At 40.2% G+C, this 55,934-nt stretch carries 61 protein-coding genes, 2 tRNA genes and 5 pseudogenes (1 of these 68 running past the window's edge); 46 read left to right on the forward strand and 22 right to left on the reverse strand.

The window, feature by feature from the left end:
- Together V7K76_RS00340 and V7K76_RS00345 are read left to right on the forward strand one after the other, a co-directional pair.
- Positions 1-145: IS1 family transposase (locus V7K76_RS00340; RefSeq protein WP_335029639.1), on the forward strand; the 145-nt coding region annotated here is incomplete at its 5' end.
- 14 nt (positions 146-159) lie between these two features.
- Complete coding sequence (locus V7K76_RS00345) at positions 160-393, forward strand: hypothetical protein (protein ID WP_334951164.1); 234 nt, start codon at positions 160-162, stop codon at positions 391-393.
- A gap of 232 nt (positions 394-625) precedes the next feature.
- Here V7K76_RS00345 and nifE (V7K76_RS00350) read toward each other — a convergent pair whose 3' ends face one another.
- Positions 626-2,014 carry a nitrogenase iron-molybdenum cofactor biosynthesis protein NifE gene (nifE, locus tag V7K76_RS00350; protein ID WP_335029631.1) on the reverse strand — a complete coding sequence of 463 codons (1,389 nt, stop codon included), beginning with the start codon at positions 2,012-2,014 and terminating at the stop codon, positions 626-628.
- 692 nt (positions 2,015-2,706) lie between these two features.
- Between nifE (V7K76_RS00350) and V7K76_RS00355 the strand changes: the two genes are divergently transcribed.
- From V7K76_RS00355 to V7K76_RS00395, 9 genes are all read left to right on the forward strand, one after another.
- Positions 2,707-2,919: an SDR family NAD(P)-dependent oxidoreductase gene (locus V7K76_RS00355; RefSeq protein ID WP_334951160.1), complete on the forward strand. Its 213-nt coding sequence runs from the start codon at positions 2,707-2,709 to the stop codon at positions 2,917-2,919.
- 35 nt (positions 2,920-2,954) lie between these two features.
- The gene (locus tag V7K76_RS00360) at positions 2,955-3,341 is read left to right on the forward strand and encodes an SDR family NAD(P)-dependent oxidoreductase (RefSeq protein WP_334951158.1); all 387 of its coding nucleotides are present in this window, start codon (positions 2,955-2,957) and stop codon (positions 3,339-3,341) included.
- Positions 3,342-3,595: 254 nt separating this feature from the next.
- Entirely contained in the window at positions 3,596-4,174 is a 579-nt protein-coding gene (locus tag V7K76_RS00365; RefSeq protein ID WP_292840915.1) for a hypothetical protein, read from the forward strand.
- 489 nt (positions 4,175-4,663) lie between these two features.
- Positions 4,664-4,897, forward strand: a complete 234-nt coding sequence (locus V7K76_RS00370) for a hypothetical protein (RefSeq protein WP_334951156.1) — start codon at positions 4,664-4,666, stop codon at positions 4,895-4,897.
- 131 nt (positions 4,898-5,028) lie between these two features.
- Complete coding sequence (locus tag V7K76_RS00375; protein ID WP_334951154.1) at positions 5,029-5,523, forward strand: COP23 domain-containing protein; 495 nt, start codon at positions 5,029-5,031, stop codon at positions 5,521-5,523.
- Positions 5,524-5,859: 336 nt separating this feature from the next.
- A tRNA-Tyr gene (locus V7K76_RS00380) sits at positions 5,860-5,936 on the forward strand.
- A tRNA-Tyr gene (locus tag V7K76_RS00385) sits at positions 5,934-6,011 on the forward strand. The genes V7K76_RS00380 and V7K76_RS00385 overlap by 3 nt, the downstream gene beginning before the upstream one ends.
- An 893-nt stretch (positions 6,012-6,904) precedes the next feature.
- Complete coding sequence (locus V7K76_RS00390) at positions 6,905-8,431, forward strand: slipin family protein (protein ID WP_334779242.1); 1,527 nt, start codon at positions 6,905-6,907, stop codon at positions 8,429-8,431.
- Positions 8,432-8,547: 116 nt separating this feature from the next.
- Positions 8,548-9,117, forward strand: a complete 570-nt coding sequence (locus tag V7K76_RS00395; protein WP_334779241.1) for a Uma2 family endonuclease — start codon at positions 8,548-8,550, stop codon at positions 9,115-9,117.
- 71 nt (positions 9,118-9,188) lie between these two features.
- On the opposite strand, the gene V7K76_RS00400 is transcribed toward V7K76_RS00395, so the two are convergent.
- From V7K76_RS00400 to V7K76_RS00410, 3 genes and pseudogenes are all read right to left on the reverse strand, one after another.
- Complete coding sequence (locus tag V7K76_RS00400; protein ID WP_334779240.1) at positions 9,189-9,524, reverse strand: XisI protein; 336 nt, start codon at positions 9,522-9,524, stop codon at positions 9,189-9,191.
- Positions 9,512-9,928: pseudogene (locus tag V7K76_RS00405) on the reverse strand (XisH family protein). The gene V7K76_RS00400 and the pseudogene V7K76_RS00405 overlap by 13 nt, the downstream one beginning before the upstream one ends.
- 65 nt (positions 9,929-9,993) lie before the next feature.
- On the reverse strand, positions 9,994-10,119 hold the full coding sequence (locus V7K76_RS00410; protein ID WP_334779239.1) for a hypothetical protein: 126 nt from the start codon (positions 10,117-10,119) through the stop codon (positions 9,994-9,996).
- Positions 10,120-10,604: 485 nt separating this feature from the next.
- Between V7K76_RS00410 and V7K76_RS00415 the strand changes: the two genes are divergently transcribed.
- Positions 10,605-11,993: a tellurite resistance TerB family protein gene (locus V7K76_RS00415; protein WP_334951150.1), complete on the forward strand. Its 1,389-nt coding sequence runs from the start codon at positions 10,605-10,607 to the stop codon at positions 11,991-11,993.
- A gap of 43 nt (positions 11,994-12,036) precedes the next feature.
- Here V7K76_RS00415 and V7K76_RS00420 read toward each other — a convergent pair whose 3' ends face one another.
- The 3 genes and pseudogenes from V7K76_RS00420 to V7K76_RS00430 form a co-directional block, all read right to left on the reverse strand.
- A complete protein-coding gene (locus V7K76_RS00420; RefSeq protein WP_334779237.1) occupies positions 12,037-12,531 on the reverse strand; it encodes a DUF3368 domain-containing protein in 495 nt (164 codons plus the stop codon).
- Complete coding sequence (locus tag V7K76_RS00425; protein WP_334779236.1) at positions 12,528-12,797, reverse strand: UPF0175 family protein; 270 nt, start codon at positions 12,795-12,797, stop codon at positions 12,528-12,530. The genes V7K76_RS00420 and V7K76_RS00425 overlap by 4 nt, the downstream gene beginning before the upstream one ends.
- A 183-nt stretch (positions 12,798-12,980) precedes the next feature.
- Positions 12,981-14,324 (reverse strand): annotated as a pseudogene (locus V7K76_RS00430) (site-specific integrase); the annotation flags it as partial.
- 183 nt (positions 14,325-14,507) lie between these two features.
- On the opposite strand from V7K76_RS00430, the pseudogene V7K76_RS34530 reads away from it, so the two are divergent.
- The 13 genes and pseudogenes from V7K76_RS34530 to V7K76_RS00490 form a co-directional block, all read left to right on the forward strand.
- Positions 14,508-14,675, forward strand: a pseudogene (locus V7K76_RS34530) (nitrogenase molybdenum-iron protein alpha chain); the annotation flags it as partial.
- 235 nt (positions 14,676-14,910) lie between these two features.
- On the forward strand, positions 14,911-16,446 hold the full coding sequence (nifK, locus tag V7K76_RS00435; protein WP_334779235.1) for a nitrogenase molybdenum-iron protein subunit beta: 1,536 nt from the start codon (positions 14,911-14,913) through the stop codon (positions 16,444-16,446).
- A gap of 193 nt (positions 16,447-16,639) precedes the next feature.
- The gene (locus V7K76_RS00440) at positions 16,640-16,987 is read left to right on the forward strand and encodes a Mo-dependent nitrogenase C-terminal domain-containing protein (protein WP_099099967.1); all 348 of its coding nucleotides are present in this window, start codon (positions 16,640-16,642) and stop codon (positions 16,985-16,987) included.
- A gap of 124 nt (positions 16,988-17,111) precedes the next feature.
- The gene (gene nifE / locus V7K76_RS00445) at positions 17,112-18,494 is read left to right on the forward strand and encodes a nitrogenase iron-molybdenum cofactor biosynthesis protein NifE (protein WP_334779234.1); all 1,383 of its coding nucleotides are present in this window, start codon (positions 17,112-17,114) and stop codon (positions 18,492-18,494) included.
- Between the two features lie 151 nt (positions 18,495-18,645).
- Positions 18,646-19,983 (forward strand): nitrogenase iron-molybdenum cofactor biosynthesis protein NifN, encoded by a 1,338-nt coding sequence (gene nifN, locus V7K76_RS00450; RefSeq protein WP_334779232.1) that lies wholly within the window; start codon positions 18,646-18,648, stop codon positions 19,981-19,983.
- A gap of 204 nt (positions 19,984-20,187) precedes the next feature.
- Entirely contained in the window at positions 20,188-20,601 is a 414-nt protein-coding gene (gene nifX, locus V7K76_RS00455) for a nitrogen fixation protein NifX (RefSeq protein WP_334779231.1), read from the forward strand.
- On the forward strand, positions 20,598-21,074 hold the full coding sequence (locus V7K76_RS00460) for a NifX-associated nitrogen fixation protein (protein WP_334779230.1): 477 nt from the start codon (positions 20,598-20,600) through the stop codon (positions 21,072-21,074). Before nifX ends, V7K76_RS00460 begins: the two co-directional genes overlap by 4 nt.
- A gap of 133 nt (positions 21,075-21,207) precedes the next feature.
- Positions 21,208-21,423 (forward strand): CCE_0567 family metalloprotein, encoded by a 216-nt coding sequence (locus V7K76_RS00465; protein ID WP_375470729.1) that lies wholly within the window; start codon positions 21,208-21,210, stop codon positions 21,421-21,423.
- A complete protein-coding gene (nifW, locus tag V7K76_RS00470; protein ID WP_334779229.1) occupies positions 21,420-21,737 on the forward strand; it encodes a nitrogenase-stabilizing/protective protein NifW in 318 nt (105 codons plus the stop codon). Before V7K76_RS00465 ends, nifW begins: the two co-directional genes overlap by 4 nt.
- Before the next feature lie 10 nt (positions 21,738-21,747).
- Positions 21,748-22,554 carry a HesA/MoeB/ThiF family protein gene (locus tag V7K76_RS00475; protein ID WP_334779228.1) on the forward strand — a complete coding sequence of 269 codons (807 nt, stop codon included), beginning with the start codon at positions 21,748-21,750 and terminating at the stop codon, positions 22,552-22,554.
- 162 nt (positions 22,555-22,716) lie between these two features.
- Entirely contained in the window at positions 22,717-23,088 is a 372-nt protein-coding gene (locus V7K76_RS00480; protein ID WP_094327427.1) for a HesB/IscA family protein, read from the forward strand.
- Positions 23,089-23,253: 165 nt separating this feature from the next.
- Positions 23,254-23,553, forward strand: a complete 300-nt coding sequence (locus V7K76_RS00485; RefSeq protein ID WP_334779227.1) for a 2Fe-2S iron-sulfur cluster-binding protein — start codon at positions 23,254-23,256, stop codon at positions 23,551-23,553.
- A 104-nt stretch (positions 23,554-23,657) separates the two neighbouring features.
- Positions 23,658-23,918 carry a FeoA family protein gene (locus V7K76_RS00490; RefSeq protein ID WP_334779226.1) on the forward strand — a complete coding sequence of 87 codons (261 nt, stop codon included), beginning with the start codon at positions 23,658-23,660 and terminating at the stop codon, positions 23,916-23,918.
- Between the two features lie 106 nt (positions 23,919-24,024).
- On the opposite strand, the gene V7K76_RS00495 is transcribed toward V7K76_RS00490, so the two are convergent.
- Positions 24,025-24,234 (reverse strand): TOBE domain-containing protein, encoded by a 210-nt coding sequence (locus tag V7K76_RS00495; RefSeq protein ID WP_334779225.1) that lies wholly within the window; start codon positions 24,232-24,234, stop codon positions 24,025-24,027.
- Positions 24,235-24,637: 403 nt separating this feature from the next.
- Here V7K76_RS00495 and V7K76_RS00500 point away from each other — a divergent pair, with 403 nt between their 5' ends.
- The 5 genes from V7K76_RS00500 (at position 24,638) to V7K76_RS00520 (ending at position 29,149) form a co-directional block, all read left to right on the forward strand.
- On the forward strand, positions 24,638-25,519 hold the full coding sequence (locus V7K76_RS00500) for an AAA family ATPase (RefSeq protein ID WP_334779224.1): 882 nt from the start codon (positions 24,638-24,640) through the stop codon (positions 25,517-25,519).
- Between the two features lie 35 nt (positions 25,520-25,554).
- Entirely contained in the window at positions 25,555-26,694 is a 1,140-nt protein-coding gene (lysS, locus tag V7K76_RS00505; RefSeq protein ID WP_334779223.1) for a homocitrate synthase, read from the forward strand.
- 325 nt (positions 26,695-27,019) lie between these two features.
- A complete protein-coding gene (locus tag V7K76_RS00510) occupies positions 27,020-27,508 on the forward strand; it encodes an ankyrin repeat domain-containing protein (protein ID WP_334779222.1) in 489 nt (162 codons plus the stop codon).
- Entirely contained in the window at positions 27,471-28,757 is a 1,287-nt protein-coding gene (locus tag V7K76_RS00515) for a SagB/ThcOx family dehydrogenase (protein WP_334779221.1), read from the forward strand. The genes V7K76_RS00510 and V7K76_RS00515 overlap by 38 nt, the downstream gene beginning before the upstream one ends.
- Before the next feature lie 17 nt (positions 28,758-28,774).
- A complete protein-coding gene (locus tag V7K76_RS00520) occupies positions 28,775-29,149 on the forward strand; it encodes a hypothetical protein (protein ID WP_334779220.1) in 375 nt (124 codons plus the stop codon).
- Between the two features lie 33 nt (positions 29,150-29,182).
- Here V7K76_RS00520 and V7K76_RS00525 read toward each other — a convergent pair whose 3' ends face one another.
- On the reverse strand, positions 29,183-29,653 hold the full coding sequence (locus V7K76_RS00525) for a hydrogenase maturation protease (protein ID WP_334779219.1): 471 nt from the start codon (positions 29,651-29,653) through the stop codon (positions 29,183-29,185).
- Between the two features lie 96 nt (positions 29,654-29,749).
- Here V7K76_RS00525 and V7K76_RS00530 point away from each other — a divergent pair, with 96 nt between their 5' ends.
- Both V7K76_RS00530 and V7K76_RS00535 read left to right on the forward strand, forming a co-directional pair.
- The gene (locus tag V7K76_RS00530; RefSeq protein ID WP_334779218.1) at positions 29,750-29,974 is read left to right on the forward strand and encodes a FitA-like ribbon-helix-helix domain-containing protein; all 225 of its coding nucleotides are present in this window, start codon (positions 29,750-29,752) and stop codon (positions 29,972-29,974) included.
- Complete coding sequence (locus V7K76_RS00535; protein WP_334779217.1) at positions 29,974-30,378, forward strand: type II toxin-antitoxin system VapC family toxin; 405 nt, start codon at positions 29,974-29,976, stop codon at positions 30,376-30,378. Before V7K76_RS00530 ends, V7K76_RS00535 begins: the two co-directional genes overlap by 1 nt.
- 102 nt (positions 30,379-30,480) lie before the next feature.
- On the opposite strand, the gene V7K76_RS00540 is transcribed toward V7K76_RS00535, so the two are convergent.
- Together V7K76_RS00540 and V7K76_RS00545 are read right to left on the reverse strand one after the other, a co-directional pair.
- Entirely contained in the window at positions 30,481-30,903 is a 423-nt protein-coding gene (locus tag V7K76_RS00540; protein WP_334779216.1) for a hypothetical protein, read from the reverse strand.
- Positions 30,904-31,057: 154 nt separating this feature from the next.
- Positions 31,058-31,435, reverse strand: coding sequence for a 2TM domain-containing protein (locus tag V7K76_RS00545; RefSeq protein ID WP_334779215.1), 378 nt, complete (start codon positions 31,433-31,435; stop codon positions 31,058-31,060).
- Between the two features lie 641 nt (positions 31,436-32,076).
- Between V7K76_RS00545 and V7K76_RS00550 the strand changes: the two are divergent.
- Positions 32,077-32,409: pseudogene (locus tag V7K76_RS00550) on the forward strand (Uma2 family endonuclease); the annotation flags it as partial.
- An 82-nt stretch (positions 32,410-32,491) separates the two neighbouring features.
- Here the strand turns inward: V7K76_RS00550 and V7K76_RS00555 are convergent.
- Together V7K76_RS00555 and V7K76_RS00560 are read right to left on the reverse strand one after the other, a co-directional pair.
- Positions 32,492-34,087, reverse strand: a complete 1,596-nt coding sequence (locus tag V7K76_RS00555; protein ID WP_334951140.1) for a nickel-dependent hydrogenase large subunit — start codon at positions 34,085-34,087, stop codon at positions 32,492-32,494.
- 94 nt (positions 34,088-34,181) lie between these two features.
- Complete coding sequence (locus V7K76_RS00560) at positions 34,182-35,144, reverse strand: hydrogenase small subunit (RefSeq protein WP_323201399.1); 963 nt, start codon at positions 35,142-35,144, stop codon at positions 34,182-34,184.
- An 859-nt stretch (positions 35,145-36,003) separates the two neighbouring features.
- Here V7K76_RS00560 and V7K76_RS00565 point away from each other — a divergent pair.
- From V7K76_RS00565 to hypB, 11 genes are all read left to right on the forward strand, one after another.
- The gene (locus tag V7K76_RS00565) at positions 36,004-36,972 is read left to right on the forward strand and encodes a hypothetical protein (protein ID WP_334951137.1); all 969 of its coding nucleotides are present in this window, start codon (positions 36,004-36,006) and stop codon (positions 36,970-36,972) included.
- 53 nt (positions 36,973-37,025) lie between these two features.
- Positions 37,026-37,292, forward strand: a complete 267-nt coding sequence (locus V7K76_RS00570) for a hypothetical protein (protein WP_335029632.1) — start codon at positions 37,026-37,028, stop codon at positions 37,290-37,292.
- An 8-nt stretch (positions 37,293-37,300) separates the two neighbouring features.
- Positions 37,301-37,525, forward strand: a complete 225-nt coding sequence (locus V7K76_RS00575; RefSeq protein ID WP_334764189.1) for a hypothetical protein — start codon at positions 37,301-37,303, stop codon at positions 37,523-37,525.
- 359 nt (positions 37,526-37,884) lie between these two features.
- Positions 37,885-38,730 carry a NifU family protein gene (locus tag V7K76_RS00580; protein WP_335029633.1) on the forward strand — a complete coding sequence of 282 codons (846 nt, stop codon included), beginning with the start codon at positions 37,885-37,887 and terminating at the stop codon, positions 38,728-38,730.
- 630 nt (positions 38,731-39,360) lie between these two features.
- The gene (locus V7K76_RS00585; RefSeq protein WP_335029635.1) at positions 39,361-40,575 is read left to right on the forward strand and encodes a hypothetical protein; all 1,215 of its coding nucleotides are present in this window, start codon (positions 39,361-39,363) and stop codon (positions 40,573-40,575) included.
- Positions 40,576-40,616: 41 nt separating this feature from the next.
- Complete coding sequence (hypF, locus tag V7K76_RS00590) at positions 40,617-42,965, forward strand: carbamoyltransferase HypF (protein WP_335029636.1); 2,349 nt, start codon at positions 40,617-40,619, stop codon at positions 42,963-42,965.
- An 82-nt stretch (positions 42,966-43,047) separates the two neighbouring features.
- Positions 43,048-43,299 (forward strand): HypC/HybG/HupF family hydrogenase formation chaperone, encoded by a 252-nt coding sequence (locus V7K76_RS00595; protein WP_334778792.1) that lies wholly within the window; start codon positions 43,048-43,050, stop codon positions 43,297-43,299.
- A gap of 75 nt (positions 43,300-43,374) precedes the next feature.
- A complete protein-coding gene (gene hypD / locus V7K76_RS00600) occupies positions 43,375-44,553 on the forward strand; it encodes a hydrogenase formation protein HypD (RefSeq protein ID WP_334778793.1) in 1,179 nt (392 codons plus the stop codon).
- Positions 44,554-44,639: 86 nt separating this feature from the next.
- Positions 44,640-45,743: a hydrogenase expression/formation protein HypE gene (hypE, locus tag V7K76_RS00605; RefSeq protein WP_335029637.1), complete on the forward strand. Its 1,104-nt coding sequence runs from the start codon at positions 44,640-44,642 to the stop codon at positions 45,741-45,743.
- 20 nt (positions 45,744-45,763) lie between these two features.
- Entirely contained in the window at positions 45,764-46,105 is a 342-nt protein-coding gene (gene hypA, locus V7K76_RS00610) for a hydrogenase maturation nickel metallochaperone HypA (RefSeq protein ID WP_334778795.1), read from the forward strand.
- Complete coding sequence (hypB, locus tag V7K76_RS00615) at positions 46,096-46,917, forward strand: hydrogenase nickel incorporation protein HypB (protein WP_334951121.1); 822 nt, start codon at positions 46,096-46,098, stop codon at positions 46,915-46,917. Before hypA ends, hypB begins: the two co-directional genes overlap by 10 nt.
- Positions 46,918-47,163: 246 nt before the next feature.
- Here hypB and V7K76_RS00620 read toward each other — a convergent pair.
- Positions 47,164-47,253: pseudogene (locus V7K76_RS00620) on the reverse strand (hypothetical protein); the annotation flags it as partial.
- A 23-nt stretch (positions 47,254-47,276) separates the two neighbouring features.
- Here V7K76_RS00620 and V7K76_RS00625 point away from each other — a divergent pair.
- Positions 47,277-48,860, forward strand: a complete 1,584-nt coding sequence (locus tag V7K76_RS00625) for an alpha-amylase family glycosyl hydrolase (RefSeq protein ID WP_334775467.1) — start codon at positions 47,277-47,279, stop codon at positions 48,858-48,860.
- Between the two features lie 110 nt (positions 48,861-48,970).
- Here V7K76_RS00625 and V7K76_RS00630 read toward each other — a convergent pair whose 3' ends face one another.
- The 8 genes from V7K76_RS00630 to V7K76_RS00665 form a co-directional block, all read right to left on the reverse strand.
- Positions 48,971-49,429, reverse strand: coding sequence for a hypothetical protein (locus V7K76_RS00630; RefSeq protein WP_334775468.1), 459 nt, complete (start codon positions 49,427-49,429; stop codon positions 48,971-48,973).
- 9 nt (positions 49,430-49,438) lie between these two features.
- On the reverse strand, positions 49,439-50,746 hold the full coding sequence (locus V7K76_RS00635) for an AAA family ATPase (RefSeq protein ID WP_334775469.1): 1,308 nt from the start codon (positions 50,744-50,746) through the stop codon (positions 49,439-49,441).
- A gap of 146 nt (positions 50,747-50,892) precedes the next feature.
- Positions 50,893-51,267, reverse strand: a complete 375-nt coding sequence (locus V7K76_RS00640; RefSeq protein WP_292739813.1) for a hypothetical protein — start codon at positions 51,265-51,267, stop codon at positions 50,893-50,895.
- Positions 51,257-52,264 (reverse strand): LLM class flavin-dependent oxidoreductase, encoded by a 1,008-nt coding sequence (locus V7K76_RS00645; RefSeq protein ID WP_334775470.1) that lies wholly within the window; start codon positions 52,262-52,264, stop codon positions 51,257-51,259. The genes V7K76_RS00640 and V7K76_RS00645 overlap by 11 nt, the downstream gene beginning before the upstream one ends.
- Before the next feature lie 124 nt (positions 52,265-52,388).
- On the reverse strand, positions 52,389-52,751 hold the full coding sequence (locus V7K76_RS00650) for a hypothetical protein (RefSeq protein WP_334775471.1): 363 nt from the start codon (positions 52,749-52,751) through the stop codon (positions 52,389-52,391).
- A 319-nt stretch (positions 52,752-53,070) separates the two neighbouring features.
- Positions 53,071-53,382 (reverse strand): hypothetical protein, encoded by a 312-nt coding sequence (locus V7K76_RS00655; RefSeq protein WP_334775472.1) that lies wholly within the window; start codon positions 53,380-53,382, stop codon positions 53,071-53,073.
- 2 nt (positions 53,383-53,384) lie between these two features.
- Positions 53,385-53,672, reverse strand: a complete 288-nt coding sequence (locus tag V7K76_RS00660; protein ID WP_334775473.1) for a hypothetical protein — start codon at positions 53,670-53,672, stop codon at positions 53,385-53,387.
- Between the two features lie 39 nt (positions 53,673-53,711).
- A complete protein-coding gene (locus V7K76_RS00665; protein WP_334775474.1) occupies positions 53,712-54,134 on the reverse strand; it encodes a hypothetical protein in 423 nt (140 codons plus the stop codon).
- A gap of 1,080 nt (positions 54,135-55,214) precedes the next feature.
- On the opposite strand from V7K76_RS00665, the gene cysK reads away from it, so the two are divergent.
- On the forward strand, positions 55,215-55,934 hold the 5' portion of the coding sequence (cysK, locus tag V7K76_RS00670) for a cysteine synthase A (RefSeq protein ID WP_334775475.1). It continues 240 nt past the right edge of the window; the window shows 720 of its 960 coding nt (coding positions 1-720); it begins with the start codon at positions 55,215-55,217; its stop codon lies beyond the right edge, outside the window.

The raw sequence follows: 55,934 nt of genomic DNA on the forward strand, positions 1-55,934 counted from the left end.
AGGAGAAAATACCCGTTTACGTCATTACCTGGCACGCTTACATCGAAAAACATTATGCTATTCCAAATCAGTAGATATGCTTAAATACTCAATTCGCTTGTTACTTCACTATTTAAAGTATAGAGAAATACCCGTGTTTAACTGATTCATCCCGCATTTATGCAACGCCGGAAGGGAAGAAATAAAAAGCTTCTGGGCATTGTGGTTGTAGAAGGAGCTTGGACAAGAGAAACTCTTCGTGTCATGGCAAATGTTTTTGATTATGTCACACCTTTAACTCGTGTTTCTCAAGTTGCAGAAGTTATCAGAGCATATTTAGACGGCGATGAGACAAAGCTAAAGTGGTTGATTAATTTTAATATTGAAGAGGCAAACCGCAATAACGCCACGTAACACTGCATTGGGGCAAATGGAATATACAAAGCGGAATGCACAGCAACTTGATAGCGTTAACAAAGTAAGCGTCACTCTTGATTCGAGTTTACCAGCGATCGCACTGATGCACCATGCTGGTTAAAACTAGAGCTTATGCAAACAATAACCAAAATCATAATTTTCAGGTAGGGGCAATTCATAAATTGCCCCTAATTAGATAAAAGTTGCATAACACAACCCACTAGCTCTTTTATACCCCACAGCTAATTTTTTCATCCCAAGGAGCAGGTTTTCTGACTTGCTCCCACACAGGACTATACAAGGCTTCATGCAATTCCCGTGCCATTTCCACTAACCCTGCATAACCAGCGTAAGCATGATGACGTTCATGGTTAATATCCAAAAAAGGAATTTGTGCTTTCAGTGCTGTATATTGATTGCCAGCCCCAGCAATCAACACATCAGCTTTTGTATTCTTGAGTACCTTGAGTAATGCCGGGGGAGTTCCATCAGCTAGAACCACGCCATCTTCACCAAGCAATTGCTTAATTTTGGCTTTCTCTTCTTCTGTACTCTTTTTGTCAGTAGTGGCAATAACTTCCATTCCCAAGTCTTTGGCTGCTAAAATAAGTGACCAACTTTTTACACCACCACTAGCAAGAATAATCCGTTTACCTTTTAATTGGGAACGGTAGGGAGCTAGGGCAATATCTAAGGCTGCTGTTTCTTCTGCAATTAACCATTCTGTGCGTTCTTGCAGATATTTATCACCTAATGTTGCTGCAACATTTCGCAAGCAATGATTGAGGTTTTCCACACCATAGAAAGATTCTTCAATATAAGGAATTCCATAATCTTCTTGCAGTGATAGTGCCATTTGCACTGCTACATTTGAGCAAATTACTACATTCAATTTGGCACGATGAGCATAGCAAACTTCTTCATAGCGAGCATCACCTGTAATTTTGGAGAGAACGCGTATACCCAATCTCTTGAACAGTGGTAAAACATTCCACAATTCACCAGCAACGTTGTATTCACCAACAATATTGATATCGAATGGTGTGGTAAATTCTGGTTCAGCCGTTCCGATTACATATTTCAATAAAGTTTCATTGCCGATGCGGTTCCCGAAATTTTTACTACCTAAAAACCCCGGTGCATCTACATATATAACTGGAATACCAATTTTCTTTGCAGCCGTTTTACAGACGCTATCTATGTCATCACCAATCAAAGCAGTGACACAGGTGGCGTAGACAAATATAGCCGCAGGATTATATCGTTGAACAACTTCAAGAATAGCTTTGTACAGCTTCTTTTGACCACCAAAAACAACATTATTTTCACTAAAGTTAGTAGTAAAACCAATTTGGTGTAGTTGAGAACCTGATGAAAGGCTACCATGAGTTGCCCAAGGGTTATGAGTGCAAGCAACAGGGCCATGCACTAAATGAGCCGCATCAGTAATTGCTCCCACAGAAACCATCGCCCCATCAAAAGGACAATTCCCTTGAGTTGCACCTGGTTGTGCTGCTTTATTGCAAGACAGTTTTTTGTTCTCATGCAATTTTTTTTGGTTATGTACACAAGCTGTATCGTTGAGTAATTCCTTGATTGTTCCTTGGGTATTTTTCATGTCTTTGCCTCGCGCTGAAGATTAATACAAAAGGGATGAAGAGTGATGAATTCTATTAACATAGCGGGGCGTAACCCTCGCTGATTGCTGAGTTAACTGAGTTTAAAACCCCTACTAAATAAGGGTAATTACAACATATTCTGTGAGAAAGCTGAGTTGCAAACGACACACCACACAAACTTTAACAGCTAGTAAATTCCCTATCTGGACACTTTTTGCGTTCTTCAAAGAGTTACAAAAAATCGTAACTGATGCACTAACACTTTCAGGTAAAACAGCCAACTCCTCTCACATATCTTGTTTCCGTAGGAAATAAGACCTGTTAATGCTTTTGCTATTCTTAGCTTCTCTAAATGTTAGCCTAGCATAATTTTCAAAAATGATTTACTTTTTGATTTTTTGCTGTAAAAATACTCATAGCAATACTGAATCATTTGCGATCAATCGAGGTTCTGCGGTTTGCAATTGTCACAAATCAACCGTTTAAGTCCTGGCGATTAGAAATCGCGGCTACACAGAGAAAACCCACCTCCGTGGGTTAAAAACCCTTGATTTTTATTAGTCCACGGAGGTGGACTTGGTTTGTGTAGTAGCGAATTCTATTCGCCCAAAACTTTTAAAACATCCTCATAAAGGATACTTCACAGTTTACAATAGCTTGCATATAACAATATTTGAATTTCTGGAAGTTAATGATGAACAAAATAGTTCTGATTACAGGTGCTTCTAGCGTAATTGGCAAGGCTATAGCCGAAAAACTTCTTGATGATGGTTATCTAGTCTACGCATCTGCACGACGCATTGACAAATTGCAAACTTTAGCTGCTAAAGGTGCAAAAGTTCTGGAATTGGATGTAACTCAAGACGAGTCGATGAGCGAAAAAACTCCTTTGGGAAGATTGTAAATATTACATCAATAGGAGGGAAGATTTATGAGCCTTTGGGTAGTTGGTATCACTCAACTAAATTTGCTGTTGAAGGACTGAGTGATTGTCTGCGTCTGGAACTTAAGCCTTTTGGGATTGATGTGATTATTGTGGAACCAGGAGCGACTCTGACAGAGTGGGGAGCGATCGCAGTTGAAAAATTATTGCAGACATCAGGTAACACTGCCTACGCAACAGCAGCTCAAACTGGAGCAAAATTATTAGCTTTCACCAGTGACGAGAAACTTGCATCTAAACCCGAAGTGATTGCAGACACAATCTCAAAAGCTCTCAAAGCTAAAAAACCCAAGGCACGGTACGCAGCAGGAAGTGGGGCAACATTTTTGGTGACATTTCGCAAATTTGCCAGTGATGGGCTAATAGACATCTCCACAAATTAAATATGCGTTACCCAGAACCCTTGTAGAGACGTAGCAGTGCTACGTCTCTACATTCTTTTTCGGAGATGTCTAATGGATTCCCTGATGCAATTTATGATTAAGCAAGCATCACGACGGTAGTAGAGACGGCGATTTATCCTGTCTTTCTAACTAGGAATTTGATAATATTAACAAAGTAAGCGATCGCTTGTTACCCAACTTCGGCGATATCTACGATGGGTCACGCCCTCTTCAGCAGAGAGAACAAAAATACTATGGTAAAGCGTAAGAAAAGCAATCTCCAGTGGATTAAAGAAACGCTTGAACTCAAACCCGATCATCGTTGGGAATCGCCATCAGGCTACAAAATTTTTGTAGCAGATAGAGGCGCTGTTCGCTTCAATGTTCCCCAGGATTGGGTTTTTGAGCCACAAGAAAAATCTTTCAAGTTCATGGATAAAAAACCGCCCAACGATGATTGCTGCCTAGAAGTATCTTTCAATCGCCTGCCACCCAACGACTGGAGCCAATTTCCGCTAAAACCCACCTTGAAAAAAATCATGGAAGATGACAGTCGTAACGTCATTGCCAAAGGAGAAATTGTTACTATCAAGCGCCAAACCGCCAGAATTGTCTGGACAGAGATCAAGTTTATTGACACTCAAGAAGAACCACGGGAAGCTTTTTCGCGGACTTGTATTGGTTTGGGGTCAAATGTTCAGTGCTTGATTACATTCGATTATTGGGCAGATCAAGCAGAACAATTAATACACGTTTGGGATGAAGCGATGCGTAGTCTCACATTAGGATTGTATATTCGTGACCCCATGACTGGTCTAGCTTTCCCAGATTGAGCCATAAGGATGAATCGTGAGAATAAGTTAAATTCAGGCGTAGGCGTAGTCCATCGTCAACATTGCATTTGAGGTAATTGGTAATTTTTATGGGTGATATGTTGCGACTTAATTCAGACGATATTTAGTTAAAAACCATTATAAATAAGTGCTAGCGTTTTCGTTTTTCTTAGTGCAGCAATCCTATTTGATTTGCTCTCCACAGACAGGCTCAGATCCCCGACAACTTCTCCGAAGTCGGGGATCTTTTTGATCATAACTCATTTAGGATTATTACCATAACAGCATCACAGCCATTTTATCTCCACCTTCAGGAGTATATGACATTGATAAATCCAGACATGAGATATTACTTAAGTCATAATTTAACTAGTTACTTTTATCACTAGTGTATAGCTGTTTGAAATCATATCCTTATAAATATGAGACATCAACCAGATTAAGGTTTTCAGAACTTTAATCATACAATTTACCAAAGGAGATTTAGTCATGAATATCAAACAAATTCTTGCGGGTGCAGTGCTTCTTTTACCATTTGCTGTTACTTCCATTCCTTCGCAAGCGTCAGCATCACAGGTTATTGTTAATCCCCATAGTCCTAATAGACCTGCTCAAATAATCGCAAAAAAACCACCAGTGAAAAAGAAAGTGCTAGTTCCTGCACATTGGGAAAAAACAAGTCATGGTCGCAAGTGGGTTGCGGCTCATTATATATACAAGTAAAAACGCCTGAAACTTTAAGCAATTAGGATATAAGAAGTGAAATCTTCTTATATTCTCTCTCTATTTTTAGTAGGGAGAGTGTTAAATGCAAGGCAGATAAAAACTTTTTACTTAAGATTTGAGAGATACTCATGAAATTGACATCATTAACAAATGTTTTGGTTGCAGGTGTGATCGCTCTCGGTGCGACTGCAACCATCAATCAGCCAAGTCAAGCCGAAAGTAGGGGAGGATTTTATTGTGACACATCAGGAAACAAACCTGTAACTGTGTACACAAATCCTAGAGGTGTTTCTGAGCCTTGGATTCGCTGGACTTCCAATTACTTCAAAGACGCTGGTTACAATAAACTGACGCGCTGCCAAGACGTAAGCCACCGCTTGGAAACTTACCGTCGCAACAGAGAATTGAAGTTTATTACTGTCGGCAAAATGAATGGACAAAATGTGGTTTGCACCGCAAATCAAGTTAGTGGACGTTGTGAAAACTTGATATTGACCCTCAAACCCAATGAAGATGGTGTGCAAGCGCTAAATAATCTCCTGGCTTGGCATCAACCCCTCAGTAAAAGCAATAGAACACCTTACGTTGATTTGAGGGAACATCTAGGGATTCCCAAAGAATAGATTACAGCTATTTCCAGGTAAGTCAACTTAACATGAAAAGGGCGGTTATGAACCGCATCTACACAGGCAAAACCCACGGAGGTGGGTTTCAAACACTCAATTTTTCTTTAGTCCGCAGAGGCGGACTTTGTTTGTGTAGCTGCGAATTCCATTCGCCCTGGCTTTCGTTTGACACGCGCAAGCATTGCTGTGCCGCTACCACAGATATTTTTTCCTGTGCTAGATTTGAAGCGGGATAGTAATAAAGTTACAAAGCTATAGTTTAGGTTCCATAAGCCTAACTGGTGCGCCAAGCTTTTGCATAAGCGTATACCGCCGAGTACTTTAAACTATATCGTTTGATTAGCTCAGTTGGAAGAGCGATCGACTGTAACATCGATGCGTCACAGGTTCAAATCCTGTATCAAACCCCAGGAAGTTAGCTCAATTGGAAGAGCAATCGACTGTAAATCGATGTGTTGTAGGTTCGATTCCTATACTTTGACCCAACCCTGTCCGGGTTAAAAGACAATACCCTCCCAAGGTAGCCAATATGGTACGGATCTTAACAGATTCGAGACCCCTCCTTTTCTCAACTCTGCGGTGCAAGTGTTCTGCTGTCGGTCATCACTCGTGATGTTCGGTAGCCACAGTTAAGGAGCAAGCGCAACTGCATTTCTCCCTAACTTGAGTATGTCCCTTCGTTTCCTACATCTAATTTTCCTGTGGGATTCTAGATTGGCAAATGAACGGCATATCTGAGCGCGGTTCTTTTTTCTAGATTGCCATTGAGCAGTTTGGGAAAATTAACAGCAATCTTAATCCAGCTTTGGAGAAGCTTTTGCCCACACCTAAACTGTAAACACTTGCACTAGCAGAGTAAAAAATATTTTGTATTCTGTACAGCAAAAATCTCAGCACTACCCCATTAGCGACTGAAAGTAATAGACATCTCCAGAAATTAAAGATGCGTTACCCAGAACCCTTGTAGAGACGTAGCAGTGCTACGTCAAAACAATTCTTTTTCGGAGATGTCTAATCTAGAAAAGTTGTAAATTGATAATTTAGCACTTTTGCGATCGCATGGTTTAGCTGAATATAATACTGCCGACGAAATAGCCTTTGCAATGGGAAACTGTAAAAACTTGCACTGGCAGAGTAAATAAATCTTTTGTAGTATATAGTAGTACATAAGCGAAAACCAATCCTTTAGCCTTTGTCTACTCCAGGACTCGATCTGTGAGACATAGGTGGTATTTGAGTTCAAGCAAGGTTATAAATGTTGTTATCAAATCTTCTTAGGTGGTTGCGTTGGCGTAGCCCGTCGTAGACATCGCTACGCCCAACCCAGGCATTGCAAAGCTTACCTAAAATATCAAGCAAATTCTTTATGCAAATTACTATGTGGCAAACATTTTATATCAAACTTAACGAAATCGGCATCTTATATCACCGCAGTGACTTTAAGAAAATCTTGCAGCCTGGAACACACACATATTTTGGTCGGCATTGGCAAGTCAAAATTTATGACCTCAATCAGCCACAAGCTCAAATTGAAAACCTAGAATTGTTGTTGCGAAGTCATGAAGCCGAACTGCAAGAACATTTATTGATTATCAGAACCGCATTTAACCAAGCTACTTTAGTCCGTTGTGGTCAGAATTGGGTAAGCGTTGCACCAAATCAATTACGAGCTTTTTGGCGTGGTTTCATTGAGGTAGAATCTCACCTGTTTAACTTAGAAGAAAGCTTAGAATTGCCTAGTTTTTTTGTGCAGCAATTGCGCTCAGTTGCCTTGAATGGACTGAAAAAGTTCCAAATCTCCGAGTCTGAGATTGGTTTGCTATATCTGCAAAATAATTTTGTGCGACCTCTACAATCAGGAGAGTATGCTTTTTGGTCAGTAGATAGAGATGTTACAGTCCGAACTCTCAGCCGAATTATCCCTAACCCAGACTTCCCTCTAGAAGATGTACTAATTGAAAAACATCCCGATTTTATTGCTGCTTACTGTCAAACCGTGCAATTACTGGCTTCACAAGTAGCAATTGTCCGATATCGAGGTAAAGTGATTTCTATTTTGCCGCCTACAAGCCGTAAGTTGTTTTGGCAGGGTGTTGAAGTGGAAATTCTCGACATCAGCGCTGATGCTCAGTTACAGCCTGCTTTAGTGGCTGAGTTGGTTGAGGGTTCAGCAGAAGTAAAATTGCTCAGTCGCAACTGTTTGCATATTTGCCAAGTTCCCGCCCAGCACGTTGGACTAGTATACATTAATCAAGAGTTTCAAGGACAGCGATCGCCAGGAGTACACGCTTGGTGGTTATTTGGCCGCTCTTTTCAAACCGAAGCCATTGACCTGCGACTGCAAAATATGGAAGTATCCGGTCAAGACATCCTCTCTAAAGATAAAGTACCTCTGCGGTTAAATTTGACAGCTGGCTTCCGCATCCAAGACCCATTGAGGGCAAAAAACGGGTTATCAGATATTTCTGGCTTCTTGTACAAAGAATTACAGTTTGCTTTACGTGGTGCAGTCGGCGAACGCAACTTAGATGGTTTATTAGAAGATAAAGGTGCAATTGATAGAAGCATCTCTGAATACATTCGCCAGAAAGCCGCAGAGTATGGAATTGAAGTAGATTCTGTAGGTGTCAAAGATATTATTTTACCTGGTGAGATTAAGGCTATCTTGAGCAAAGTAGTCGAGGCAGAAAAAACCGCTCAAGCCAACGTAGTCAGACGTAGAGAAGAAACTGCTGCTACCCGCAGTATGCTAAACACTGCCAGAGTGATGGAGGATAACCCCGTGGCATTGCGTTTGAAGGAACTCGAAGTATTAGAGCGGATTGCAGAGAAGATTGATCGAATTCAAGTTAACGGCAGTTTGGATAGTATTTTAACAGACTTAATTCGGATGAATCCACAGTGATGGCATCAATAAAGTTAGTATGATTTATTAATCACAAATCTAACTCCTACCTCAGAAACAAATATGTGACAAAATAATATTGTTGTCTTATAGCCAATGCGATTCGATTACGACCTATGATTTCTACTATCTCGCGCCGTTATAGCTTGGATGAATATCGTGCGATCGAAGAAAAAGCCGAAGGACGCAGCGAATATCGAGATGGAGAAATCGTACCCATACCTGGAAGAACACTCAAACACAGCCGCATCGGTGGAAACATTTTGACCTATTTTACCTCTGTGATGCGTGACACTCAATTCGAGCCAATTAACAGTGATTTACGGCTGTGGATTCCTGAATATCGACGCGGAGTATACCCAGATGTAATGGTTTTTGATGGCGAACCACAACTAAATGCTGAACGTTTAGATGAAGTCTTAAATCCCGTGCTGATTGTTGAAGTTCTATCTCCTTCCACCGCAGATTACGACCGACTCAGCAAATTTCGGATGTATCGTTCAATTGCAAGTTTTAGCGAATATTTATTAGTCGAGCAAGATGAACCTTTTGTGGAACGCTATAGCAAGCAATCTCAAGGTTGGTTGCTCAGTGAATTTAGCAGCTTAGAGCTATCTATTCCTTTGGATTCAGTTAGTATTGAATTGCCGATGGCGGAAATTTATCGCGGCGTTGTTTTTGAGTAAATAAGCTCTGGCTTTTTGCAACAACGCACGCTATTAAACAGAGATTTTCCGGTCATTCTTTTTCGACAAATTCACGCTACACCATATTGCGTATATTGACGCTGGTAAGATGGCTGTAATCCTAAAATAATATCCTCTCTAGGTACTCCCATCTCAGCCAAATCTTCAGCAATTTGGATATCCGTCATATTATGCTGAATCCATATCTTTTCATCTTTGATATCGAGATGTATCACACAATTATAAATTCGGTCATATCCATCCCAACCAATCTCTAGAATCTGGTAATGATCTCGCGCCGTATCGAATATCAGTTGGATTTCAACATCTTCCTCTAAAGGTTGGTAACTGCCATACTTCGTTAGTAAATTTTGAATATATTCACGATATTGCTCTAGTTTTGCCATTGCACAATCACCTCAACTTTTGGATCGTAAACTATCAACTTAACTTGATACTCTTGTACTGAAGTTTGAGCAAAGTCCCGGCTAAACAGTGATCGATAGGTTCAGACTGGAACTGCTAGAAACAAAACTCGTTCAGGCTCCCTGAGTCGCAGAGCTAATCTATAATTGAGAAATTGCCCCAAAGCTGCATGGTACTCAAACAGTTCTGAATCACCCAAAAAACTTTTAATCTCAACAGCAATTTTTTCAGTTTCTCGCTCGGCTGCTAATATTTTTTCTGCACCTAAATCGACTGACATTTTATCTTTGGCAAACTTAACAACTAGGGGATCATGAGTGATGACCCACCCTTCTTTTTGCAGTCCCCGTTTAACTGCTTCGTGAAAAATGTCTTTTGCAGACACAGACAGAACCAGAATTCAATAGCCCTATGATACCGAACTCTTGTCAATCAATGCAACAACGCACCTTATGTGAGAAGTGCGATCGCCTGTTGATATGATGAAAGTGCATTGCGCTTTGTGACAATGCACCTTATGGGAGGGATGCGATCGCACACGCCCCAAATATAAACCCCGTCTAGGTTGAAAACCATAGTTTTAAAAGTAGTGGGAGCATCTTGCTCCCTGGGGGTAGTAGCGGGCAAGATGCCCACACTACTCCGGGTTTCAAAATGGACGAGGTTTATTTGAAAATATTGGAAGTCCCTAATCTATATTTTTGTAGGGTGCGTCAGCATTAATTCCTTTTCATCATCCAATAGTTTACTTAGGCTGAGGCACTCTATTTGCGATCGCGGTGTAACAAAAACCATTGGAGATTTGCTGAAATTCTCTGATGCCGACTAATACGGAAGTTTTTTAAAGTAAAGAATATTAACAGTACTGTATTAAAAAGTGTATATCATGGCTCGTAGAAAAAGAAGCTCATAAGTATTACCACGTCATTGGTCTGGCTCAAATCAAATGCAAATAGGCTCAAACTAACAAACTAAATTCTCTTAGGTAATTTGCTATGCCCATCATTCTTCCCTTTGTAATCCAGGCTGTTTTACCTGTCCTGACCACCATTTTTGCTCTTTTGATTCCTGTATTGGCTGCTGTTATAAATTTCACTTTGACTCGTATCCCTAAAATTCCTTCGTATATTCGCCTGATAAAAATTCTGTATTCTGATATTGATTCATCTGCCAAAGAGCGCAAAATTATTAACGCTGCACTTCTGGCAATTGGTAGTATTTTGACTTTTATGGCTTATTCCCTTATACCTTGGACTGGTGTTCCCTTAATTGGTGCTATTACCAGTCCCATTGCAGCTGCTATCGCCATTGTGGTCGCCCTGACAGTTTTAGACACGATTTTTGCTATGAATAAAGGTTATTATCTGGAACGACTTAAAAAAGAGAATTTTGCTGGACTACAGGAAATAGAAGACGATATTCAGAATTTGAAAAATATTTTTGGCAAGTCATGGCAGAAAGTTGTAACTACTATTAATGATTCCACCCAGAAAATCTATGAAGACGGTAGTAAACGCGGCATCAACTTTAGTGATAAATCTTTTCAGAACTACCTTGACCATGAATTAGAAGGATTAAATGTATATATTGGCAAAAGCTCAATTGAAGAGTATCAAAATTTAAATGCAGATTTATTAAGGAATAATAACAGCGATAGTTGGTTAAAAGATACACTCTCTTTTGGCACAGGTGCATCTTTAGGGACATTGGCTGGTGTTGGAACTTCAGCCGTTGCCTCATCACTATTTGTGCCAGCCAGTATTTGGACAACTGTCCAAGGCTTTTTTGGAATATCAACGGGTATAGTTGTCAGTGCATCAACATACTCATTAGTAACGCTTGCTGCTCCTGTTGGACTGGGAGTATTGGCAACTGTCGGAATTTACAGTGGTTTGACGAACTGGAGTAGTAAAGAAGGAGCTGCCAAAAAAAGTAAGTTTTTATCAGAAATTATTATTGCTGCGTTACCAATGGCTTGGATAGATGGTGAATTAGCTGACCAGGAGAAAGATACAGTAGATAGGTTGATAACTACCTCCGGTATTAGAAAAGAAGAGCAATCTCTGGTTTGGAAAGCTATAAAAGAACGCAAAACTTTTGACCAAATTATAGAAACAAGTATTCTTTTCGACAATGAACATCGAGAAAAAACTTGTAGCCAAAGTGATTATGAGCGGCTGAAGCATCGCTTAATATTGTGTGCGGCTTGGCAAATTGCTATTGCTGATGGAAAAATCCAGGGGTCAGAATTGCAACTTCATAACCGTATGGCAGATAAACTAGGTATTTCTCGTGACGAGGTAAAGGAAATTCGTCGGGTATTCAACCTTAAACACGAGGGCGAGCTTTTGGAAGTGTCAGAAGTATTAGAACCAAAGGGTTCAAAGACCAAGTTATTAAGAGGTGTTCGTGAACAATATCGTCTGCGACCAGCTGCTGATAATCTTTAGTCATACCATATTGCTGCGCGATCGCCCTGTGGTTGATTACCATTTAAGAATGCTTATCTAACAACTTTTGAAATAAACTATCAGATGCCCAGAAAGATGTGTTTTTAAGACTTTGGATAGTAACAGGTAAATTGATAAGCTTCATCGTTGTTGCTTGATCGAGAACTCCCAGGATACCTGTGATCACCAAGCCTCTATCTTTGGCAATGCGTCTTGCTTTCATGTCATCTAATATAAGTAAGTCTGCATTGAGTTCCTGGGCTAGCAGTATAGCCTCAGATTCACCGGGATCGAGCAAATTTGCGTAGGCGTAGCCCGTCGTAGACATCGCATCCGTAGTTTGGCTAACGGTTTGAATTTTTAGCCAGCTGGGTGGTGTTGCAATCCAAGCTTGGACAGGTGGTGGAGCAAGTTTATCAGATAGCTCAGTGTAAACTGCTTGAGGAATGATAATTTGCTGAAATAGTTCTGGTAGAAGGTTAATTTGCCCAATCAAAATTAGGTAGTTGATTGGAGAAGTATTGGAGACAATAATCATTCAGTAGCTAGTAGGTTACGAATTGCTTGAACATCTTGTTCTAAGTCTTCTTCAGTGTAGGGTAAATAAGCTTGTTCACATTTGAGGAATTCATAAGTTTCCCATCGAGAAGATAAATTCAGCATTCGGTGAACTTCGGCGGCTCCAATGCGACCTTGGCGATAATTATCAGCTGCGATGAGTTCCAAAACTCTGCGGGAAATGTTTGTGGGCTGCACTTGTAATTGATTGGCTATATCATCGGGGAGTTCAATGATAATTTGCATAAATTATACTCCTTGGTTAATTTGAACTTTTGCAGTAATCTTGGGATGAAATTATAATCCCTGCATGACTTCGTTTTAACGGCGTTCCTCAATGATACTTTCAGAAACAGGCTTTCCCTCACCATGAATTAGTTGTTGCTCAGTTATTGACCTCCTAGCTTATTATATTATCAGTATGCAAATTTAAGTTTGTTTATAAATCATTTCCATCCTTAACTTTTCAATCTCCAGCTTCAAACTTTCATTCTCCATCCTCAACTTTGCATTCTCCTCCCTAATCAACTCAACTTCATTCCTCTTACTCAACGCCTGATTAATTGCCAACTTCCGCATATCTAGCGAAAACCAACGCTGATAAGTTTGCGTGTGAACTTGCACACTATGCCCTAAATTATCCGCCGCCGCTTTAATTGGTATCCCCAAAATATGCGCCCGAATTGCCCAAGCATGGCGTAAATCATAAGGCTTAAAATCTAATCCTATCTTGCGAAACCACCAACTAACTCGCTGTGTTAACGCCGTTATATCAGCATGATTAGTGTTATCTTTTTTAGCGATCGCACCCCTTAACATCTCTACATATTTAGGATTTCTCAAATCAAAGTCATCAATCCATTGCCGATGTAATGGTAATGCTTGTCTCTCACCAGTCTTAGAATCTTTATGGACTTTCCATGTCAAATCTGTATTTTCTTGACTCAACCACCAATCAATATCAGGATTAATAAAAAGTTCCCGTGGACGTAAACCAAAAACTGCTAACATTCCATAAGTCCAGCGCCAAAGTTGCCAGCTATCTTGAACATTTTGATTAACTTGATTACCTCTATTATTTTGGTAATCTTCAAACTTGATAATTCCCTCAGATATTTCTGCATCGGTCGGTATATTTCGGGAATTATTCTCTGGCATTTTGGAATATTTCGATAAATCAATTTCGATATTGAATGTCACACAAAATGCTGCGATCGCTCTAGCTGCATTATACTTAGCCCATTCTTTCTCGATTTGCTCAATTGAACTGATCAGATTGTCAGCAGTTGCCAAATCTTGAGGATTGGTAAATCTCTTGGTTCGTGAAAAGTAATAAAAAAAAGTATGTTCGCTTTTCGTTGTGCGTTTGTGAGTTTTAAAATACTCTTCTTCAAATTTTTCAAGTAATTCCCCTATGGTTTGAAAATCTTTTCTAATTGCCTCATTTCCTAAATATTTATCATTCCATTCAAACGTTTTACGCGCGATTAACTTCCCTAATTCATAAGCTTCTTCCTCAGCCGTCTTGAGTCCATCCAAGTTAGCGGGAATATTCAAACTGAGATTATATTGCTTTCTCCCAGTACCGTTGCTGTCTTTGTCTCCCGGTTTAATTGGTAACGTCGCCCGTAATTGCAGACTTCCATTGGATTCTCTAATTGTCACCTTTGCCTTTGCAGACTTCAAACGCAGATTAACTTTTTCTAATTCTAGTAGTACTTTCGTTCTCATGTGTTCTTTTTGCTGCTGTGCTTGCAGAGATGAGCAAAAAAATGGGCGATTTTTTAATCGCCTTGGCTCAGGACAACATTTAGATGATGGGTGAGTCCTGAACCTGATTATGCATCGCTGTGTTTTTAGCCTATATTTAGGCTAAAAATAAATGTGTTCTCAGAAAACAATGTTTAGCAGAGACATTGCTTACTGCAAACATTAGGCTAGTGAAAAGAATTAAACCACAAAAAGGATTACTCCGGCCCTTATCACGGTTATGACGGCTTTGCCATCTTCGCTCGTGATATGGACTTGGCACTCAACAGCCCAACCTGGTCATTAATTGGCGCTCCTTGGAATGAAAAAGCTCAGGCTAAGAAGGCTGAAGCTAAGGCTAAGGCTGCCGTCTAGGGAAATGGGAGAGAGCGATAAGTAAGGATAACCTGGGGCTAAAACCCCAGGGGGGAGTTGGGAATCCAAAATTCAAAACTGAAAAATTAAAATTTATTTTGATTTTTGCATTTTGAATTTTGAATCATATTCCCATCTCCCTTGTAGAGACGCGATTCATCGCGTCTGTACCGAATTAATCGCGTTTCTCCCTCCTCAATCAGTAAAAGAATTCAGTAAGCTTGGAGATCCAGAAATGCCTCAGAATCCAGAAAAAATTCAAGACCACGTTGAGTTATTCCACCAACCAGAGTACCAACAGCTATTTGAAAACAAAAAGCAGTTTGAAAACGGTCACGACCCCGAAGAAGTAACACGGGTTGCAGAGTGGACAAAGGGTTGGGATTATCGTGAAAAAAACTTCGCTCGTGAAGCTTTAACCGTTAACCCTGCTAAAGGTTGTCAACCACTAGGAGCAATCTTTGCTGCTGTTGGTTTTGAAGGTACTCTACCTTTTGTTCAAGGTTCTCAAGGTTGCGTTGCTTATTTCCGCACCCACTTAACCCGTCACTACAAAGAACCATTCTCTGGTGTGTCTTCTTCAATGACTGAAGATGCAGCCGTGTTTGGTGGTCTGCAAAACATGATTGACGGCTTGGCGAACTCTTACCAACTCTACAAGCCCAAGATGATTGCTGTCTGCACCACCTGTATGGCAGAAGTAATTGGTGATGACTTACAGTCTTTCATCAACAACGCCAAGGAAGCTGGTTCAGTTCCTCAAGATTTCCCAGTACCCTACGCTCACACCCCTAGCTTTGTCGGTTCCCACATCACTGGTTACGACAACATGATGAAGGGAATTCTTTCTAACTTGACCGCAGGTCATAAGAAAGAAACCAGCAATGGTAAAATCAACTTCATCCCAGGTTTTGACACCTACGTAGGTAACAACCGCGAAATCAAGCGGATTGCTTCCTTGTTCGGTTTTGACTACACAATTCTAGCCGATAACAGCGACTACCTGGATTCACCAAACACAGGTGAGTTCGATATGTATCCAGGTGGTACAAAGCTGGAAGATGCAGCAGATTCAATTAATGCGAAAGCAACGATCGCTCTGCAAGCACACTCCACCCTCAAAACCCGCGAATACATTGAAAAAGAGTGGAAGCAACCAACCTCAGTTTCCCGTCCTTGGGGCATTAAGGGTACTGATGAGTTCTTGATGAAACTCAGCGAATTGAGTGGTATCCCCATTCCTCAAGAATTGGAAATCGAACGCGGTCGTGCAGTTGATGCCATGACTGACTCCCACTCATGGATTCACGGCAAGCGCTTCGCTATCTACGGCGAACCAGATTTAGTATACAGCGTAGTTGGCTTTATGCTAGAAATGGGTGCTGAACCTGTGCATATCTTGGTTCACAACAGCAACGAAGTATTTGAAGCAGAAATCAAAGAATTGCTTGCTTCTAGCCCCTTCGGTCAACATGCAACTGTTTGGCCTGGTAAAGACTTGTGGCACATGCGTTCATTGTTGTTCACCGAACCAGTAGATTTCTTGATCGGTAACACCTACGGTAAGTACCTGTGGCGCGACACCAAGATTCCCCTCGTGAGAATCGGCTACCCCATCATGGATCGTCACCACTTACACCGCTACTCCACCATTGGTTATCAAGGTGTAATCAACTTGCTCAACTGGGTTGTAAATACTCTGTTTGAAGAAATCGATCGCAACACCAACATTCCTTCTAAGACAGATATTTCCTACGACTTGATTCGTTAGAAATTGCGTAGAAACACAACGTGTTAATTAAGGGTAAAGAAGGGGAGTAGGGAATAGGGAATGGGGAATAGGGACTGAGGACTAGGGACTGGGAAAACAACCAATGCCCAATGCCCAATGCCCCATGCCCCATGCCCAATTCCCAATCCCCAACTCCCCTTTTCTTGATAGCATTTACCCAAGGAATTGATAAATGGAAACCATCAATCATACTCACGAACACACTCACACTCATCCTCATCCTAATTACCATCCACCTAACCAGAAAAAACCAGGGTGGTTCCACAATCTTCTTAATCCGTTGCGGCGTGTGGTAGATGGAATTCAGGTTAAAAATAATCGCTTCGCTCATCTTATTTGCCAAACAATTCCTTGTTGTTGTCCCTTTGAGCGACAAATTAAATTATTTGGGAAGTCTATTGATATCCCACCACTATGTAAACTCAATCCTTTATATGACGAATTTGTAGGATTGCGTTTCCGCGCCCTATCTTACCTCGCTGATGTATGTGGAGAGGATGTCACAAGATACATTTGTTAATTATTGGGCATGGGGCATTGGTCAATCAATTTTGGATTTTAGATTGCCAATTTTAGATTTTTCTTTCAATCCAAAATCCAAAATCCAAAATTCAAAATTGGCATAGTTCAGTACGAGAAGAGAGATGAAAAGCACCCAAGGTAAAATCAACGAGCTGCTGACTGAGACAGGATGCGAGCATAATCAGCACAAACAAACGGAAAAGAAAAATAAGTCTTGCGCCCAACAGGCACAACCTGGCGCGGCTCAAGGGGGCTGTGCCTTTGATGGTGCAATGATTTCTTTAGTGCCGATCGCAGATGCAGCACATCTAGTCCACGGGCCGATCGCCTGTGCTGGTAATTCCTGGGGCAGTCGTGGTAGTCTGTCGTCTGGCCCGCAACTCTACAAAATGGGCTTTACCACTGACTTGGGTGAAAATGATGTCATCTTCGGTGGCGAAAAGAAACTCTACAAAGCGATTCTGGAACTCAAAGAGCGCTACCAACCAGCAGCAGTATTTGTCTATGCCACTTGCGTTACAGCCTTAATTGGCGATGATATGGATGCTGTCTGCAAAGCGGCGGCCCAGAAAATTGGTATTCCTGTTGTTCCCGTCATTGCCCCAGGATTCATTGGCAGTAAAAATCTCGGCAACCGTTTTGGCGGTGAAGCTTTATTAGAATATGTTGTCGGCACAGCAGAACCGGAACATACAACGCCCTATGATATTAACTTAATCGGTGAATACAACATCGCCGGTGAAATGTGGGGAGTCACACCACTGCTGGAAAAATTAGGCATCCGTATTTTATCTAAAATTACGGGCGATGCTCGCTACGATGAAATTCGCTACGCCCACCGCGCCAAGCTCAACGTCATGATCTGCTCACGAGCGTTGCTGAATATGGCGAGAAAGATGGAGGAGCGTTACAACATCCCCTACATTGAAGAGTCTTTCTACGGCATCGATGATATGAATCGCTGTCTGCGAAATATCGCTGCTAAATTAGGCGATCCTGATTTACAAGAACGCACAGAAAAGCTAATTGCCGAAGAAACGGCTGCTTTAGATTTGGCACTGGCTCCCTATCGCGCTCGACTCAAAGGTAAGCGAGTTGTGTTGTATACAGGTGGTGTCAAGAGTTGGTCGATTATTTCGGCTGCTAGAGACTTAGGCATTGAAGTTGTTGCTACCAGTACTCGGAAAAGTACTGAGGAAGATAAAGCCAAAATCAAGAAGTTGCTCGGCAATGATGGGATCATGTTAGAGAAGGGCAACGCTAAGGAATTGCTACAAGTGGTTAAAGACACTCGCGCAGATATGCTGATTGCTGGTGGACGTAACCAATACACCGCTTTGAAAGCTAGAATTCCTTTCCTTGATATCAACCAAGAACGCCATCATCCTTATGCAGGTTATGTGGGAATGATTGAGATGGCGCGGGAACTGTACGAAGCTCTCTATAGCCCGATTTGGGAACAAATACGCAAACCCGCTCCTTGGGAAGAAGAGGAGGAAGTTTAGTGACGGCTGTACCCTCGTTCCCAGACTCCGGCTGGGAACGCATTCCTGAAGGCTCTGCCTTCTTTGTAGAGCAGATGAGGCAGAGCCTCATTGTCAGCATTCCCCGGCGGAGCCAGGGAACGAGAAAGTCCGCCCTGGAGGAGGTAGTTTAATGGCGATCGTTACTGTTTCCAATAAATCACTGACAGTTAATCCCCTCAAGCAAAGTCAAGCTTTGGGTGCAACCTTAGCCTTTTTAGGATTGAAAGGGACAATGCCCTTATTCCACGGTTCTCAAGGTTGTACTGCTTTCGCTAAAGTTGTGCTGGTGCGGCATTTCCGGGAAGCGATTCCCCTCGCTACCACAGCGATGACGGAAGTCACCACTATTTTGGGTGGTGAAGAGAATGTGGAAGAAGCAATTCTCACCTTGGTGGAAAAAGCTAACCCAGAAATTATTGGTTTATGTAGTACTGGGTTAACGGAAACTAGAGGCGATGACATCGAGGGTTTTCTGAAAGAAATCCGCGATCGCCATCCTGAATTGAATGATTTAGCGATCGTTTTTGCACCTACCCCAGATTTTAAAGGTGCATTACAAGATGGCTTTGCTGCTGCTGTGGAAAGCATAGTTCAGGAAATTCCTCGCGCAGGTGAAATCAGAACTGAACAAGTGACAATTTTGGCGGGTTCTGCTTTCACACCAGGGGATGTACAAGAAATCAAAGAGATAGTTACAAACTTTGGCTTAGTGCCGATCTTTGTACCTGACCTTGGCGCTTCTCTAGATGGACACTTAGAGGATGGTTATAGTGCAATTACAGTCAGTGGAACTACCTTAAAACAGCTACGAGAAGTGGGTAGTTCTGCTTTCACCCTGGCTCTGGGTGAAAGTATGCGGGGGGCTGCAAAAATTCTCGAAGAACGCTTTGGCACACCTTACGAAGTGTTTGGCGAACTGACGGGATTAGAACCAGTAGATGAATTTATCCAAGCATTGGCGATTCTGAGCGGTAATAGCGTACCCGAAAAATACCGCCGCCAACGTCGTCAGTTGCAAGATGCGATGCTGGACACCCACTTTTACTTTGGTGCAAAACGAGTTTCCCTAGCGCTGGAACCAGATTTGTTGTGGTCAACGGTGCATTTTCTGCAATCGATGGGAGCGCAAATTCATGGGGCGGTGACAACCACGCGATCGCACCTCTTAGAAAAACTCCCGGTTAAAAGCGTCACTATCGGCGATTTGGAAGACTTTGAGAGTTTAGCAGATGGCTCTGACTTGCTGATTGGTAACTCCAATGTCGGTGCGATCGCAAAACGCCTTTCGATTCCTCTTTATCGTCTCGGATTGCCCATTTATGACCGTTTAGGTAATGGTCAATTTACCAAAGTTGGCTATCGAGGCACGATGGAACTTGTGTTTGGCATCGGCAACCTGTTTTTAGAGCAAGAAGAAGCGAGAGTTAAACAGTTCCAAGAGTTAGGCATTGTGAGCGCAGAGTTTTGAATTTTTCTTCAAGAATTCAGAAGTCAGAATCCAGAATTCAGAATGCTAAAGAGTAAAACCTGCCACTGATGGTTTGCATTTGGCGTTTCCATAGGGAAAACCACTAAATATGCAGATTTAGTTCTTACTCCTGAATTCTGAATTCTGACTCCTGAATTCCTTCTTCCCAATTCAAAATTCAAAACTTTAAAGAGGAGAATTACGATGAAAATTGCCTTTACGACAAGTGATGGAGTTCATATTAATACTCACTTTGGAGGCTCGGAACAAATTGATATTTATGAAATTTCAGATGAAGGATATCAATTTGTAGAAAGTCTCAAATTTAATTATGAAATCCAAGAGGAGAATAATGAGGGTAAACTCGCACCAAAAATTGAAGCATTAACTGACTGCACAATTATTTATGTTTTCGCAATTGGCGGGAGCGCAGCTGCTCGGTTAATCAAGAAAGGTGTCACTCCCGTGAAGGCGCGATCGGAAGAGGACGAAATTAGTAAAGTCCTAAACAAACTAGTAAAAACCCTCAAAGGTAATCCTCCACCTTGGTTACGTAAAGCTTTACAGCAAAAACCCACAAATTTTGCCGATGAAGTTGAAAATGAGGCAACAGTATGACCGCAAATAATAGTGTTAACGGAACCGCTACAACTGAAGTCTTGAACTCACCTTTTCTGAAGGTATTAATTAAACAAATCCGTGGTCAAGACAGTTATGGAGTTTATCGTAGTTGGTCGGATGAGTTGATTCTCAAACCCTTTATTGTCACCAAACAAAAGAAACGGGAAATCTCCGTTGAGGGCGAAGTTGATCCGATCACTCAAGCCCGGATTATGGCATTTTTTCGGGCTGTAGCGGCTGGGATTGAACAAGAAACAGGTTTGATATCCCAGGTTGTAGTTGATTTGAGCCATGAAGGATTTGGCTGGGCACTAGTTTTTTCTGGTCGTCTTTTGCTAGCTGTGAAAACCTTGCGAGATGCTCAACGCTTTGGCTTTGACTCCCTAGAGAAATTAGCAGAAGAGGGAGAAAACTACGTCAAAAAAGGTCTTGATTTGGCGAAACGCTTTCCTGAAGTTGGCAACCTGTGACAATTTTAGATTTTGGATTTTGGATTTTGGATTTAAGTCTTAATCACTAGTTGATAACCATTTGATTAAAACAATATTATCCAATCCAAAATCTAAAATCTAAAATCCAAAATCCCATGTGGAGTGGCTGATTGTGCAAGCAGAAGAAATAAGTATTGAGGAACTACAAGGACAAATCAGACGCCTCAACAGCAAAGCAGGTCAGATGAAAATGGATCTGCATGATTTAGCTGAAGGTCTGCCAACAGATTACAAACAACTTATGGATGTTGCCGCCGCAACTTATGAAATCTATCGCCAGTTAGATGAACTTAAGCAACATCTGAAACAATTGGAGAATGCCAAATGAGTAAAACTATTGATGAATTCAAGAAGCTCGTAGATGCAGAAGAATTTTTTCAATTCTTTAATATGTCCTACGACTTAGAAGTTGTAAATGTACATCGTCTACATATTCTGAAAAAGTTTTCTCAATATATGCAGGAAATTGATGATAATTCTCCTGACTTGAGTCAAGAAGAGAAATTAAATCAATATTCTTTGGCTTTGCAAAAAGCTTATCAGCTATTTATCGAATCGACAGCTTACGAACAAAAGCTGTTCAAAGTGTTTAACGACAAGCCGAAAAATGTAGTCACACTGACAGAAATCACTTCTGATTAGGAGGTATAAATTGGTTAACCTGACGCCTACCGAATTAGAACGCTATCGTCGCCAAATGATGCTTCCGAATTTTGGCGAAACAGCACAGAAACGCCTGAAGTCAGCGACAGTTTTGGTTACAGGTGTGGGGGGATTAGGCGGTACGGCGGCGCTTTACTTAGCAGTAGCAGGCGTTGGGCGGCTAATCCTAGTCCGGGGTGGTGACTTGCGGCTAGATGATATGAATCGTCAGGTTTTAATGACTGATGATTGGGTAGGTAAGCCAAGGGTATTCAAAGCTAAAGAAACTCTGGATGCGATTAATCCTGATGTCCAAGTGGAAGCTGTTCATGATTACATCACCCCGGAAAATGTAGATTCGTTAGTGCAATCTGCTGATATGGCTCTTGATTGCGCCCACAATTTTACAGAGCGCAACTTGTTAAATGAAGCCTGTGTGCGATCGCGTAAGCCAATGGTGGAAGCCGCAATGAATGGGATGGAGGCTTACCTGACAACGATTATTCCTGGTGTGACTCCTTGTTTATCTTGTCTGTTTCCAGAGAAGCCTGAGTGGGATCAGCGCGGCTTTTCAGTTATAGGCGCTGTTTCTGGGACATTAGCTTGTCTAACAGCACTGGAAGCAATCAAGCTGATCACCGGGTTTAGTCAGCCTTTATTGTCGCAATTGCTGACAATGGACTTGAATCGGATGGAATTTGCTAAACGCCGTTCTCACCGCGATCGCTCTTGTCCAGTATGCGGCAATAGTGCGCCTTGGAGACACGCGCAAGCCAATTCGATGGAACCCACAGGTATTACACAAAATAGTCATTAGTCATTCAATTTTAGATTTTGAGTCGCACCTTTGGTGCGCTTAGAGCGCAACTTGGATTTGGGATTGAAGAAAAATCTAAAATCTAAAATCTAAAATCCAAAATTGACTGACAACCCACACCTGAAATCAGAACAACTAATCGCTACAAATCAGGAGAAATGAATGGCCGTTATTTTATCAGAAAAAGCAGAATTTCATCTGCGGGCATTCCTTAAAGGTTCCGCACCCGACGCTAATGGCGCAACTAAAGGTGTTCGCATCTCGGTAAAAGATGGTGGTTGCAGTGGCTACGAATATGCAATTGATATCACCAGCAAACCCCAACCAGATGATTTGGTAAGTCAGCAAGGCAAAGTGCTGGTTTACGTTGATGCCAAAAGTGCGCCCTTATTAGACGGAGTTATCGTTGACTTCGTTGAGGGAGTGATGGAAAGCGGGTTTAAGTTCATCAACCCCAATGCAACTGATACCTGCGGTTGTGGAAAGTCCTTTAAAACAGATGATGGTACGCCTACTGGTGTACCTTGCAGCTAACATCATTCCGTTAGCGCCAAGTCTGATTGTAGAGGCTTTCTATAGATGCGATCGCCTTGCCTTGAGGTAGCTTCTCCGTAACAAGAAGGAAAGCAAAAAGTAGGATAGATTGCTCAAAAATTCGGAAATTAGACCAACTGTATAACGTTTGAGGAGAATCGGAAAATGGCTTCCTACCAAGTTAGATTAATCAACAAAAAAGAAGACCTCGACACCACAATTGAAGTTGACGAAGAGACGACAATCTTGGATGCAGCAGAAGAAAATGGTATTGAGTTGCCCTTTTCTTGTCATGCAGGTTCTTGCTCTAGCTGCGTTGGCAAGGTTGTCGAAGGTGAAGTTAATCAAGAAGATCAAAACTTTTTAGATGACGATCAGGTTTCTAAAGGATACGCTCTACTTTGTGTAACTTATCCTCGTTCTAATTGCACAATTAAGACTCATCAAGAAGCGTATCTGGTTTAAACTATTACTTTGGTTTCTGCCTTTAGCGACCAAATAAAAAATGAAGGATGAAGGATGGAAATATACTTCCTTCTACCCTTCATAATTCCTAATTTATAATTCAAATGTTTACCCACTTTAGCATGACTGGCTGTTCATTAGAATTATTGAGGAAGGGAGAGCGAGGAATCGTCACTTTTTCTCAAAATCAGAATGAAAGAATCTTGAAGCAACTTATGTTAAGGGGAGTAACACCAGGAGCTACTATCACTTTAAAACAGAAGTTACCCTCTTTCCTTATCGAAATTGGAAACACAGATGTGACACTAGATATAGAAAGTATTCGCGCCATTTATGTTCGGATTATTGATAATTCAATTAATTAACCTCATTACTCAATGAAAAAGAAGATCCCCGACTTATTAAATAAGTCGGGGATCTATAGCCTTTAATTATCACAAATCAAATATGATCAGACAACCTACCTATTTTTCAATCAATAGCAAGTATCACATCTGATGATTTAATCACAGCATGAGCGTGCTTCCCTTCTATAAGTCCTAGCTTTTCTGCTGATGATTTTGTAATGATTGATACTAGCTCTATTCCTGGTGCTATTTCTAAAGTTACCTCAGTATTGACTGAGCCATGTGTAACCTTTTTTACAGTTCCTTTTAGAGAATTACGAGCGCTAATTTCCATATTTTTTATTTGCCAATTTAACTATTTATACTTTAGTAAAGTAGCAAAATTTAATATAAAAAGTGTGTGTTTTAAGATATCTTAATAAATTTGAAATAATTCTCATTTATCTAAGAGCGATACCTCTGCTTGATAAACATTACAAAAAGATATAGTCATTTGCTGCAAAACTCAGGATAAAAAAATTTTCAAAAAAAACCTAATATCTATGGATATTATCATCAATTTAATATGGACATTTTTTGTGTATAAATACTGAGGTCTGGATAATATTTTATATTTATACTAACTAAAAAATACTTCGCCCAAGATTAGAGTAAACCTAGAAGCAGTTTATAAGAAGAATTCTGACCCCTGATTTATTTGACGAGGCTGAAATGAAAAAAGAGGTTAATTTTATATTGTGCAATATCGAGTTAATACAATAAGGCAAAATCTATTTTTTGAACACTTAAGTCCAGGTGTAGGTGTAGGATTTCCTATTCCTAAAGACTGGTTGCCAATAACAACTTTTCCTTTACTAATCATAGTGGGTATGACTGGCGTAGGGAAAAGCACAATTACAAAAGCTTTGGCAGAAGAGGGTTTAGATTTTACACTTTTACCGAATCGTCGCGCTTTAACTGAACGCTTAATAATTGCGCCGATGTTAAAAATGGAAGATAAATTTGTGCAACCCCTTTGTCGGATTAAACGCCTAACTTATGCTCGCCTTTATCGAGAACACTTCCCTGGTGGAATGGGTCGTATTTTAGCTTCGCTATATATCAATCCACAACAAGTTAACTCTCTGTTAGTTTTTGATAGTTTGCGTGGTGAAAATGAGGTTAACTATGCAGCGACGACTTTAGAAAATGCTAAATTTGTAATGTTGATCGCACCAAATAAGGTACGTTTAGAAAGGCTTCTCAAGCGTCACGATCCTTTTGATCGGATTGATAATCAAGAGCTAGAAAATAGTAGGCAAATTCTGCCAGAAGCACTGACGAATTTTGCTAGTTTTGGCGTACCGGAGGCTTCTGCTTATTTTACTCGTCAAGAAGAACAAGAAATCTTAGAACTTGTAAGCAGACAAGTTGTTACAGATGTAGAATTGCGGGATAAACTAAAAATATTTGTCGAAGAGAGCCAGACCTATGATTCGGTTACGACAAAACAGATTTTAGAAGCGATGGATAGAAGCGATCGCTCCCTTATAATTGATACTATAACTAGTCCCCAAGAATCAGCCAAAGTAATTATTTCTCAATTATACAAATCTGTTAATATAAAAACTAACAATTAAATATACTTAGCAAGAATTATTACCAGGATTGCTCAATGTCCCTATCTGAATTTGCAATTGTAGAAAGTACTCTCCGTGAAGGTGAACAATTCGTCAAAGCCAATTTTTCTTCAGATGATAAAGTCGAAATCGCTGAAGCCCTTGCTGCATTTGGAGTGGAATATATAGAGTTAACGTCACCAATTGCTTCACCTCAGTCTAGACGAGACTGTGAACGATTGGCTCGGTTAGGCTTGCCATCCAAAATATTAACTCACATCCGCTGTCACTTAGAAGATGCTAAAGTTGCTTTAGCCACAGGCGTGGCTGGAATTAATTTAACTATTGGTAGTTCTTCTTTGATGCGTCAGTTCAGTCATGGTAAAAATATTAATCAAATTATTGATTTAGCATCTGAAGTTTTAACTTTTATTCATCAGCAAGCACCTGATATTGAGTTACGGTTTTCTGCTGAGGATTCGTCACGCACTTCTATAGAAGATTTAATCACAATTTACTCCAAGATTGAAAAGTTAGGAGTTGTCAAACGCATAGGAATTGCTGATACAGTAGGAATTAGCAGCCCTATGCAAGTATTTGAATTAGTCAAGACTTTACGTCAATTCACCAATTTAGATATTGAGTTTCACGGTCATAATGATACAGAATGTGCAAATGCTAATAGTTATACAGCACTAGAAGCAGGAGCAACTCATATTGACACTTCTGTTCTGGGAATTGGTGAGCGCAATGGTATTACTTCACTAGCTGGATTTATTGCTAGATTATATGCTACAAATCCAGAGCAGATTAAATCTAAATATCGCTTGGATGAACTTGGTTACTTGCATGAATTAGTTGCGAGAAAAGTTGGAATTTCTATTCCTTTTAACCACTGTGTTTTTGGGGAAAGTGCTTTTAGTCATAAAGCTGGTATTCATACTAAAGCTATGCTCAATAATTCTGAGACTTATGAAGCTATTAATCCCCGGAGTTTTGGTGTAACGCGCTCAATTTTAATCAATCATAAATTAGCTGGAAAACAGGCGGTTAATCACCGAGCTAATGAATTAGGACTTTCATTTAATTTATCGCAGCTTAAAGATATTACCCATAGATTGAAAACTTTAGCTGATAAACAAAGTCTTACCATCGAAGATGTAGACAATATTTTATATTCTTATCATTGCCAGTAAATTTAAAAATATACGCACTCTATTCAAGTGCAGATCCCCGACTTCTTCAAGAAGTCGGAGATCTAAATCAATCTATATCTGCTATTAATCTATCTTATGCAGGAAAACTGTAAAAATTACTGCTTTTCCATTATTTTTCACGCTTTTTTAAGAAGAATGTTTGCTGTTCTTTATAAATGATTCATAATTTCAACTTATAAAGTTGATAGCATATATGTAAGTTAAAAGGATTTAAATAACATTTTTGCAAAAATGGTGGGCATTGCTCACCATTCTATTTGCCAAGCAAATTTATATTAGTAAAAAAGTTAACTGAGGAGTAGTTATGAATCGAACCAACAGTCAAAAATTGAGTGAAGTAACAACCCAATGGCTAATAGCAAAAGGCTATAATCCTAGCGATTTAAATCATCTGGGTGAAAATGGTGATACAGCTTTGATGAAGGCTACAAGAGAAGGAGTTTATACAGTCGTCAAAGAACTAATTGATGCGAGTGCGGATATTAATGCTCGAAATAGCGATCGCAACAATGCTTTGTGGTTTGCTTGTTTTGGTAATCACTACGATTTAATTAAATTACTCTTGGCTCATAACATTGACATTAACAACCAAAATGATAACGGTGCAACTGTTTTAATGTACGCAGCATCAGCCGGAAAGACAGAAGTTGTCAAGTTACTTTTACAACATCATCCTAATTTATATTTAAAAAACCTAGACGATTATAAAGCGATAGATTTTGCTAGTAACGTAGAAGTCTTAAGGATAATTAAAAATGCCATCAAGTCAGATGTCGGGCAAAGCTTATCATGACGCTACTAAGCATTCTTACTTATCGGTACAACTCGATCCAAATTATGTAGATGCTTCAACACAGCCATCTTCATTTAAAGTTTATCCCAAGTTTTATCGGAGAGTAAAATTAAATCTCAACAATCCTGTTCACTCTTTTATCTCATTAACCAGTGCGATAACACTAGAAAAAGTATATAAAGATGGCCCTTATAAATTGCGGGTGAATCCATCAGCAGGCGCTTTGTATCCTACAGAAGTTTACGTACAGATTCGCGGGGTTGAGGGAATAGTAAATGGTATATACCATCTAGAAGTTGAGAATAATTGTCTAACTCTCATCTATGAATTAATTGATGATGGGTTAGAGAGTTATATTATACCAGGTAAATGTATCAACGGATTCATCTTTTTAATTAGTTGTGTTTATTATAGGTCTAGCTGGAAATATCAAAATAGAAGCATGAGATATTGCTTATTAGATAGCGGACACCATTTAGGTGCCGTTGCAGCTTCAGCTTATCTCCATAAAAAAAATATACAACTAGTTTTTGACTTTGATAAACTTGCGCTCAATTCAGATTTGGGTTTTGAGAATAAGGAGTTTATTACTGGTTGTGCGGTGTCAGGAGAAGTACAAGACAAGAAAATCAGAAGCTTAAGGCTGAAAGTTCCTTTTGTCTCTGGTACAGATTATTTTGAATCCAATCAATTTATTGAAGATGCGTATCAAGCAACTACTCAACAAAAGAGTCGTCAGCAGAAATTAGAGTATCCTCAATTTGATTTCGATCGGGATAAATTTTATCAAACTGTTTGGGATAGACGTTCTATTAGACGTTTCCGGAAAGAGGCTATTTCTCAAGAAGATTATTTATATGTAGTGCAACAACTTCAACAATCAATACCGACAGAAAACTATGAGGAGATAGAAATTTACTCAGTGGTGCATCGAGTAGAGGGAATGACACCTGGGTTATATAGAGGTACACATCTGGTTAAGACGGGTAATTTTAGTGAAAAGACAGGTTACTTATGTATTAATCAGGCTATTGCTAGAGATAGCGCTGTAACTTTATTTTTTGTGTCAGATTATTTAAATTATCAAACTGCTATGCAAATAGCTGGTTTTCTCGGGCAAAGACTTTATTTAACTAGTAATTATTTGGGAATTCAGTGTAGTGGAATTGGTGCGTATTATGATAACGAAACCCAAGAATTATTAGAAACAAATAAAGATGTACTTTATGGAATGGTGATTGGAATATAAGCAGGAAGCTAAGAGAGATGGCTAGAAAGATGTATTACTTCAATGGTGATGACTCACATCCTATACAACCGACATCTGCGGATATTATACTGCGGCAACAGCTAGAGGATTCTATTAGCAGATACTTTTATGAAGCGTGCGATCGCACCATTCAAAATCTGCTGTCTGATTGCCGGTGGTATGTCACAACCCACGCCAATGCTCTGACATTGGTAATTGAATGTCCCGATCAAGTTATTAATTGGCGTGTTTTACAAAAAATTGTGCCAATGGGGACATTGCTATATGAAATTGTTAACAGTGCTAAAATCCGTGTTTGTCCGCCAGAAAGTCAAGGCATACCTTTTGAAATGAGGGTAGATGAACTTTCTGTTTATCGGGATTGGGCGTGATTCGATTTTGGATTTTAGATTTTGGATTTTGGATTAGTTATTATTCTGACTGATAAGTGCAGCTACCTCTTCAAAAACTAAATCAGCAGAATGTTTGATAGCAGGACTTAACTCTAGTCCCAAACCAAGATTTGCCGCTTCAATTAAATAAACTGTCACATCTTCGGGAAAGTCATTTTGAAAGATTTTCCGTCCGGCGGCTAAAGCATTATCCCAACGAAAATCGTGCAAGTTATAACTAGGTTCGGGCATTGCTTCCAGTTCTTTTCCTGGAACTTTAAACACAGCACCCGGTTCAGAACCAGTTGAACTTGCATCAATAATTACTAATTGTTTACTACCTCTAGCTTGAAACATTACTTCCATCCCTGCGGTGCCACAGTCATAAACTCGCACATGAGGGTGAGGGTTTTGGGCTAGATATTTTTGTAAGCGCTGGGCAATGATTACGCCTACTGCGTCGTCATTGCGATTGAGATTGCCGCAACCAATAATAGTTAGCATGGGATGCTGAAATAATTTAGGCTACTCGAATGCCAGCAAACTGCTAGCATAAAGGTAATAATCCGCTAGTCAAATAGCACTAGCAAAGGAGGCAGTATGGCAACAATTACCATTCGCAATATATCTGATGAGTTAGTCGATCGCATTAAACGCTTGGCGGGACAAAAGGGGATTTCGATGGAGCAAGAAGTCCGCGATTTGTTGCAAAAACGCTATGGACAACGTGATGAAGTGCTTACTCGTATTCGTCAACGGGCAAAGGCGTTACCGATGGAATCAGAAAGTCGGGTGCAGACTTGGAAATCAGAAGGACAACCCTGATGGTGATTGATACGATGGTATTTGCCTATGCGCTCTTACACGTAGAGGATAGGTATGAACAGGCGATCGCTGCTTTAGAAACTGTAGATCAGATTGTGGTGCCTGATTCGTTGTTTGCCGAGTTGGGCAATGTGATTTGGCAATGGGTACAATTTCGGCAACTACCGTTGCAAATAGGTTTAGATGCGCTGCAAGATGCTGAGGCACTGGTTGATGTAATGATTTCTAGTTCTCAAATTCGGGATGTTGCTCTAAAACTGGCAGTCGAGGCAAGTCATTCGTTCTACGATACGTTATTCGTGGCAGCAGCAATTCAATCTGACACTCAGGTGCTGACTTACGATCGCAAACTGGCGGCTAAGTTTAGCGATCGCATTGTATTACTAGAATCAGATAATTTATGATGAACAGAAACTTTGTTTGCGAATGTCATTCACAAACAAAGCTTTTTGTCCAACATCTAAAATACAGACAAAGCCTCTGAAAAATAATTTATCAGCAGGAAACTATAAAGCTACACCATGTTTCTGGGCGACTTCAGTCAGTTTCTCATACTGATGTTGTGATGCTTGAGTTAATATCTCTTCAGCCTGTTCTTTAGTACTTCCCTCTTTAGGAATTAAATACTTGACATAAAGAGATACAAAATCAGCCGCGATCGCTAAACCGGATAAAGCGTGTTTGTCAGCTTCCTTACCTGCGATCGCAGCTACCAAACCGGCTTTAATTGGGTCTGGTTTAACTTTCATGAACTGCTCGACAAGTTTAGGAACGTAGTCTTCTGGTGGCAAATTATCTAACTTACTTCTATCTGGAGTAAAGTTACATTCTGCGGCTTTAGCCTGCTCTAAAACACACCATTCTATGTATTCTTGCAATGCTGCATCGGGAACGCGAGGGAGATAATTATGTAGCGCTAAATCAGACACAAGCTTACCGTGTAAATTGCTGTTTTATGCAAGTGCATTAATGCAAGCCTAACGCACTGTTTCTAAAAGTTTTAGTGTGTTACGTTACAACTGTCAAATTAATAGTTAAACCCCTAGACAGTTAAGTTTATGTGCGCCATTTCTGAAAAGTTATCTACTTATCCTCTGTTTTAGTGTGATAAACATTCCACCAATGAAAAAACAGTCCTAACCCCCATCCTAATATCGGGAAGATAGACCAAAAATAACTAGGACTAGTAATTAAATTTAGCAGGATTAGAAATAAATTCACTGCTATGAAGGAAATAAAGTGTGTCCGAAAGTCTCTGCGTCGTAAAGTATTAGATGTGCCTCGCAAAAGTTCTTCTTCTTGTTGAGCTAACCACTTTTGTTCAGTCTTTTCCAAAATATTAGTAGAAATACCTAACTCTGAGGCCATTTCTACAAGCTGTTCTCGTGAAAATTCACCTTCTTGTTTATCGGTGAGTGCTATTTGCAGGATTTGTTCCACATCTTCTGAATTGTAAGACATTTTAATTACCTGATAATTTTGTGTGTAAGTGCGCGTTTTATTTGACTAATTTATCATCGAAGAAAATTGATAAATTCAGATAGTGATACCTTCGGCAAGCTTCTCTACGACACGCTTCGCGTAGCAAGATCCCAAAGGGTACGCTAACGCATCTACAGATTGCACCCACTACTTAGTTTTATTCACACCATTATTAGTTTCTCACAAGTGATTTATAGCTGCTGTATTTGTTAATACCTCTAAATTGCCTTACCTCCAATCTAATGGGAAAATAAAAGCCAAGATTCATTTTTTGACTAGAGAGTAGTAAGTAAAGTGAAGCAAATAAACCTAACTAGCGGGAATCGTCATTTGTCATTTGCCGCCCTTGATTGTTGTTAATTCGTAAGTACTCAGTTGGAATGCAGATTATAAATTTGTTTTTTGAGCGATGTCTACGACGGGCTACGCCTACGCTAAGGTAGATGGCCAATCCAGTAAGCTGTAAAGGGGGCGTTGTCGATGATTCTGATATGAAAAATTTTACTGCGATCGCTGAAATGGAAACTGAAGGCGCAATCTCACAAGCTGAATGCGTTACCCTATGACTAACGCACCTGATAATTAAATTAAGCGCGTAAGTCCTAGAGATATTGTGATAGAAGTTGGCGACGGCGATGGAGGGGGCTAAACGATCTACGGTAATGCCAGAGATGCCACCGCCGTTATTAGTGGTTGAAGTGGTAAGTCCAAATCAGAGTAGTCGTGATTATCGCTATAAGCGATCTGAGTATGCCGCACGGGGTATTGCTGAGTATTGGATTGTTGATCCGATACAACAGCGAGTGACAGTTCTGGAATGGGTAGAGGGTTTTTATGAGGAGAAGGTGTATCTAGGAGATAGTGCGTTGGCGCAAGCGCCCGCCGCAGGCATCGCTTCGCTAGTATTTGCTGATCTAAAGTTGACTGCTGTTCAAGTTTTGCAGTGCCATTAACGACGACTAAATGAGTCTTGAACAGCTACAAGAACTGATGGATTGAAGAAATGGTGATAGAAAGCCGGAAGAATTTTGAGACTTAAGCTGTCCGAAAACGCGCCAACTCTTCACCAGTCTTAGCATCATGGGCGTGGACTGTACACACCAAACATGAATCAAACGATCGCGCCACATGACCAACTTCCACCGGATCGCTAGAATCGTAAATGGGTGTGCCAATTAAAGCTTCTTCAATGGGGCCACGGATTCCTTCACCATCACGAGGGCCAATATTCCAAGTACCTGGGGCAATGACTTGGTAATTCTTAATTTTACCGCCCTCCACTTCTACCCAGTGACTCAAGGAACCACGTGCAGCTTCCGTTGCACCCCAACCGCGTCCATCTTTTTCTTTGGGTTTGATATACCAAGGATCGTTTAATTTGAATTCGCGCAAACAGTGTTCAGCTTGCCGATATAACTTGACAATTTCATGAACTCGTGCTAGCTGACGCACATGAATACTAGCACCACCCATTTGTTTGAAGACATCGAGGATGAAGGGGTCGTAGTGTTGCCAAGATTCGCCATGCTTACCACCGGCTACTAATTGCCGCGCTAAGGGGCCAGCTTCTAAACGTCCGAAGTCTTTGTGCAGGACTGCACTCGCCCAAGAGTAGGCGTTATCGAAGTCTTTGGTATTAATTGCAGTGGGTTTAGTGGTGCGATCGCTAGGGTGAATATTTTCTGTCCCTTCATCGTACCAAGAGTGAGTTGTATTCTCGCGGGTAAATGACTGATCCATTAAAACGTGAGTGTCTGCGAAGCTGTCGTACACTCCACTTTTCATGATCATCGCCGCATTTCGCCCTTCAATAGTCGGCTTTTGGTATTTATCTTCATGGGCTAAATATCCCCAAGTGACATATTTACCAACACCAGCGCCATATCTGTCTAGACCGATATCTAAACCCATGCGCCAATAAAAACCTAAGTCGGAATCTCGATGATTGCGGTCTTCATCCAGCCAATCTCTAAAGTCATCATAAGTTTGGATTTGTTCGTAGCGTTCTAAAGAACAACCTAACCACACTGGTTCTAACCAATTGGTGCGGAAATATTCGAGAAGCGCCCAAGCGCGGGTAATGTCTGTTAGTGTTGGGGCGCACATCACGCCACCAGGCACCATATAACTGCTGTGCGGCCATTGTCCACCCAATAGTGCATAAATTTCTACAGGTTTGGCAGAAATTGTGATGCCTAGTTCATAAGATTTGCCAGTGAAAGCAGCAAAGCGTCTAACTGCTTCGTCATAAAAGCGACTATGGCGATATTTTTTATTAGTCAAATCAATGGCAAACAATCCATAAAAATAGCGAGGTATACTTTGGATTGTTTCGACAATTTGACCGAGATTTCTTGCCAAAATTGCATTACGTGGAACTTCTGTTTCCCAGGCTGTATCTAATGCCCAAGATGCACAAGTTAGGTGAGAACCGCCGCAAATGCCGCAAATGCGAGGCGTGACAATTAATCCGGCTTGGGGATCTTTACCGCGTAGGATCACTTCAAATCCGCGAAATAGTTCGGCATGTGTCCAGGCATTGACTACCCGCCCATTCTCAATATCGACTCGGACATCTAAATCGCCTTCAACTCTACCGACGGGCGAAATGTCTAATGATTGAATTCCCATTTGTTATTTGTCCTTTGTCATTGGTGATTTGTCATTGGTCATTGGTCATTGGTCATTGGTTTTTCACAAATGACAAAGGACTAATGACTAATGACTAAACTGTAAAAAAGTCTTCTTCTGCCCAAGGTGGTGCTGCGTCTTTGGCAACCATTGTGAGTAAGGCGTAGTCTTTTTTGTTCACCCCTGGCGGTAATTCTTTGGGAACTCCCATTACTGTTTGGGTTTTAAATACGGTTCCTGGTTTGAGATCAAAGAAGGGAAATTCTGGTTCTGTGCAACCTAAACAAGGCATCCCAGCGCGAGTTTTGGAAGAAACGCGGTTCCATAAGATGCGGTTGCAGGAAGAATGGGTCATGGGGCCGCGACAACCCAAGTCGTAAAATAAGCAGCCTTTGCGCTGACCAAATTCGGCGGTTGAGGCTTTGTAGGCAAAGTGGACGTTGCGGGTACAACCTGTTTGGGTATAGGTGTTGAAGAAGGTTTGGGGACGATTTAGTTCATCGAAAGCAATGTCTGCTATGCGTCCAGTAGCGATCGCAACTAATATCTGCGTAATCCAGTCGGGATGGGCGGGACATCCAGGAATATTAATTACAGGTAATCCGGCTTGTGAGAGAAAATCTTTCCCTAAAAAGCCACCTTCTTGACGTTTGAGAAATTGCAAACCTTCTGATTCGCTGGGGTTGGGTGACATGGCGGGAATTCCTCCCCAGGTGGCACAATCTCCTACAGCGACAATAAATTTAGCAACTTTGGCGAGGTCTGCTAACCAATCTTTCATGGCGCGATCGGCAAACCGATTCCATTCACCAGTGCCGTTGGGGGCGTTAACAACACTGCCTTCAAATACCAAGATATCTAAAGGAATTGTGCCAGAAATACAATTTCGTAGCAGTGTTTGCAAATCGTTGCCTAGTTCCAATCCCAAGGAAGGATGCCAAAGTATATTGATACCAAAATCAGCGATCAAATCGCAGACTGTCGGTTCTTCGGCGTTGAGGAATGACATGGTGTTGCCTGAACAAGCACCACCCTGTAGCCATAGTACGTTAGTCATCGGCTAGGTATTTTTGTATTGTTTCCCAGGCATGATGTAGGTGATAATGCTTGTAAAGTCTCACCTGTTTATCAATATTTGTTTTTCAATACTAAGATAGTTTTTGATTTAATTCTCTTTCATTAAAAAAGAATTAATCATTAACAATAGTTTAGATTTAATTAAGATTATTTTAAAGGCTGTGTCTGTTATATATGTAACATCTTTAACAAAAATAAAATTGTCTTTTTGACGATCCTGTGGCAAATGGGAGCATCTCAATGAATGTAAAAACACGCCTGCCCTGGCGAATGGAATTCGCGGCTATACAAACAAAACCCACCTCCGTGGGTTTCAAATTCTTTCAGTCCGCGTAGGCGGACTTCGTTTGTGTAGCCGCGATTTCTAATCGCCTGGTATATTTGCAAAGGTGAGATGCTCCCGTGGTGAATCTTTGGAGTATACAAAAATTGGCTGGTAAAATACTGTATATATGTATGTCAACAATTCAATAAAAAATATTTAAATTGTATAATACGATGATACAAAAAGTATTTTAAAAATATTAGGTGTTTAAAGCTGACATTAATATTAGCAATTTCCCCCTAGAATTTTAGAAATAGGGTGTTTTATATTTTAGAGATTGGGGACTAGGTATTGGGGATTGGGTATTGGGTATTGGGTACTGGGAAACTCTTCCCTAATTCCCAGTCCCTAGTCACCAGTCACTAATCCCTCGTCTTAGACAAAAAGGGGAATTCCGCCTAAAGGACTCGAAGCCTGCGTAAATCAGTATGGCCCGTGATGAGATGCGATCGCGTGTTTCGATTATTCATGGGTGTTGGACTCAATTCCCAATTGGCTAGAGTACGGCAGAGTTATGACCCCCAGCATTACAGATTCGGCGGTGAAAGCTGCGGTAGCAGCTGTTGCATCGGAGTCAGCTTCAGCAGAAGAAAAAATCCAAATGCTGATTGAGATCGCACAGGGTTTTCAAAAAAAGCCCAAAACAGCCCAAGACTTGCGGAATGCAGTTGGCTTATATTACCGGGCTTATGAAATGTGTGGTGAGGAGTATCCCCTACTGAAAGCCAGGGCGCAAGTGGGGATGGCAGGGACGTTACAAGCAATACCGGATGCTGATTACCAACTGCTGATGCAAGCGAAAGCAGGTTATGAAGAGGCGTTACCGATTTTACAGCAATTGGCAACGCCTGAGGAAGTAGCAGAGACACAGATGAATTTTGGGCTGGTGTTGCAGTCACTAGTACCCTTCAATTTGGCGCGGATAACCGACAGCATCCAGGCTTATCATGAGGCTTTGCGGGTGTTCACTTGGGAAGATTACCCCCAAGAATACGCGATTTTATATAACAATATTGCGATCGCTTACCTTTCTATGCCACTGGCATCAGAACGGGAATACTTGCGTCAAGGGTTAGCTGTGCAATCATTTGAGGTCGCACTCAAGCATATTAATCTGATCGATCATCCCAGAGAATATGCAATGTTGCAAAACAACTTAGGTAATGCTTTGCAATATTTAGTGAGTTCCCATCCTGTGGAGAATAACTTACGTGCGATCGCAGCTTATGATGAAGCGCTAAAAGTGCGTAATCTCCAAGATACACCTCTAGAATACGCTAACACAATTTCAAACAAAGCCAACGCCTTATTCAACTTACCCGATGACCCAGAAAAACCAGAAGCGGGTAATCCTAATAATCTCTCCAAAGCTCGTGTTTACTATCAACAAGCATTAGAAATATTTACCCAAAATCAACAAACTGAACAAGCAGAGATAGTAGCCCAAGCTTTACAAGATATTGAAATAGAAATAGGGCATTGAGCATTGATTATTCTCCCTCATCCACCCCCTCATCATCAGGAGAACAAAACAGCATGAGAGATATTTTAACAAACCCTTCTGTGAGAGATTTTCTCACAAGTTTAGCAGATGGTGACTTGAGCATAATAACAGGATTAGTGTGGATAATTATAGCAACAGCCTTATCTATGCTTGGCGGTGCTATTGGTGGAATGCTGTTAGCTGGAAAAGATATCGGCTATCAGCTTTCAGCAATGCTTGGTGCTTTATTCGCCCCTGCTGGTGTAATTCCTGCAATCCTATTAGGGTTTGCCATACTTAATTTATTGACACATTATTAGGAGGAAACATGTTAGAACTTGGATGGTTTTCTGCTAAGTTATTTTTCAAAGGAAAATTACTACGCGACCCTATATATTTTGTCCAAAAAACTGCCATCGCGACCGCTATCGGTTCGTTACTGCTAGTGTTATTTGCACAAGCTGATATTCCCTTCTGCCTACCAATAACATTATCTAGCTTAGTGACAGGCTTGATTATGCCATTTCTCCTCAAAGATTTTAAAACGAAGTAATTTGTCATTGGTAATTTAGGAATAACCAATGCCCCTTATGAGTGCTGAGTGCTGAGTAATGAGTAGGGAATCTCACTTTTTTACTCAAGACTGAGAACAGGCTAAACGCCGGGAGCATCCCAAATGTGCAAGTTATATTATCAAATTCAGGTTACAAATTGTCATTGCGAGCGCAAAGTGGAGTGAAGCAATCGCAAGATATGGGATTGCTTCTCTACGAGACGCTACGCGAACACTACGCTGTCGCTTCATTCGCAATGACAAACATGTTCTTGCAAAATTGGGATGCTCCCTAAATGCCCTGCTAACACTAACGGGACTCTGAACTGTTTTGCCCAATGACTAATGACTAATGACTAATGACAAACCTTGAAGAATTAGTTCGGGAAATTAACCGCTTTGAGGCAATTATATCCGAATGGGATGAAAGCCAAAGGTGTGTAGCAGTCGGTTTAAAAAGAGCAATTGAAGCTTTGCACAAAGCGGCATTGACTAATTTAATTAAAAGCCTCAAGCAAGAATCAATGTCAGCTTTGCGTTATGCTGTTACTGATGAGGTAGTATACGCAGTACTGCTTTATCACGAACTAGTAAAACCACCAAAACCACCATTAGCACAACGAATTCAAACAGCCCTTGAAGAAGTTCGCCCAGGTTTAAAAAGCCATAATGGGGATGTAGAACTAGTAGCAATTAAGCCCCCAGATACAGTAGAAGTCAAATTAATCGGAACTTGCAGCAGTTGTCCGGCTTCTACTTTAACTTTATCTCAGGGAGTAGAACAGGTAATAAAAAACCATTGTCCTGAAATTACTAAAGTTGTTGCAGTCAATAATAACCCTGCTGTTAAAAACGCGAATTCTGGTTTAATCAGTCCATTCTCTTCAAAAATAACTTGTACTTGGATCAAAGTAGCAACTATTGATGAAGTTCCTGAGTTTAGCGTAGTCGCAGTACAACTTGCTGGTACTTCACTAATTTTACATCGTCAAGGCGTTACAGTTAAATGTTACCGTAATGCTTGTACCCATCTAGGATCTCCCTTAGAAAAGGGTAAAGTTGAAAATGGTATTATTACCTGTCCTGCCCACGGATTCCAGTACAAATTAGAAACAGGTAAATGCTTAACCGTGCCTAATGTTTCGCTTCAGTCGTATCCAGTCAAGGTTAAAGATGATAAGGTTTTTGTTAAACTACAAAAATGATCATGCGAAGGTAAGATTTCAGCAAATATACTTGGCAATTAGTAAATCACGGCTAATTTGCTTTTTTCATTTCAGTAGTTCGCGCATTCATTTTAGTGTTTTGTGCAAGCAAAATGCCCGAATGCTTTCTCAATATCCCTGAATTCATTCTCATTTGTGTAATTCAGGTATTGATTTTAGTGTTTTGAGAAAGTAAAAAGGCATATTACTTTCTCAAAAGGTCATTTGACTTATTCAAACCCCAGTTTGCTTATTCATTTTAGTGTTTTCCGCAAGCAAAAGTAGCTCTGACTTATTCAAACTCCAGTTTGCTTACTCCTTTTGGTGTTTTCCGCAAGCAAAAGGTTATTTGACTTACTCATTTTAGTGTTTTCCGCAAGCAAAATAAGCTTTTACTTTCTCAAACCCCAGTTTGCTTTCTCATTTCAGTAAATCGCGCACTCATGTCAAAAATTCGCTATGTAGCAAAACTTACTAAAAGCCATATTAATTTTTTTAAGCTTGATTAATACAGAAGTTGATTAGAGGTTTTAACTGAATTTGAAAAAACATAATGCAAAATTGTTACTGTTGTTACATGCTAATCAACATTAATGTTTTTAAATAATTATCAGCGTCTATCTGCGGTTCATGGATATCCCAATCATAATTAATCCCATATCACAATTACCGCTAGAAGCAACAGAAATTTCTCAATATTTACCTCTATCACCTCATGGTGCAGAGGTAATTTTAGGTAACATTATTGAACCACAAGAATTAGTGATACCTGTAGCACCTAGTCCCATAACAATGTTTGGGCCTCGTGGTGCTTGTTTGTTATCAAAAACCGGCCCTTTATGGGTATCAGATACAGGACATCATCGATTATTAGGATGGAAAAAATTACCCACAATAGATAGTCAACCTGCTGATTGGGTAATTGGACAACCTGACTTTTATCATGAAGGACAAAATGCTAAAAGTACACAGGGAAGTGCAACCTTAAGTGTACCAACAGGGATTTGTGCTTGCGGTGAAGGATTAGCTGTCGCAGATGCTTGGAATCATCGAGTTTTAATTTGGAAAAACTTACCAGAAGATAACAATGTTCCAGCCGATTTGGTGTTAGGACAAGCTAATTTTATCGATAATGAACCAAATCGGGGAAGTCAACAAGCATCCGCCAGTACAATGCACTGGCCTTATGGTGTTTTCTATCATCAAGGACGGCTATTTATTGCCGATACTGGTAATCGAAGGGTATTAATTTGGCATCAGTTACCAACAGAAAATGGTCAGCCTGCTGATGTAGTTTTGGGACAACCAGATATGATATCTCGCAATGAAAACGGCGGTGCTTCTGCAACCGCAGCGAGTATGCGTTGGTGTCACGATATTACCCTTTGGGGAGAAAATTTAGTTGTCAGCGATGCAGGTAATCATCGAGTGATGATTTGGCAGGGAATACCAACAGAAAATAATACCCCTTGTGCAGTAGTTTTAGGACAAAAAAGCTTTGATTTTGTGGAAATGAATCAAGGAGTTTATTTGCCAAGCGCTAGTAGTTTGAGTATGCCTTATGGTGTCGGGGTGGCTGGAGATTGGTTAGTAGTTGCAGATACAGCTAATTCTCGGTTGCTAGGATGGAGAAAGCTAGAATCCATTTTATCACTGCAAGGTGTAGTGGCAGATGGGTTAGCAGGACAAATAAATTTTCAAAATAAAGGTGAAAATCGTAATTTCGGACTACCTAAACGAGATAGCTTAAATTGGTGTTACGGGATAAAAATTTGTGGTAATACAGCAGTGATAGCTGATTCTGGAAATAACCGAATTTTGCTGTGGCAGTTTAATAATTCGTAATTCGTAATTCGTAATTCGTAATTTTGTAAAGTCAGATTTATATGCCGACTGAAGAAATTAGAGTTCGTGGTACTGTTCAAGGAGTAGGATTTCGCCCTACTGTATATCGTCTGGCTAAAGCCTGCGGTTTGCGTGGAGATGTTTGTAATGATGGACAAGGTGTTTTAATTCGGGTATCTGGTAGTGAAGAAGCATTAACAGAATTTGTTGCCAGATTGCAAACAGAATGTCCACCTTTGGCAAGAATTAATCAACTAACTAGAACTATTTATGAAGGTGAATTGACATTTGATAATTTTGTGATTTCTAGTAGTGTCAGTAATGCCATTAAAACAGAAATTACCCCTGATGCAGCCACTTGTTTGCAATGTCAACAAGAAATATTCGACCCCTTTAGCCGCTTTTTCCGTTACCCCTTTACTAATTGCACTCATTGCGGCCCCCGCCTGAGTATTATTCATGCCATTCCTTATGACAGATGCAATACCAGTATGTCTGCGTTTGTCGTATGTTCAGAATGTGGAAAGGAATACCACGATGTCGAAAACCGCCGTTTTCACGCCCAACCTATAGCTTGTCATATTTGCGGCCCCACAGCTTGGTTAGAACGCGCTGATGGTAAATCGGTTACTGCTTCCATGTTTTCCATGCTAGATGATGTTGATGCTGTTTGTACCTTGTTGCAAAAAGGTGAGATTGTGGCAATTAAAGGCTTAGGTGGTATTCATCTAGCTTGCGATGCAACACAGGAAACCGTTGTACAAAAACTGCGTCAGCGTAAAAAGCGCTATCATAAACCCTTTGCTTTAATGGCGCGGGATGTTGAGATAATTGAACAATATTGTATTGTCAACGCCAAAGAAAAAGAATTATTAACCAGTTCTGCTGCACCAATTGTTTTATTACAAGCTTCAGGTAAAAAACAATTAGCATCGTCAGTTGCATTAGGGCAAAATACCCTTGCCTTCATGCTTCCTTATACGCCCCTGCATCATTTAATTCTGCGGCGGATGAATCGCCCAATTGTTTTAACAAGTGGCAATCTTGCTGATGAACCACAATGTATTGATAATGACGAGGCAAGAGAAAAATTAGGGACAATCGCTGATTATTTTATCTTTCACAATCGAGAGATTATTAATCGGGTAGATGATTCGGTTGTGCGTGTTCTTGGTGATAAAGTTCAAACAATTCGCCGTGCCAGAGGATATGCACCAGCATCAATTAGTTTACCACCAGGATTTCAGAATGTACCGCTAATTTTAGGAATGGGTAGTGAGTTAAAAAATACCTTTTGCCTATTGCGTGAAGGAGAAGCAATTCTTTCTCAACATCTGGGAGATTTAGAAAATGCTGCGGCTTTTAATGCTTACCAGGAAACTTTAAATTTATACTTAAATTTATTTGAACATCAACCAGAAATAATTGCCATTGATAAACACCCTGAATATCTCTCAAGCAAACTTGGTAAAGAACTTGCGAACACAAATCAAATCAAAATTTATCCAGTTCAACATCATCATGCCCATATCGCCGCCTGCATGGCTGAAAATGAAATTCCTTTAGATTCGCCTCCAATATTAGGTATCGCTTTAGATGGTTTAGGTTACGGCGACGATGGCGCATTCTGGGGTGGAGAATTTCTTTTAGCAGATTACCAGAAATTTAAACGACTAGCAACATTTAAACCAGTAGCAATGCTTGGTGGTGAACAAGCAATTTATCAGCCTTGGCGTAATACTTATGCCCAATTATTAGCTGCTAACCTTTGGAATGATTGCGAACAAAAGTATGCTTATTTAGAAATTATAAAATTTTTAGATAACAAGCCACTTACACTACTCAATCAACTTATAGAGAAAGGGATTAACTCTCCTCCAGCTTCTTCAGTGGGGCGATTGTTCGATGCAGTGGCGGCGGCTATCGGTATTTATAGAGAAGAATGTAGCTATGAAGGACAAGCTGCGATCGCAATGGAAGCTATAGTAGATGTTAGTAGCTTAAATAATGATAAAGAAACCCTAATCTATCCTTTTAGTTTTAGCTTTTCAGATAGTATTTATTGTATAGACCCGCGTCCAATGTGGCAAGGCTTGCTTAATGACTTACAGCAGCAGATTCCCCAACCAGTTATGGCTGCTAAATTTCACAAAGGTTTAGCAAATGCCATTGTGGAAATGGTTAAGTATCTTAGCCAAGAAAATCTGATTAGTCAGGTAGCTTTAACAGGAGGAGTATTTCAAAATTGTATATTATTAGAGCAAGTTACCAAACGATTACAAACATTAGGAATAAAAGTACTTACTCACAGTTTAGTTCCCGCTAATGATGGCGGGTTATCTTTAGGACAAGCAGTGATTGCAGCCGCACAATTAATACATGAGTGTTGATATTTGACAAAATTTATCTCACAAATAATTCTCTCTGTGTTCTCCGCGCCTCTGTGGTTATTTCATCTTCAAAAATAACAAAATGTGTTTAGGAATCCCCGGACAAATTATAGAAATTACCAACGTTAACCATAAATTAGCCCTAGTTAACATTGGTGGTGTTAAGCGCCAAGTAAATATTGCTTGTATCGTAGATGAACAACACCCACCCGAAGCTTGTATTGGTGATTGGGTGTTAGTCCATGTTGGCTTTGCGATGAATCGAATTAACGAACAAGAAGCCGCAGAAACATTACAACTATTCCAAGAATTAGCAAATGAATACCTAATTTAACAAACCGCAGAGGCGCAGAGGGCACAGAGAGAATCAAGAAATATTTAACTTAAAACCTACTATTTCCCAATTTTTATGAAATATGTTGACGAATTCCGCGAACCAGAAAAAGCTGAAGCCATCCGCCGCGAAATCGCTAAATTATCCCACCAGCTAGAAAAACCCATCAAAATCATGGAAGTATGCGGCGGACATACCCATTCCATATTTAAATACGGCATCGAAGAAATATTACCCCAAACCATCGAACTAATTCATGGGCCTGGTTGTCCAGTATGCGTGATGCCAAAAGGGAGATTAGATGATGCGATCGCAATCTCCCAAAATCATAACGTCATTTTTGCCACCTTTGGCGATGCCATGCGGGTTCCCGGTTCCAACACCACATTACTGCAAGCCAGGGCACAAAGCGCAGATATCCGTATGGTGTACTCTCCCCTAGATAGCCTGCAAATTGCCAGAGATAACCCCGACAAAGAAGTAGTCTTCTTCGCATTAGGCTTTGAAACCACAGCCCCCAGCACTGCTTTCACCATTCTGCAAGCAGCAGCCGAAAAAATTCCTAACTTTAGTATGTTTAGCAATCACGTCCTCGTGATTCCCGCCCTCAAAGCACTATTAGATAATCCCGACTTACAACTAGATGGATTTGTTGGCCCTGGTCATGTCAGTATGGTAATTGGCACTGACCCATACCAATTTATTTCCCAACAATATAATAAGCCGATTGTCGTCTCAGGATTTGAACCCTTAGATATTCTCCAATCAATTTGGATGCTATTGCAACAGTTAGTAGAAAATCGTTGCGAAGTTGAAAATCAATATAACCGAATTGTCCAAAAATCTGGAAATACAGTAGCCCTCCAAGCCATAAATAAAGTTTTCGCCGTGCGAGATAGTTTTGATTGGCGTGGCTTAGGTGACATCCCCTATTCAGGATTAAAAATTCAACCTGAATATGCCCAATTTGATGCCGAACTTAAATTTACCATTCCTAACCTCAAAGTAGCCGACCATAAAGCTTGTAAATGTGGCGAAATTCTTAAAGGAGTCTTAAAACCTTGGGAGTGTAAAGTATTCGGTACAGCTTGCACACCAGAAACACCAATCGGTACTTGTATGGTATCTTCCGAAGGTGCTTGTGCAGCCTATTACAAATACGGGCGACTCTCCACAATTGCCAAAAGAACAATCACCCAAAAACCAAAAATCACTCAAGAACCCCTCCCCGCCTGCGGCTTCTCCTCAGACTAATACTCAGCGTACCTCCGCGCTTCCCAGCCTGCGGCAAGCCGCAAAAGCGTCTACTGCGTCCCTTTGCGTTTAAAAAAAAGTTTAATATGAATTTCCTACCCACAAACCCAATACAAAATCCCCTATTCCAAAAAATAGAAAAAGTCCGCCGTCGCCAAACTAAAGTACGAGAAACTCATATCACTCTCGCACATGGTAGCGGTGGTAAAGCCATGCGCGATTTAATAGATGATATCTTTGTCAGCAATTTTGATAACCCAATTCTCTCACAACTAGAAGACCAAGCCAGCTTCAACCTAACCCCTCTCCTCCAACAAGGAGACAGACTTGCATTTACAACAGATTCTTATGTTGTAGACCCGTTATTTTTCCCCGGTAGTGATATAGGAGAATTAGCCGTTAACGGCACAGTTAATGATTTAGCTGTCAGTGGTGCTAAACCTTTATACCTAACTTGTAGCGTAATTTTAGAAGAAGGATTACCCGTCGAAACCTTACGCCGTGTCGCAAACAGTATGAAAGCAGCCGCAGAAAAAGCTGGTGTTCAAATTGTCACTGGTGACACAAAAGTTGTACATCGAGGTGCTGCCGATAAACTCTTTATTAATACTGCTGGTATTGGTATCATCCCACGAGGAGTTAATATTTCTGCTTACAATATTAAACCTGGAGATGCAGTAATAATTAATGGCGAAATAGGCAATCATGGGACAGCAATTTTAATTGCCCGTGGCGAATTAGCCTTAGAAACTACTATTGAAAGTGACTGTCAGCCATTGCATAGTTTAGTAGAAACTATTCTCCATGTATGTCCACAAGTTCATGCTATGCGAGATGCCACACGCGGTGGTTTAGCTACAGTCTTAAATGAATTTGCTCTCAGTTCAAATGTGGGAATTCGCCTCTTTGAAGAATCTATTCCAGTACGGGAAGAAGTCAACGGAGTTTGTGAAATTCTCGGTTTAGACCCATTGTATTTAGCTAATGAAGGTAAATTAGTTGTAGTAGCTGCAAAAGAGAATACTAACAATATTTTATCGGCGATGAAATCTCACCCAGCAGGCAAAGACGCTTGTATTATTGGCGAAGTTATTACCTCACCCCCAGGTATCGTATTATTAAAAACAGTTTTTGGTGCTGAAAGGATTGTTGATATGTTAGTAGGCGACCAATTACCACGAATTTGTTAATTTTTAATAGATTTTATCGTATGCACGAACTTGGAATTACTCAAAATATTGTGGCAATTGTGACTGAAAATGCCAAAGGCGCAAAAGTGCAGCGAGTTTTATTAGAAATCGGCAAACTTTCAGCCATTATGCCCGACGCTATCCGATTTTGTTTTGATATTTGCACTCAAGGCACTATTTTAGCAGGGGCGAAATTAGAGATTGTAGAAATTCCCGGTTTAGCAAAGTGTCGCCAATGTGGTGCAGAAATTGCTATAGATAAACCATTTGGTATTTGTAACTGCGGTAGCGTGCAATTAGATTTAATTACTGGTGAAGAACTGAAAATTAAAGAAATAGAAATCGAGGAATTATGTGTGTAACCTGTGGTTGTTCGGATGATGGTGAAGCTAAAATTACCAATTTAGAAACAGATGAAGCTGAACATAACCATCATCACCATACTCATACTTTACCAGATGGTACTGTCATTACTCACTCCCATAGTCACGACACTGATATAGAAGCGCCTCAAATTCATGCCAAAATACACAATACAACGATATCATTAGAACAGGATATATTAGCAAAAAATAATTTAATAGCAGCCCAGAATCGGGGATGGTTTAAAGGTCGAAATATTCTCGCCTTAAATTTAATGAGTTCTCCCGGTGCTGGCAAAACAACTCTTTTAACTCGCACAATCAATGATTTAAAGCAGCAATTATCTATTAGTGTCATTGAAGGCGACCAAGAAACTGCTAACGATGCCAAAAAAATTAAAGAAACAGGTTCTAAAGTCATCCAAATAAACACGGGAACAGGCTGTCATTTAGATGCCTCAATGATAGACAGAGGTTTACAACAACTGAATCCGCCACTGAATTCAGTTGTGATGATTGAAAATGTCGGAAATTTGGTTTGTCCAGCCTTATTTGATTTGGGAGAACAGGCAAAAGTCGTAATTCTCTCTGTCACAGAGGGAGAAGATAAGCCGCTAAAATACCCGCATATCTTCCGTGCTAGTGATGTAATGATTATCACGAAAATTGATTTGCTACCTTATGTAGATTTTGATGTGCAAAAGTGTATAGAATATGCTACACAGGTGAATCCCCAAATTAATATTTTTCAGGTTTCTGCAACTACTGGTGTAGGGTTAGATAATTGGTATAAATGGGTAACTGAAAATTAAGACAAGAAACTCGATGAATCGCCGTCAAGACGAAAGATTGATTATTGTAGAGACGGCGATTTATCGCGTCTTTTTGATGATTTATCGTAAATGAAATGTCTTTAATTTTGAATAGTGCCGTTTTAGCTGCCGCTAGCGATCGCATAATGTTTTATAGATTTACCAAATGCGATCGCATTCTCCACTAATTTTCCAAAGTCGAATCGTAAAATCAGCACTGCCACTTGCTAGAGTTTGACCATCTGGACTCCATGATACTGAGAGAATTCGATCTGTGTGACCCGACAAAATTTTATAACAGTCGCCAGTGTTAACATTACAGATGCACACTTCCATTTTCAATCAGTGCGTAAATCCTCATGGCCAAAGTTGAAGAATTGACACCCCAGCAACTCTCCGAAACAGACCTGAAACCAAGAGGGAGAGTTTATCCAAGTCCTATCAGTTGGCGCGACCAGTTTTTGTACCAATTGATAGTAGATAGATTCAGTGATGATAATGAAAATCAAAGAGAACTGTTTGACCACACCAACCCTGCAAAATTCCAGGTTAAAGACAAAGCCGAGTGGATGGCAGCAGGTACAAATTTTGTAGGTGGTACTCTTAGGGGAATTAAGAGTAAGTTGGACTACTTGCAGCGATTGGGAGTAACAACGCTGTGGATTAACCCACCTTGGCAACAACATTCTCAGTTAGAAGCTTACCACAGCGATCGCATCCAAGAATTTTTAGATGTTGACCCCCACTTTGGCACCCGTCAAGATTTAAGAGATTTAATTGATGCTGCCCACGATCGCCGGATGTATGTCATCCTCGATGTAATATACAACCAGAGTGCTGATAACTGGTTCAACAGAGATGAAGTAATTGCAGCGCTAGCCAGAGTTTATCAATATTGGATTGCTCTTTCTGACTGCGATGGCTTGCGGATAGATTCCCTCAAGCACATTTATCCAGAAGATTCGCGCAAATTCTGCACCGCAATTCGTGAATACGCCGAATCTATCGGTAAAGAAAACTTTTTACTCACTGGAGAAATCACCTCCGGTAGTATGGCTAGTGCATACATAGACATTATTGGGCGTAACCTCACTGCTGTATTAGATATCGTGCAAACCCCTAATGAATTGACCGCATTCGCAAGGGGATTAGTACACCCAAAGCCATTTTTTGATTTGTATAGCGAAAACAATCTTGCTGGAGAATACCGCCAAGTTGGGATATATCATCTCTCCATCTTGGATGATGGTGAAATGTCATTCCGTGCCAATAAGCAGCGATTTGCCGCATACAGCACAGTGCCTAATCTCTATGAGCAAGTTGCCCATGCTGTGGGTGTGCAATTAACAATACCAGGAATTCCTGTGATTTATTATGGAACAGAACAGGCTTTTGATGGAAATGAAGGCGATCACGATTACAGTATAGAAGGTGAACGGTTTGCGGAAAATAGATATATCCGAGAAGCAATGTTTGGCAGTGCTTTTGGCGCATTTCAAACAGCCGACTGTCATTTCTTCAATATCGACCATCCTACCTATTTGCGGATAGCTGCGATCGCCCGGATTCGCAACCGTCACGATAAAATTGGTAAAGCACTACGCCGTGGACATCACTACCTGCGCGAAACATCCTTTCACAACTCCCCCTTCTCCATTCCCGGACAAGGTGAATTAGTTGCTTGGTCACAAGTTTTATTTGACACAGAAGTATTGATGGTGCTGAATACCAATGGCTTAGAAAATCGGCGTGCAGAAGTGACGGTAGATACTTACACGCATCCTCAAGACTCAAGTATGACTTTTTTATACAAAAGTGATTGGAGCAATGCCGATTTACGTAATCCACGGCAGAATCAAACTGTAGCTGTGCAACATCACGATGATGGTCGCGCAACAGTGGAAATTGATTTGCCTCCTTCAGGAATGGCAATTTTGGCGTAAGCAAACACGAGCATTTGGGCAAAGCTGTGGGATAAAAACCCTGGTTTAAATTTATAAACTTTTACCACAAGCTTTGCCCCTGTAATTAATAAATATCTATGTTCTAATTTTTATATACTTTCTTGTAAAACTTGACTCATATACTTTACAAGTTCACGAGTATCGTCACCATTATGCTTCTTAAGCCGTTTCTTAAGTTTAATTTCGGTAGAACTGTTGATATTAGGGCTTGGTGTTCTATTTAATACAATTCGGGCATAAATTTTAAAATCCGGAATCTCATGCATAAGTATGCTGATAGATAAATCTATCTGAACAAGTGCTTTTTTTAAGTCCTGTCCCTTTAATTCCACAAAAAATGCTAGTTTATCTTGACAATTCAAAATTAAGTAATCGCATTTTTCGCCTTCTCTAATTAGACAGTTATCTATCCTAACTTTGCAAAACTCTTTACTGCTTCCATTAGTAACTCTATATTCTTGTGAATTACCAGAATCTCTGACAACTATTGTTTTTCTAGTATCACAATAGTCCGTACATTCATTTTTTATAAAAAAATCGTTACACATATTTAATATTCAGTTGTCAAGGTTGAACAAATCATTAAACTTATTATTAATTATACTTGAAGCACTATCTATTTTTTCTGCTTGAATAAGTTTAAGCTCTTTATCAAAGATTGATTCGCAGCGATTTTCAGAGATAAAATAAGCTGAAGTACGATTTGGATCAATCCATATATTCCTATTTACAATACTCTCCACAGCTTCTTTATCCATACCAATCTTATTGGTACCAATTTGGTAAGCATATAACAGATTGTTAAAAGACGATAGAATATATGGACTGTGGGTAGTTACAACTATTTGATTATTATTAATATTTGCTAATAAACCAATAAGTTCTACTATATCACTTTGTGTTTCTGGATAAAGATGTGCTTCCGGCTCTTCAAATACAATGAAGACACTTGTTCCATCTAAAATATATCTAAATATAAGTAAAAGAATCCACACCGACTCTTGTTGCCCGGAAGAAGCATATTGTAGTTTCACATACTCTTTGTCATTTAGATAAATTCTTTCACCATCAGATTCAAATCGATATTCACCTTTCAGAATTTTTCTAATAATACTAATAGCATACTTAACCTCATTTAGATTAGCTGTTTCAATGCTCAAACTCTCCCTCTCCTCAATTAATAGATTCAATGTATCTCTGAAAGAAAGCTTTAATCGATTTATTCGCTCTACAAAGGATTTCATAAAGAAATCTAAAGTATATGGTTTTATATCCTGAAGCTGATCGGCTAAAGTTGATATTAGGCTTCTACCAGATGGTATAAACACTGTAGTTCTTGTATCTTCAAATAAATCATCAATATGTGATTTAATAGATTTGAGATATTGTATTTTTTCCAAGTCTATTTCTAATGTTTCATCTAGAGTTACATAGCGAGTTTGACTTCTTGACACCCTTTCGTTATAATTACGCACATTCTTAAATATCACATTCATATCATCCAAAATATTGGAATTGAATTTTACTTCTACATAACCTTGAGAGTTTAAAGAAATTGTCATTTCTTTTTCATTAGAATAGTAGTATTTCAGACTAAACAGCTTCATGTGCTTAGTTGTGCCAAAACAATCTACAAATCTTTTTTTAAGATGTTTTGAAAACTCATTAATAGGTCGCTCAAGCTGATCGTTAGTGACATCTAATATGAATTTACTTAGTTCATCTTTAATAGATTTAAATAAGAAAATTGACTTACTAAGTGTACTTTTTCCACTTGCTTGCGGGCCAATTAAGAGCATTACATCCTTGACATCCGCTTCAAATCTATTGATAGGCCCAAAATTTTCTATAAAGATTCGTTGCACAACTCTGACAATTCAACTTAGATTGAAGTACAAAATTACTAGTAATAGCGTAACATAAGATTAAAAATTGCAGCACCCTGCACTTTAGAAGTACAGGGTGTAAAACAGCTATATTTTGTGTGATTCCCAATTCTGGCCTATTTACCTCAAAGCCAATCTCGATAAGCTGATATTTCATTTACGCTGATTTCAAATGGCGTTCCTTTGCCAAATGGCGGATAAACGCGGATTTTGCCATTACTAGCAAACCGCTCTAACCTATTACCTAACTGGGGAATATTGCTGACAATATGCCAGTAAGATACTAAGTCAGGGCAATCAATAATTAATGTGAGGATGCTAGCATTTGTTGTGAGATACCACTGACAATTAGATAATAGGACTCGCGTAATGCGATCGCAGGCTAAATAAAAGCATCTGCCAGTAGACTGCTCTAGCTCCATTTGCAGCATTCCATCCTGTTTCGTTACCTCAGTGGGAGGTAAATCATCGGGAGGAAGCAAGTATAGTTTAGAAGACATAATTTCGCACCTCTTGGTTGTAGCGCGTCAAACTATCCAGGTTTTTTTGCAAATCCGCAGACGAGGGTTTGAGTGCTAGCGTACCTAAATTTAATTCGTCCTGAAATTTCTTGATTTTGTCTCGACAAGTCTCCACATCACCGATAATTGAATTCTCAATCAAATAATCTTCATCGAAACAAATATTTGTGCGGTCGAATGGTTTTTGGTTGGGATTCGCACTATTTTTCAATACTTCAGCCGAATTAGCTTTCATTTTCTGGCTAAATTTGCGAACGAAAGGTAACGCTTCACTCACTGCCTCGTCAAATGTTTTGCCAACATAAAAAAAGCGTGCCAACACTAATTTTTCCGCACCACTAGAATTTAAGGCTCGATATTTGCTAACAGTATCCTTCAATCTCTCTAGGGAAAATGGCGGTCCACCCATCAAGCTGAAGGAATGTTTAGCAGCCAACTCGATACCATCATCGCCGCCAGTGGCAACATACACTGGTATTTGACTCTGCAATGGTTTGGGGTAAATCGTTAAGCGATCGCATTGATAATATCGCCCATTAAATGATACATCAGTTTCATACAAGAGCTTTTGAATCAGTGCGATCGCCTCTAGCGTCTTAGGACGAGCTTCACTTGGTAGGGTCGCAAAATGCTTATTTTGTTGAGGAAAGGGGCCGCCTTTGGCAACTCCAAATAATAATCGTCCATTGCACAAGTTATCCAAAGTGGCAATATCTTCCGCCACCCGAATCGGGTTATGGAATGGCAGTAACACCGCCGCAGTGCCTAATTGGATAGTTGAAGTCAATCCCGCCAAGTGTGCCATTAACAGCAACATAGATGGGCTGAGATTAGATTCACTAAAATGGTGTTCGCTTACCCAAGCTTCCTCAAAACCCAAGCTTTCAGCCTGTTTTACCAGCGCGACTTGCTCAAACATGGCACGACGAGCATCTTGGTGAAAATTATCGTAATTGCAGAAAATTCCAGTTTTCATTACTTGTGCTGATACTTTGTATTCACCGTAGGTGCTGGTTATTCTAGTGGTCGATAGGTTTGCAGTAAACACTTTAGTGCTTACTACAAAAGCATTTACCCCTCTCAATTAATGCCATGAATCACTAAGTTGCAACCCACTGCAATTCCAACCACAGGCGTGGGTTGTTCTCTTTGACCTTCGACATCGGATCGCGCAATAATCGCTTGGCATTCATACAAACAACCTGGATTAAACCCATATTGCCTGCAACTTCTCTGAGTATTTCTTTTTGAGCTTGCACACAGGAAATCATTTCGTCAGAGCAATAAATTCCTATATATTGCAAACGTCTGGCAGGTCGTCCCCAAAAACAGGTGATAACTTTTACATAACACCCATCCAGCAATTCCCCAACTTCCGGGTAGTAATGGTTGACGACTCTTGTGAATTCTTTGGCTAAGATATCTTCAGCAATCATTGGAACTGATATTTCTGTAGCGTCCATCACGCTATTTAATATAACATAATTTTATCAATTAAATATGACAAAATAGCTTGCTAGGCTTAAATAAAATATTAAATATTACACAAAAAAAGAGGTGTACCTTATTTGGTATCACCTCAGATTGGCGTAAAGCTTCTTTATACAATTAACTATTGTGGGGTGGGCATCTTGCCCGCCTAGTCCATAAGACGGGCAAGATGCCCACCTCACAATATTGGATAATTTATTTCTTGGATTTCCCTAATCGCCAGGTATATTTGTAAAGGTGAGATGCTCCCAAATACTATGATGTTGAATTCTAACTTTTGAATTTTAATTATTACCGAGCATTGCGCTCACAAACTAAAACCTCGGCGATGATATCTGGCACATTTACAAAATCTGTAAATCCTTCCGAACCACGGATTGGTGAAATAAATGTATAGTTTGGATCGCACACTCCAGTGTCATATACTTGAATAAACCACCGATCGGGAAATCCTTCTACACCTAGTTCCACAGTGTACCAACTCTCGCCAATTAGACGAGAGTTAAAGATTGTGAACCACTCTCGGTTCTCTTCTGAAATATTCCAATCTGCCATCAGCAGTTCTAAAGCTATTTGTCCCGCATCCGTTGAAGTCAACAGCATTTTTACTCCTTACTTGCAACTTCAGTATTTGCAACTTCAGTACTGGGAACTTCTGGATATAAACCCAATTCTTTCGCCAACTCACGCGCCACAAAAAATAGAAATTGGGCACCATCTTGATTGCCTTCATGGGCAAACATAGTTGCTACTTGTAACATTGTTTGTACTAAACCAGAATCAACCAATTCTGGTTTAGATTCCAAAATTTCTGGTTCTTGACCGTTAGGGCATCTGAGTAACTCATCAATCAGATTAAAATACAGGCTTTGGCGTTGTTCTTGATCTGTCATGGTCATTTTCTTGATTTGAGTGAGTAAATTGTGAATGAGTTACTGTTCGATACTTTGGTGCCATAGCCTTTCTAACATTTCAACTTGTTCTTTTAAAACAGCAGCACGATGAACCAGATATCTGTCGTAAAAGAGAATCCCTAACCCAACACAAATCGGGGTTAACAAGAAGAACCATTGCAGGATAGTGGCAAATTTATATTGTTCAGCAACAGTCAGCATTTGATGAACCACATTACGATCAGAGGATAGAATACTAGTCTGAGGGGAATGTGTACCCTCTGTCTGGGGAGCCAAGGCGGGAGCATCTGTAGTAGTGTTGTTAACTTGGTAAGCTAAATTCTGAGATTTTACTAACTCTAAATGTCGCTCCCAAATTATGCCAAATACTACTAGTTCAGGTGAAAGCACTGCTAAGGTAACGACGCAAACTGTAAGAACATTTAAAAGTTTAGCTTTCATCTTGGCTCTCCCTTGCCAGGTAGTATGCACCTAGTAAGAAAATATCTTTTGCTGTTTATCTAAAGTAGTTATATATTTCTACCTATGAAACAGTTTTGATATTAAAATATGTGTAATCGGTAATTTTTACAATCATTAGTTGCCAGTTCTTTTTCTAAACACCACTGACTACTGACTAATAAAAAGTTACTATCCTTTTTACAAAACATAGGATTATTCAGTCAGAATAACGCACTTAGATTCGGTCATCTGGTTTCATCCTACTCTCAAAAGAGAGATTAAGAAGTCCCCCCTAGTTCACTCAGCTTTCGCTCAGGAATGTTGGGGGGTAGAGGGGAATCTCTGCGTAAATCCTATACGATTTATATCAGCCGCTCTCCACCAAACAGTTTACCCCAGCCCTGTTAAGATTATTAAATTCATTAGAATAGTACTCAAAGCTTGTAATCCTCCCCTGATAAGTCTTATAAAAATTCATTGGGGTATGGGTGCTAGTGTTTTTAGAACGGGGTTCTAGTGTTTTCGAGGTGGGGTTCTGGTGTTTTTGTACTCAACTTAAATGCAATGTAGGCAATGCTTAAGGACTATTTGGGATGCAATTTTGGGCTGAGAAAATCTGCACTCAAAAGCAAATATCAATGTCTCTTGATAAAGATAAACCAATAAATTAGGAAAAACAATTAAATGTTTTAGAAGTCAATGGTATTTCCATAATAAATAGAAAAAATAGGAAAAATTATTCATATATACAGAATTATCAAAAATTAATCTTAGCCTACGAGACAATAGTCAGCAATTCAAAATGGTAAAATACAAGGATGCTAGGCTAGCTATCTGCTGAAGCGATAATTAATGGGAACACCTGATAAATCAGAGTCGTACAGAATCTAATTCTGAATTGTGACTCCTGAGTTCTGAATTCTTCTGATAAAAGTTCTTCCTAAACTTTCATATTTTGTGGTTTAGTTAGAATACATAGTATATGCACTCATTGACACTAAACTGCAAATTAAATATATAAAAGCTTATTGTTATAAGTAAATACTCTGTACTAATATTTAGGATTTTAGGAGTTAAATAATGCGAATTGCTCAAGACATAACCGAACTGATTGGACGAACTCCTTTAGTTCAACTGAATAAGATTCCTCAAGCAGAGGGAGTAGTAGCAAGGATAGTTGTTAAATTAGAAGGTATGAACCCAGCGGCTTCGGTAAAAGACCGCATTGGGTTAAGTATGGTACTCTCGGCAGAAGCGGCTGGCTCGATTTCCCCAGGAAAGACCATTTTAGTTGAGCCTACTTCAGGGAATACAGGAATTGCTCTAGCAATGGTAGCAGCAGCACGTGGCTACCGTTTGATTTTGACCATGCCTGAGACAATGAGCCAAGAACGGCGGGCTATGCTGAGGGCTTATGGTGCAGCTTTGGAGTTGACACCAGGCGCGGAAGGTATGCGGGGAGCAATTCGCAAAGCCGAAGAAATTGTGGCTAAGACTCCCAATGCTTTTATGCTGCAACAGTTCCGCAACCCTGCGAATCCCAAAATTCACCAAGAAACTACCGCCGAAGAAATTTGGACAGATACAGACGGGGAAGTAGATATCGTCATTGCTGGGGTAGGTACTGGTGGGACGATTACTGGGATTGCAGAAGTACTCAAACAGCGTAAGCCGACTTTTAAAGCGATCGCAGTTGAACCCAGCAACAGCCCAGTCCTCTCTGGTGGTGAAGCCGGGCCACATAAAATTCAAGGTATTGGGGCTGGATTTATCCCCGATGTTCTCCGCCTAGAATTGGTT

Origin of the sequence: Nostoc sp., assembly GCF_036917975.1 — a bacterium.
Classification (GTDB): Bacteria; Cyanobacteriota; Cyanobacteriia; order Cyanobacteriales; family Nostocaceae; genus Nostoc.

What these genes read in the sequence shown, in the direction of transcription:
- V7K76_RS00345 (WP_334951164.1), top strand. Translation starts at nt 160, where the DNA reads ATGCAACGCCGGAAGGGAAGAAATAAAAAGCTTCTGGGCATTGTGGTT.
- nifE (WP_335029631.1), bottom strand. Translation starts at nt 2,014, where the DNA reads ATGAAAAATACCCAAGGAACAATCAAGGAATTACTCAACGATACAGCT.
- V7K76_RS00355 (WP_334951160.1), top strand. Translation starts at nt 2,707, where the DNA reads ATGATGAACAAAATAGTTCTGATTACAGGTGCTTCTAGCGTAATTGGC.
- V7K76_RS00365 (WP_292840915.1), top strand. Translation starts at nt 3,596, where the DNA reads ATGGTAAAGCGTAAGAAAAGCAATCTCCAGTGGATTAAAGAAACGCTT.
- V7K76_RS00370 (WP_334951156.1), top strand. Translation starts at nt 4,664, where the DNA reads ATGAATATCAAACAAATTCTTGCGGGTGCAGTGCTTCTTTTACCATTT.
- V7K76_RS00375 (WP_334951154.1), top strand. Translation starts at nt 5,029, where the DNA reads ATGAAATTGACATCATTAACAAATGTTTTGGTTGCAGGTGTGATCGCT.
- V7K76_RS00390 (WP_334779242.1), top strand. Translation starts at nt 6,905, where the DNA reads ATGTGGCAAACATTTTATATCAAACTTAACGAAATCGGCATCTTATAT.
- V7K76_RS00395 (WP_334779241.1), top strand. Translation starts at nt 8,548, where the DNA reads ATGATTTCTACTATCTCGCGCCGTTATAGCTTGGATGAATATCGTGCG.
- V7K76_RS00400 (WP_334779240.1), bottom strand. Translation starts at nt 9,524, where the DNA reads ATGGCAAAACTAGAGCAATATCGTGAATATATTCAAAATTTACTAACG.
- V7K76_RS00410 (WP_334779239.1), bottom strand. Translation starts at nt 10,119, where the DNA reads ATGGTTTTCAACCTAGACGGGGTTTATATTTGGGGCGTGTGCGATCGC.
- V7K76_RS00420 (WP_334779237.1), bottom strand. Translation starts at nt 12,531, where the DNA reads ATGATTATTGTCTCCAATACTTCTCCAATCAACTACCTAATTTTGATT.
- V7K76_RS00425 (WP_334779236.1), bottom strand. Translation starts at nt 12,797, where the DNA reads ATGCAAATTATCATTGAACTCCCCGATGATATAGCCAATCAATTACAA.
- nifK (WP_334779235.1), top strand. Translation starts at nt 14,911, where the DNA reads ATGCCTCAGAATCCAGAAAAAATTCAAGACCACGTTGAGTTATTCCAC.
- V7K76_RS00440 (WP_099099967.1), top strand. Translation starts at nt 16,640, where the DNA reads ATGGAAACCATCAATCATACTCACGAACACACTCACACTCATCCTCAT.
- nifE (WP_334779234.1), top strand. Translation starts at nt 17,112, where the DNA reads ATGAAAAGCACCCAAGGTAAAATCAACGAGCTGCTGACTGAGACAGGA.
- nifN (WP_334779232.1), top strand. Translation starts at nt 18,646, where the DNA reads ATGGCGATCGTTACTGTTTCCAATAAATCACTGACAGTTAATCCCCTC.
- nifX (WP_334779231.1), top strand. Translation starts at nt 20,188, where the DNA reads ATGAAAATTGCCTTTACGACAAGTGATGGAGTTCATATTAATACTCAC.
- V7K76_RS00460 (WP_334779230.1), top strand. Translation starts at nt 20,598, where the DNA reads ATGACCGCAAATAATAGTGTTAACGGAACCGCTACAACTGAAGTCTTG.
- nifW (WP_334779229.1), top strand. Translation starts at nt 21,420, where the DNA reads ATGAGTAAAACTATTGATGAATTCAAGAAGCTCGTAGATGCAGAAGAA.
- V7K76_RS00480 (WP_094327427.1), top strand. Translation starts at nt 22,717, where the DNA reads ATGGCCGTTATTTTATCAGAAAAAGCAGAATTTCATCTGCGGGCATTC.
- V7K76_RS00485 (WP_334779227.1), top strand. Translation starts at nt 23,254, where the DNA reads ATGGCTTCCTACCAAGTTAGATTAATCAACAAAAAAGAAGACCTCGAC.
- V7K76_RS00490 (WP_334779226.1), top strand. Translation starts at nt 23,658, where the DNA reads ATGTTTACCCACTTTAGCATGACTGGCTGTTCATTAGAATTATTGAGG.
- V7K76_RS00495 (WP_334779225.1), bottom strand. Translation starts at nt 24,234, where the DNA reads ATGGAAATTAGCGCTCGTAATTCTCTAAAAGGAACTGTAAAAAAGGTT.
- lysS (WP_334779223.1), top strand. Translation starts at nt 25,555, where the DNA reads ATGTCCCTATCTGAATTTGCAATTGTAGAAAGTACTCTCCGTGAAGGT.
- V7K76_RS00510 (WP_334779222.1), top strand. Translation starts at nt 27,020, where the DNA reads ATGAATCGAACCAACAGTCAAAAATTGAGTGAAGTAACAACCCAATGG.
- V7K76_RS00515 (WP_334779221.1), top strand. Translation starts at nt 27,471, where the DNA reads ATGCCATCAAGTCAGATGTCGGGCAAAGCTTATCATGACGCTACTAAG.
- V7K76_RS00520 (WP_334779220.1), top strand. Translation starts at nt 28,775, where the DNA reads ATGGCTAGAAAGATGTATTACTTCAATGGTGATGACTCACATCCTATA.
- V7K76_RS00525 (WP_334779219.1), bottom strand. Translation starts at nt 29,653, where the DNA reads ATGCTAACTATTATTGGTTGCGGCAATCTCAATCGCAATGACGACGCA.
- V7K76_RS00530 (WP_334779218.1), top strand. Translation starts at nt 29,750, where the DNA reads ATGGCAACAATTACCATTCGCAATATATCTGATGAGTTAGTCGATCGC.
- V7K76_RS00535 (WP_334779217.1), top strand. Translation starts at nt 29,974, where the DNA reads ATGGTGATTGATACGATGGTATTTGCCTATGCGCTCTTACACGTAGAG.
- V7K76_RS00545 (WP_334779215.1), bottom strand. Translation starts at nt 31,435, where the DNA reads ATGTCTTACAATTCAGAAGATGTGGAACAAATCCTGCAAATAGCACTC.
- V7K76_RS00555 (WP_334951140.1), bottom strand. Translation starts at nt 34,087, where the DNA reads ATGGGAATTCAATCATTAGACATTTCGCCCGTCGGTAGAGTTGAAGGC.
- V7K76_RS00560 (WP_323201399.1), bottom strand. Translation starts at nt 35,144, where the DNA reads ATGACTAACGTACTATGGCTACAGGGTGGTGCTTGTTCAGGCAACACC.
- V7K76_RS00565 (WP_334951137.1), top strand. Translation starts at nt 36,004, where the DNA reads ATGACCCCCAGCATTACAGATTCGGCGGTGAAAGCTGCGGTAGCAGCT.
- V7K76_RS00570 (WP_335029632.1), top strand. Translation starts at nt 37,026, where the DNA reads ATGAGAGATATTTTAACAAACCCTTCTGTGAGAGATTTTCTCACAAGT.
- V7K76_RS00575 (WP_334764189.1), top strand. Translation starts at nt 37,301, where the DNA reads ATGTTAGAACTTGGATGGTTTTCTGCTAAGTTATTTTTCAAAGGAAAA.
- V7K76_RS00580 (WP_335029633.1), top strand. Translation starts at nt 37,885, where the DNA reads ATGACAAACCTTGAAGAATTAGTTCGGGAAATTAACCGCTTTGAGGCA.
- V7K76_RS00585 (WP_335029635.1), top strand. Translation starts at nt 39,361, where the DNA reads ATGGATATCCCAATCATAATTAATCCCATATCACAATTACCGCTAGAA.
- hypF (WP_335029636.1), top strand. Translation starts at nt 40,617, where the DNA reads ATGCCGACTGAAGAAATTAGAGTTCGTGGTACTGTTCAAGGAGTAGGA.
- V7K76_RS00595 (WP_334778792.1), top strand. Translation starts at nt 43,048, where the DNA reads ATGTGTTTAGGAATCCCCGGACAAATTATAGAAATTACCAACGTTAAC.
- hypD (WP_334778793.1), top strand. Translation starts at nt 43,375, where the DNA reads ATGAAATATGTTGACGAATTCCGCGAACCAGAAAAAGCTGAAGCCATC.
- hypE (WP_335029637.1), top strand. Translation starts at nt 44,640, where the DNA reads ATGAATTTCCTACCCACAAACCCAATACAAAATCCCCTATTCCAAAAA.
- hypA (WP_334778795.1), top strand. Translation starts at nt 45,764, where the DNA reads ATGCACGAACTTGGAATTACTCAAAATATTGTGGCAATTGTGACTGAA.
- hypB (WP_334951121.1), top strand. Translation starts at nt 46,096, where the DNA reads ATGTGTGTAACCTGTGGTTGTTCGGATGATGGTGAAGCTAAAATTACC.
- V7K76_RS00625 (WP_334775467.1), top strand. Translation starts at nt 47,277, where the DNA reads ATGGCCAAAGTTGAAGAATTGACACCCCAGCAACTCTCCGAAACAGAC.
- V7K76_RS00630 (WP_334775468.1), bottom strand. Translation starts at nt 49,429, where the DNA reads ATGTGTAACGATTTTTTTATAAAAAATGAATGTACGGACTATTGTGAT.
- V7K76_RS00640 (WP_292739813.1), bottom strand. Translation starts at nt 51,267, where the DNA reads ATGTCTTCTAAACTATACTTGCTTCCTCCCGATGATTTACCTCCCACT.
- V7K76_RS00645 (WP_334775470.1), bottom strand. Translation starts at nt 52,264, where the DNA reads ATGAAAACTGGAATTTTCTGCAATTACGATAATTTTCACCAAGATGCT.
- V7K76_RS00650 (WP_334775471.1), bottom strand. Translation starts at nt 52,751, where the DNA reads ATGGACGCTACAGAAATATCAGTTCCAATGATTGCTGAAGATATCTTA.
- V7K76_RS00655 (WP_334775472.1), bottom strand. Translation starts at nt 53,382, where the DNA reads ATGCTGTTGACTTCAACGGATGCGGGACAAATAGCTTTAGAACTGCTG.
- V7K76_RS00660 (WP_334775473.1), bottom strand. Translation starts at nt 53,672, where the DNA reads ATGACAGATCAAGAACAACGCCAAAGCCTGTATTTTAATCTGATTGAT.
- V7K76_RS00665 (WP_334775474.1), bottom strand. Translation starts at nt 54,134, where the DNA reads ATGAAAGCTAAACTTTTAAATGTTCTTACAGTTTGCGTCGTTACCTTA.